The 52,983-nt window shown below is 72.9% G+C and carries 63 protein-coding genes and 2 pseudogenes (1 of these 65 only partly in view); 35 read left to right on the top strand and 30 right to left on the bottom strand.

What is annotated here, in order from left to right; genetic code table 11:
* The 3 genes from ACWDBE_RS26695 to ACWDBE_RS26685 all read left to right on the top strand — a co-directional run.
* On the top strand, positions 1–266 hold the 3' portion of the coding sequence (locus ACWDBE_RS26695; protein WP_449809314.1) for a SigB/SigF/SigG family RNA polymerase sigma factor. 637 nt of this gene lie to the left of the window's left edge; the window shows 266 of its 903 coding nt (coding positions 638–903); the start codon falls outside the window, past its left edge; it ends in the stop codon at positions 264–266.
* Between the two features lie 85 nt (positions 267–351).
* A complete protein-coding gene (locus ACWDBE_RS26690; protein WP_449809313.1) occupies positions 352–747 on the top strand; it encodes an STAS domain-containing protein in 396 nt (131 codons plus the stop codon).
* Positions 748–889: 142 nt separating this feature from the next.
* Positions 890–1,369: an ATP-binding protein gene (locus tag ACWDBE_RS26685; RefSeq protein ID WP_449790250.1), complete on the top strand. Its 480-nt coding sequence runs from the start codon at positions 890–892 to the stop codon at positions 1,367–1,369.
* A gap of 87 nt (positions 1,370–1,456) precedes the next feature.
* Here the strand turns inward: ACWDBE_RS26685 and ACWDBE_RS26680 are convergent, their stop codons facing one another.
* Positions 1,457–1,825: a PRC-barrel domain containing protein gene (locus ACWDBE_RS26680; RefSeq protein ID WP_449790251.1), complete on the bottom strand. Its 369-nt coding sequence runs from the start codon at positions 1,823–1,825 to the stop codon at positions 1,457–1,459.
* 208 nt (positions 1,826–2,033) lie between these two features.
* Between ACWDBE_RS26680 and ACWDBE_RS26675 the strand changes: the two genes are divergently transcribed.
* Positions 2,034–3,146, top strand: a complete 1,113-nt coding sequence (locus ACWDBE_RS26675; RefSeq protein ID WP_449790252.1) for a mechanosensitive ion channel family protein — start codon at positions 2,034–2,036, stop codon at positions 3,144–3,146.
* Between the two features lie 88 nt (positions 3,147–3,234).
* Here the strand turns inward: ACWDBE_RS26675 and ACWDBE_RS26670 are convergent, their stop codons facing one another.
* Entirely contained in the window at positions 3,235–4,284 is a 1,050-nt protein-coding gene (locus tag ACWDBE_RS26670; protein WP_449809312.1) for a YihY/virulence factor BrkB family protein, read from the bottom strand.
* A gap of 198 nt (positions 4,285–4,482) precedes the next feature.
* Positions 4,483–5,589 (bottom strand): carboxylate-amine ligase, encoded by a 1,107-nt coding sequence (locus ACWDBE_RS26665; RefSeq protein ID WP_449790254.1) that lies wholly within the window; start codon positions 5,587–5,589, stop codon positions 4,483–4,485.
* Between the two features lie 353 nt (positions 5,590–5,942).
* On the opposite strand from ACWDBE_RS26665, the gene ACWDBE_RS26660 reads away from it, so the two are divergent.
* Together ACWDBE_RS26660 and ACWDBE_RS26655 are read left to right on the top strand one after the other, a co-directional pair.
* On the top strand, positions 5,943–7,271 hold the full coding sequence (locus ACWDBE_RS26660; protein ID WP_449790255.1) for a M14 family zinc carboxypeptidase: 1,329 nt from the start codon (positions 5,943–5,945) through the stop codon (positions 7,269–7,271).
* A 78-nt stretch (positions 7,272–7,349) separates the two neighbouring features.
* On the top strand, positions 7,350–7,781 hold the full coding sequence (locus ACWDBE_RS26655) for an ASCH domain-containing protein (protein WP_449790256.1): 432 nt from the start codon (positions 7,350–7,352) through the stop codon (positions 7,779–7,781).
* Positions 7,782–7,984: 203 nt separating this feature from the next.
* On the opposite strand, the gene ACWDBE_RS26650 is transcribed toward ACWDBE_RS26655, so the two are convergent.
* The 5 genes from ACWDBE_RS26650 to ACWDBE_RS26630 form a co-directional block, all read right to left on the bottom strand.
* On the bottom strand, positions 7,985–8,818 hold the full coding sequence (locus tag ACWDBE_RS26650; protein ID WP_449809311.1) for an aldo/keto reductase: 834 nt from the start codon (positions 8,816–8,818) through the stop codon (positions 7,985–7,987).
* An 11-nt stretch (positions 8,819–8,829) separates the two neighbouring features.
* Positions 8,830–8,955 (bottom strand): hypothetical protein, encoded by a 126-nt coding sequence (locus tag ACWDBE_RS26645; RefSeq protein WP_449809310.1) that lies wholly within the window; start codon positions 8,953–8,955, stop codon positions 8,830–8,832.
* Complete coding sequence (locus ACWDBE_RS26640; RefSeq protein ID WP_449790259.1) at positions 8,952–9,377, bottom strand: GlcG/HbpS family heme-binding protein; 426 nt, start codon at positions 9,375–9,377, stop codon at positions 8,952–8,954. Before ACWDBE_RS26640 ends, ACWDBE_RS26645 begins: the two co-directional genes overlap by 4 nt.
* 47 nt (positions 9,378–9,424) lie before the next feature.
* Complete coding sequence (locus ACWDBE_RS26635; protein WP_449809309.1) at positions 9,425–10,627, bottom strand: MFS transporter; 1,203 nt, start codon at positions 10,625–10,627, stop codon at positions 9,425–9,427.
* Positions 10,628–10,850: 223 nt separating this feature from the next.
* Entirely contained in the window at positions 10,851–11,318 is a 468-nt protein-coding gene (locus ACWDBE_RS26630) for a MarR family winged helix-turn-helix transcriptional regulator (RefSeq protein WP_449790262.1), read from the bottom strand.
* Positions 11,319–11,682: 364 nt separating this feature from the next.
* Between ACWDBE_RS26630 and ACWDBE_RS26625 the strand changes: the two genes are divergently transcribed.
* From ACWDBE_RS26625 to ACWDBE_RS26615, 3 genes are all read left to right on the top strand, one after another.
* Positions 11,683–12,270 carry a lytic polysaccharide monooxygenase auxiliary activity family 9 protein gene (locus ACWDBE_RS26625; RefSeq protein WP_449809308.1) on the top strand — a complete coding sequence of 196 codons (588 nt, stop codon included), beginning with the start codon at positions 11,683–11,685 and terminating at the stop codon, positions 12,268–12,270.
* A 232-nt stretch (positions 12,271–12,502) separates the two neighbouring features.
* Positions 12,503–13,600 carry a baeRF3 domain-containing protein gene (locus ACWDBE_RS26620; protein WP_449790264.1) on the top strand — a complete coding sequence of 366 codons (1,098 nt, stop codon included), beginning with the start codon at positions 12,503–12,505 and terminating at the stop codon, positions 13,598–13,600.
* A gap of 332 nt (positions 13,601–13,932) precedes the next feature.
* Complete coding sequence (locus ACWDBE_RS26615; protein ID WP_392883381.1) at positions 13,933–14,103, top strand: hypothetical protein; 171 nt, start codon at positions 13,933–13,935, stop codon at positions 14,101–14,103.
* 79 nt (positions 14,104–14,182) lie between these two features.
* Here the strand turns inward: ACWDBE_RS26615 and ACWDBE_RS26610 are convergent, their stop codons facing one another.
* Positions 14,183–17,071, bottom strand: a complete 2,889-nt coding sequence (locus tag ACWDBE_RS26610) for an ATP-binding protein (RefSeq protein WP_449790265.1) — start codon at positions 17,069–17,071, stop codon at positions 14,183–14,185.
* A 208-nt stretch (positions 17,072–17,279) separates the two neighbouring features.
* Complete coding sequence (locus ACWDBE_RS26605) at positions 17,280–17,675, bottom strand: recombinase family protein (RefSeq protein WP_449790266.1); 396 nt, start codon at positions 17,673–17,675, stop codon at positions 17,280–17,282.
* 272 nt (positions 17,676–17,947) lie between these two features.
* Between ACWDBE_RS26605 and ACWDBE_RS26600 the strand changes: the two genes are divergently transcribed.
* The gene (locus ACWDBE_RS26600; RefSeq protein ID WP_449809307.1) at positions 17,948–18,172 is read left to right on the top strand and encodes a hypothetical protein; all 225 of its coding nucleotides are present in this window, start codon (positions 17,948–17,950) and stop codon (positions 18,170–18,172) included.
* 12 nt (positions 18,173–18,184) lie between these two features.
* Here the strand turns inward: ACWDBE_RS26600 and ACWDBE_RS26595 are convergent, their stop codons facing one another.
* Together ACWDBE_RS26595 and ACWDBE_RS26590 are read right to left on the bottom strand one after the other, a co-directional pair.
* Positions 18,185–18,778: an RICIN domain-containing protein gene (locus ACWDBE_RS26595; protein ID WP_449809306.1), complete on the bottom strand. Its 594-nt coding sequence runs from the start codon at positions 18,776–18,778 to the stop codon at positions 18,185–18,187.
* An 84-nt stretch (positions 18,779–18,862) separates the two neighbouring features.
* Positions 18,863–19,477 (bottom strand): ricin-type beta-trefoil lectin domain protein, encoded by a 615-nt coding sequence (locus tag ACWDBE_RS26590; RefSeq protein WP_449790268.1) that lies wholly within the window; start codon positions 19,475–19,477, stop codon positions 18,863–18,865.
* A 115-nt stretch (positions 19,478–19,592) separates the two neighbouring features.
* Between ACWDBE_RS26590 and ACWDBE_RS26585 the strand changes: the two genes are divergently transcribed.
* From ACWDBE_RS26585 to ACWDBE_RS26575, 3 genes are all read left to right on the top strand, one after another.
* A complete protein-coding gene (locus ACWDBE_RS26585) occupies positions 19,593–20,573 on the top strand; it encodes an ArsR/SmtB family transcription factor (protein ID WP_449790269.1) in 981 nt (326 codons plus the stop codon).
* A gap of 147 nt (positions 20,574–20,720) precedes the next feature.
* Positions 20,721–21,383, top strand: a complete 663-nt coding sequence (locus tag ACWDBE_RS26580) for a hypothetical protein (protein WP_449809305.1) — start codon at positions 20,721–20,723, stop codon at positions 21,381–21,383.
* Positions 21,380–21,733 carry a winged helix-turn-helix domain-containing protein gene (locus ACWDBE_RS26575; protein ID WP_449809304.1) on the top strand — a complete coding sequence of 118 codons (354 nt, stop codon included), beginning with the start codon at positions 21,380–21,382 and terminating at the stop codon, positions 21,731–21,733. The genes ACWDBE_RS26580 and ACWDBE_RS26575 overlap by 4 nt, the downstream gene beginning before the upstream one ends.
* 86 nt (positions 21,734–21,819) lie before the next feature.
* On the opposite strand, the gene ACWDBE_RS26570 is transcribed toward ACWDBE_RS26575, so the two are convergent.
* A complete protein-coding gene (locus ACWDBE_RS26570) occupies positions 21,820–22,329 on the bottom strand; it encodes a hypothetical protein (protein WP_449790272.1) in 510 nt (169 codons plus the stop codon).
* Positions 22,330–22,973: 644 nt separating this feature from the next.
* Between ACWDBE_RS26570 and ACWDBE_RS26565 the strand changes: the two genes are divergently transcribed.
* The 3 genes from ACWDBE_RS26565 to ACWDBE_RS26555 all read left to right on the top strand — a co-directional run bounded on the left by ACWDBE_RS26565 (position 22,974) and on the right by ACWDBE_RS26555 (position 25,244).
* Entirely contained in the window at positions 22,974–23,516 is a 543-nt protein-coding gene (locus ACWDBE_RS26565; protein ID WP_449790273.1) for an NUDIX hydrolase, read from the top strand.
* Positions 23,517–23,746: 230 nt separating this feature from the next.
* Positions 23,747–24,736, top strand: a complete 990-nt coding sequence (locus ACWDBE_RS26560) for a helix-turn-helix domain-containing protein (RefSeq protein ID WP_449809303.1) — start codon at positions 23,747–23,749, stop codon at positions 24,734–24,736.
* Positions 24,737–24,866: 130 nt separating this feature from the next.
* Positions 24,867–25,244, top strand: a complete 378-nt coding sequence (locus tag ACWDBE_RS26555) for an SH3 domain-containing protein (protein WP_402403992.1) — start codon at positions 24,867–24,869, stop codon at positions 25,242–25,244.
* A 390-nt stretch (positions 25,245–25,634) separates the two neighbouring features.
* Here ACWDBE_RS26555 and ACWDBE_RS26550 read toward each other — a convergent pair whose 3' ends face one another.
* Complete coding sequence (locus tag ACWDBE_RS26550; RefSeq protein ID WP_449790276.1) at positions 25,635–25,886, bottom strand: hypothetical protein; 252 nt, start codon at positions 25,884–25,886, stop codon at positions 25,635–25,637.
* Positions 25,887–26,049: 163 nt separating this feature from the next.
* Between ACWDBE_RS26550 and ACWDBE_RS26545 the strand changes: the two genes are divergently transcribed.
* The gene (locus tag ACWDBE_RS26545; RefSeq protein WP_449809302.1) at positions 26,050–26,592 is read left to right on the top strand and encodes an NUDIX hydrolase; all 543 of its coding nucleotides are present in this window, start codon (positions 26,050–26,052) and stop codon (positions 26,590–26,592) included.
* A gap of 296 nt (positions 26,593–26,888) precedes the next feature.
* On the opposite strand, the gene ACWDBE_RS26540 is transcribed toward ACWDBE_RS26545, so the two are convergent.
* From ACWDBE_RS26540 to tgmA (ACWDBE_RS26525), 4 genes are read right to left on the bottom strand one after another with little or no spacing between them, the layout of a single operon-like run.
* Positions 26,889–27,182 (bottom strand): DUF6087 family protein, encoded by a 294-nt coding sequence (locus tag ACWDBE_RS26540; RefSeq protein WP_449790278.1) that lies wholly within the window; start codon positions 27,180–27,182, stop codon positions 26,889–26,891.
* Positions 27,183–27,222: 40 nt separating this feature from the next.
* A complete protein-coding gene (gene tgmC / locus ACWDBE_RS26535; protein ID WP_449790279.1) occupies positions 27,223–28,368 on the bottom strand; it encodes an ATP-grasp peptide maturase system methyltransferase in 1,146 nt (381 codons plus the stop codon).
* Positions 28,365–29,339, bottom strand: a complete 975-nt coding sequence (gene tgmB, locus ACWDBE_RS26530) for an ATP-grasp ribosomal peptide maturase (protein ID WP_449790280.1) — start codon at positions 29,337–29,339, stop codon at positions 28,365–28,367. The genes tgmC (ACWDBE_RS26535) and tgmB overlap by 4 nt, the downstream gene beginning before the upstream one ends.
* The gene (gene tgmA, locus ACWDBE_RS26525) at positions 29,336–29,590 is read right to left on the bottom strand and encodes a putative ATP-grasp-modified RiPP (RefSeq protein WP_449790281.1); all 255 of its coding nucleotides are present in this window, start codon (positions 29,588–29,590) and stop codon (positions 29,336–29,338) included. The genes tgmB and tgmA (ACWDBE_RS26525) overlap by 4 nt, the downstream gene beginning before the upstream one ends.
* 234 nt (positions 29,591–29,824) lie before the next feature.
* Here tgmA (ACWDBE_RS26525) and ACWDBE_RS26520 point away from each other — a divergent pair, with 234 nt between their 5' ends.
* Both ACWDBE_RS26520 and ACWDBE_RS26515 read left to right on the top strand, forming a co-directional pair.
* Positions 29,825–30,934 (top strand): helix-turn-helix domain-containing protein, encoded by a 1,110-nt coding sequence (locus tag ACWDBE_RS26520; protein ID WP_449790282.1) that lies wholly within the window; start codon positions 29,825–29,827, stop codon positions 30,932–30,934.
* A 13-nt stretch (positions 30,935–30,947) separates the two neighbouring features.
* Positions 30,948–31,529, top strand: coding sequence for an HD domain-containing protein (locus ACWDBE_RS26515; protein ID WP_449790283.1), 582 nt, complete (start codon positions 30,948–30,950; stop codon positions 31,527–31,529).
* A gap of 135 nt (positions 31,530–31,664) precedes the next feature.
* On the opposite strand, the gene ACWDBE_RS26510 is transcribed toward ACWDBE_RS26515, so the two are convergent.
* Both ACWDBE_RS26510 and ACWDBE_RS26505 read right to left on the bottom strand, forming a co-directional pair.
* Positions 31,665–31,856, bottom strand: coding sequence for a DUF397 domain-containing protein (locus tag ACWDBE_RS26510; RefSeq protein WP_449790284.1), 192 nt, complete (start codon positions 31,854–31,856; stop codon positions 31,665–31,667).
* The gene (locus ACWDBE_RS26505) at positions 31,849–32,712 is read right to left on the bottom strand and encodes a helix-turn-helix domain-containing protein (protein ID WP_449790285.1); all 864 of its coding nucleotides are present in this window, start codon (positions 32,710–32,712) and stop codon (positions 31,849–31,851) included. Before ACWDBE_RS26505 ends, ACWDBE_RS26510 begins: the two co-directional genes overlap by 8 nt.
* A gap of 237 nt (positions 32,713–32,949) precedes the next feature.
* Here ACWDBE_RS26505 and ACWDBE_RS26500 point away from each other — a divergent pair, with 237 nt between their 5' ends.
* The 8 genes and pseudogenes from ACWDBE_RS26500 to tgmC (ACWDBE_RS26465) all read left to right on the top strand — a co-directional run bounded on the left by ACWDBE_RS26500 (position 32,950) and on the right by tgmC (ACWDBE_RS26465) (position 37,913).
* The gene (locus tag ACWDBE_RS26500) at positions 32,950–33,315 is read left to right on the top strand and encodes an ATP-binding protein (RefSeq protein WP_449790286.1); all 366 of its coding nucleotides are present in this window, start codon (positions 32,950–32,952) and stop codon (positions 33,313–33,315) included.
* Positions 33,315–33,575 carry an alpha-amylase family protein gene (locus ACWDBE_RS26495; protein ID WP_392925319.1) on the top strand — a complete coding sequence of 87 codons (261 nt, stop codon included), beginning with the start codon at positions 33,315–33,317 and terminating at the stop codon, positions 33,573–33,575. The genes ACWDBE_RS26500 and ACWDBE_RS26495 overlap by 1 nt, the downstream gene beginning before the upstream one ends.
* A 240-nt stretch (positions 33,576–33,815) precedes the next feature.
* Positions 33,816–34,084 (top strand): annotated as a pseudogene (locus ACWDBE_RS26490) (hypothetical protein).
* Positions 34,065–34,583: a DUF6879 family protein gene (locus ACWDBE_RS26485; RefSeq protein WP_449790287.1), complete on the top strand. Its 519-nt coding sequence runs from the start codon at positions 34,065–34,067 to the stop codon at positions 34,581–34,583. The pseudogene ACWDBE_RS26490 and the gene ACWDBE_RS26485 overlap by 20 nt, the downstream one beginning before the upstream one ends.
* 13 nt (positions 34,584–34,596) lie before the next feature.
* Positions 34,597–35,445, top strand: coding sequence for a helix-turn-helix domain-containing protein (locus ACWDBE_RS26480; RefSeq protein WP_449790288.1), 849 nt, complete (start codon positions 34,597–34,599; stop codon positions 35,443–35,445).
* Between the two features lie 173 nt (positions 35,446–35,618).
* Positions 35,619–35,879, top strand: a complete 261-nt coding sequence (gene tgmA, locus ACWDBE_RS26475; RefSeq protein WP_449790289.1) for a putative ATP-grasp-modified RiPP — start codon at positions 35,619–35,621, stop codon at positions 35,877–35,879.
* Positions 35,879–36,778 (top strand): ATP-grasp ribosomal peptide maturase, encoded by a 900-nt coding sequence (locus ACWDBE_RS26470; protein ID WP_449809301.1) that lies wholly within the window; start codon positions 35,879–35,881, stop codon positions 36,776–36,778. The genes tgmA (ACWDBE_RS26475) and ACWDBE_RS26470 overlap by 1 nt, the downstream gene beginning before the upstream one ends.
* On the top strand, positions 36,762–37,913 hold the full coding sequence (tgmC, locus tag ACWDBE_RS26465; RefSeq protein ID WP_449809300.1) for an ATP-grasp peptide maturase system methyltransferase: 1,152 nt from the start codon (positions 36,762–36,764) through the stop codon (positions 37,911–37,913). Before ACWDBE_RS26470 ends, tgmC (ACWDBE_RS26465) begins: the two co-directional genes overlap by 17 nt.
* A 151-nt stretch (positions 37,914–38,064) precedes the next feature.
* Here tgmC (ACWDBE_RS26465) and ACWDBE_RS26460 read toward each other — a convergent pair whose 3' ends face one another.
* Both ACWDBE_RS26460 and ACWDBE_RS26455 read right to left on the bottom strand, forming a co-directional pair.
* Positions 38,065–38,271: a hypothetical protein gene (locus ACWDBE_RS26460; protein WP_449790292.1), complete on the bottom strand. Its 207-nt coding sequence runs from the start codon at positions 38,269–38,271 to the stop codon at positions 38,065–38,067.
* An 89-nt stretch (positions 38,272–38,360) separates the two neighbouring features.
* Positions 38,361–39,320, bottom strand: coding sequence for an alpha/beta hydrolase (locus ACWDBE_RS26455; RefSeq protein WP_449809299.1), 960 nt, complete (start codon positions 39,318–39,320; stop codon positions 38,361–38,363).
* Positions 39,321–39,513: 193 nt separating this feature from the next.
* On the opposite strand from ACWDBE_RS26455, the gene ACWDBE_RS26450 reads away from it, so the two are divergent.
* Together ACWDBE_RS26450 and ACWDBE_RS26445 are read left to right on the top strand one after the other, a co-directional pair.
* Positions 39,514–40,395 (top strand): helix-turn-helix domain-containing protein, encoded by an 882-nt coding sequence (locus tag ACWDBE_RS26450; protein WP_449790294.1) that lies wholly within the window; start codon positions 39,514–39,516, stop codon positions 40,393–40,395.
* 110 nt (positions 40,396–40,505) lie between these two features.
* Positions 40,506–41,591, top strand: a complete 1,086-nt coding sequence (locus tag ACWDBE_RS26445; RefSeq protein ID WP_449809298.1) for a DUF4232 domain-containing protein — start codon at positions 40,506–40,508, stop codon at positions 41,589–41,591.
* A 64-nt stretch (positions 41,592–41,655) separates the two neighbouring features.
* Here the strand turns inward: ACWDBE_RS26445 and ACWDBE_RS26440 are convergent, their stop codons facing one another.
* Positions 41,656–41,973 (bottom strand): hypothetical protein, encoded by a 318-nt coding sequence (locus tag ACWDBE_RS26440; protein WP_449809297.1) that lies wholly within the window; start codon positions 41,971–41,973, stop codon positions 41,656–41,658.
* Positions 41,974–42,259: 286 nt separating this feature from the next.
* Positions 42,260–42,505, bottom strand: coding sequence for a hypothetical protein (locus ACWDBE_RS26435; protein ID WP_449809296.1), 246 nt, complete (start codon positions 42,503–42,505; stop codon positions 42,260–42,262).
* A gap of 361 nt (positions 42,506–42,866) precedes the next feature.
* Here ACWDBE_RS26435 and ACWDBE_RS26430 point away from each other — a divergent pair, with 361 nt between their 5' ends.
* Positions 42,867–43,217 carry a helix-turn-helix domain-containing protein gene (locus ACWDBE_RS26430; protein WP_449809351.1) on the top strand — a complete coding sequence of 117 codons (351 nt, stop codon included), beginning with the start codon at positions 42,867–42,869 and terminating at the stop codon, positions 43,215–43,217.
* 324 nt (positions 43,218–43,541) lie between these two features.
* Here the strand turns inward: ACWDBE_RS26430 and ACWDBE_RS26425 are convergent, their stop codons facing one another.
* From ACWDBE_RS26425 to ACWDBE_RS26405, 5 genes and pseudogenes are all read right to left on the bottom strand, one after another.
* Complete coding sequence (locus tag ACWDBE_RS26425) at positions 43,542–44,207, bottom strand: hypothetical protein (RefSeq protein ID WP_449809295.1); 666 nt, start codon at positions 44,205–44,207, stop codon at positions 43,542–43,544.
* Between the two features lie 329 nt (positions 44,208–44,536).
* Entirely contained in the window at positions 44,537–44,995 is a 459-nt protein-coding gene (locus ACWDBE_RS26420) for a MarR family winged helix-turn-helix transcriptional regulator (protein WP_449790297.1), read from the bottom strand.
* Positions 44,988–45,743 (bottom strand): alpha/beta fold hydrolase, encoded by a 756-nt coding sequence (locus ACWDBE_RS26415; RefSeq protein ID WP_449809294.1) that lies wholly within the window; start codon positions 45,741–45,743, stop codon positions 44,988–44,990. The genes ACWDBE_RS26420 and ACWDBE_RS26415 overlap by 8 nt, the downstream gene beginning before the upstream one ends.
* A 164-nt stretch (positions 45,744–45,907) precedes the next feature.
* The gene (locus ACWDBE_RS26410; RefSeq protein ID WP_449809293.1) at positions 45,908–46,927 is read right to left on the bottom strand and encodes an AraC-like ligand-binding domain-containing protein; all 1,020 of its coding nucleotides are present in this window, start codon (positions 46,925–46,927) and stop codon (positions 45,908–45,910) included.
* Positions 46,928–47,128: 201 nt separating this feature from the next.
* Positions 47,129–47,470 (bottom strand): annotated as a pseudogene (locus tag ACWDBE_RS26405) (GntR family transcriptional regulator); the annotation flags it as partial.
* A gap of 196 nt (positions 47,471–47,666) precedes the next feature.
* Between ACWDBE_RS26405 and ACWDBE_RS26400 the strand changes: the two are divergent.
* Positions 47,667–48,677, top strand: coding sequence for an aldo/keto reductase (locus tag ACWDBE_RS26400; protein WP_449809292.1), 1,011 nt, complete (start codon positions 47,667–47,669; stop codon positions 48,675–48,677).
* Positions 48,678–48,727: 50 nt separating this feature from the next.
* The gene (locus ACWDBE_RS26395; protein ID WP_449790302.1) at positions 48,728–49,147 is read left to right on the top strand and encodes an SRPBCC family protein; all 420 of its coding nucleotides are present in this window, start codon (positions 48,728–48,730) and stop codon (positions 49,145–49,147) included.
* 79 nt (positions 49,148–49,226) lie between these two features.
* Here ACWDBE_RS26395 and ACWDBE_RS26390 read toward each other — a convergent pair whose 3' ends face one another.
* Positions 49,227–49,670, bottom strand: a complete 444-nt coding sequence (locus ACWDBE_RS26390; RefSeq protein WP_449809291.1) for an SRPBCC family protein — start codon at positions 49,668–49,670, stop codon at positions 49,227–49,229.
* A 340-nt stretch (positions 49,671–50,010) separates the two neighbouring features.
* On the opposite strand from ACWDBE_RS26390, the gene ACWDBE_RS26385 reads away from it, so the two are divergent.
* The 3 genes from ACWDBE_RS26385 to ACWDBE_RS26375 all read left to right on the top strand — a co-directional run bounded on the left by ACWDBE_RS26385 (position 50,011) and on the right by ACWDBE_RS26375 (position 52,749).
* Complete coding sequence (locus ACWDBE_RS26385; protein WP_402403917.1) at positions 50,011–50,184, top strand: hypothetical protein; 174 nt, start codon at positions 50,011–50,013, stop codon at positions 50,182–50,184.
* Positions 50,185–50,304: 120 nt separating this feature from the next.
* Complete coding sequence (locus tag ACWDBE_RS26380; RefSeq protein WP_449809290.1) at positions 50,305–51,792, top strand: phenylacetate--CoA ligase family protein; 1,488 nt, start codon at positions 50,305–50,307, stop codon at positions 51,790–51,792.
* Positions 51,793–52,749, top strand: a complete 957-nt coding sequence (locus tag ACWDBE_RS26375) for a hypothetical protein (RefSeq protein WP_449809289.1) — start codon at positions 51,793–51,795, stop codon at positions 52,747–52,749. It begins immediately after the preceding gene.
* Positions 52,750–52,983 lie beyond the last annotated feature (234 nt).

The following is a 52,983-nucleotide window of genomic DNA, read 5'->3' as shown; positions in this document are numbered from 1 at the left end:
GCGCCGAGGACGACGACCGCCCCGGCAGCCTGGGCGAGCGCATCGGCGAGGAGGACCCGGACCTCTCCCGGGTCGAGGACCTCGTCGCGCTCAAGCCACTGGTCGGCGCCCTGTCCGAACGCGAGCGGCTGATCCTGTCGATGCGCTTCTGCGAGGACCTGACGCAGTCGCAGATCGGCGCCCGCCTCGGGCTGTCCCAGATGCACGTCTCCCGCCTCCTCGCCCGCACCCTGCGGCGCCTGCGCGAAGGGCTGGAGGAGGACTGAGCCATCGCACCGGGGCCGCCCCCCCGCTTGGCCGCGGGAGGCCGCCTACGTAAGGTCGGAGGGCACGGACATGGAGGGGACGACGATGACGCCATCCGACGACGAACGGCGGGACCTCGCGCCGGCGGCCTCCCCGCACCGTGCGGAACTGGCGGTACGCACCCGCCCCGCGGCCTTCGGCGCGGTGGTCTGCGCCCTGGCCGGCGACCTCGACATCGAGACGCTCGCCCCCGCCGCCGACACCCTCACCGCCCTGGTCGCGCAGCGGCCCGGCGCCGTGGTGATCGACCTCGCCGAGGTCGGCTTCTGCGACTCCTCCGGCCTCAACCTCCTGCTCAAGACCCGCCTCGCGGCGGCGGAGGAGGGCGTGGACCTGCACCTGGCCGCGGTGCCGCCCACCGTCATGCGGGTCCTCGAACTGACCGGCACCCGCGCGGTGTTCTCCATCCACGCATCCGCCGAGGAGGCCCTGGCGGCCTGAACCGGTCCACGCTCCGCAGGAGACGGCACCCCGGCACGCCGCACCGCGGGGGCCGCGCACCCGGTGCCGGCGCAGGCATAATCCCGAAAGCGCCGGGAAACCGACCATGCGAACCGCCGTCGATCCGAAAGGGCGCCCTCACATGACGATGAGCCGGGGAACCCTGGACGGCGACGCGCCCCGGTCCCGCCCGGCGCTGCCGCCCGGCGGCCAGCGCAGGCGGCTGCCCCTGGCCGGGCTCCCCAAGCCCGTCGCCCGGGCCCGCGCCTTCACCGCCGAGGCCGTCGGCGACTGGTACGCCCCCGCCGGCGCGCCCGGCACCCACGACGGCGTCGGCGCGGACGTCGTGCTGCTGGTCGCCGAGCTGGTGGCCAACGCCATGCTGCACGGCGGCGGCCCGCTGGAGCTGGTCCTGGACGCCACCGGGCAGCGCCTGCGGGTGGAGGTCAGCGACCGCAGCCCTGCCCTGCCCGTGCTGCGCCTGCCGCACGAGCCGGCCCTGCCCGGCGGCCACGGCCTGTTCATCGTGGAGCGCACCGCCGACCGCTGGGGCGCCGAGCCGCACGGCCAAGGCAAGGCGATCTGGGCCGAGTTCGACGCCCACCGGCTGGCCCGCGGCTGAACCGCGGCCGGCCCGCGCCCTCACGCCGCCCCCTCACGCCGGCCTGCCGCCGCCCCGGACGGGACGGCGGCAGGCCGGCGCGGACGCTCAGAGAATGCGGCCGCTGTAGTACGGGCCGTAGTACAGCGCGTACCGGTCCCGGAACCCGGGCTCCGCCTCCGGCACGTCGGCGCCGAGACCGGGGCCGTCCTTGATCTCCTGCTTGGTCCGGTCCACGTACACCTTCCGCTCCGCGAGCTCGATGCGGGTGACGGTGACGGCCGGCAGCAGCACCCGCTTCCCGAAGATCCAGGGGCCGGTGTCGACGACCAGGTACTGCGCCCCCACCTCCTCGGACAGCTTGTCCACCCTGCCGATGGGACCGTCCTGCGCCTCCACGTGGAACCCGACCAGGTCGGTCCCGGCGCTGTGGCCGCAGGCGTCCCGGAACTCCCAGACGCCGTCGTCGCCGCTCATACGCTTCTCCCTTCCGTGGTACGGGCCGGCGAGGTGCCCGGCCCGGCGCGGACGCGCGCTGACCGGCTGCCCCGGACCGCCGCATCCATGCCGCCCCGCCGGCCACCGGGCAGGAATGGCCTCGCCCCGCCGGGAAAAGCGAGCACTCGACCGGCGGCGCCCGCACCCGGCGCCACCGGCAGCACCCGGGAGAAGGGAAGAACGGCAGATGTGGTGGAGCCTGCTGCGCCTGGTGCTCGCGAGCGCCACGGCGGTGCTCTTCGCGTACGGCCTGGACCGGACCGCCCAGCTCGCGGTCCGGTACCTGGCCGTCCGCTCGGGCACCGCCGGCATACCCCTGCTGGTACGCCGCTGCCGGCTCCCGCTGCTGGCGCTGACAGCCGGCCTGCTCCTGCTCGGCTCGCTGCCCTGGATAGCCGCGCCGCCGGACACCCGCGAGGGGCTGCGCCACCTGATGGTGATCCTCGCCATCGCCGCCGGAGGCTGGCTGTGCGCCCGGGTGGTGGCGCTGGTCGTGGACAGCACCCTGCGCCTCGCCGTGCACCGCCGCGACCCGGTCTGGGCCGGGCGCGCCCGCACCCAGGCCGACCTGCTCGGCCGGATCGGCCAGGCGATCGTCGCCGTGGTGACGCTGGGCGCGGTCCTGATGACCTTCCCGGCCGTGCGCGGCATCGGCACCAGCCTGCTCGCCTCCGCCGGGCTGGTCGGCGTGGTGGCGGGCGTCGCGGCCCAGAGCACCCTGGCCAACGTCTTCGCCGGCGTCCAGATGGCCTTCGGCGACCTCGCCCGGATCGGGGACGTGGTCGTGGTGGGCGGCGAGTGGGGCACGGTGGAGGAGATCACCCTGACCGCCGTGGTGATCGCCACCTGGGACCAGCGGCGCCTGGTGATGCCCATGTCGTACTTCGTCGGCCGCCCGTTCGAGAACTGGTCCCGCCGCTCCAGCCGGATCACCGGCACCGCGCTGCTCCACCTCGACCACCACGCCCCGGTCGCGCTGCTGCGCAAGGAGTTCGACTCCTTCCTGGCCGGGAACGAGCTGTGGGACGGTGAGGGCAGCGCCCTCCAGGTGGTCGACACCACCCCCACCACCATGGTGGTCCGGGTGCTGGCCACGGCGGCGGACGGCGCCGACGCGTTCGAGCTCCGCTGCCAGCTGCGCGAGCACCTCATCGGCTACCTGCGCGACCACCATCCGTACGCCCTGCCCCGGCTGCCCGTGGCCCCGGCCCCCGGGTCCCGCCCGGACTCCGGGGCCGTCGCCGACGTGCCGCCGTCCGCGCCGGAACCGCCCGGCCGGCCCGGTCCGCCCGGCGCCTGACCAGGGCCGTCCCGGTTCCCCCGCCGGCCGCTCCGCCGGCCCTCGACCACGCGGACACCACCGGTCGGCGCGCAGCGGCGCAGGCGGATCAGGACGAACCGGAGCGAACGCCGTCGTCGGGGCCGTCGTCCGCGCCACCCCCGGCGACCCCCTCGCCGTCCCGGTCGGCGTCCTGCGGCCCCGGCCCGTGGTGGAAGGAGACGTCGACCCGCTGCTCGGGCCGGCGCTCCTCCTGCCGGGCGACCGAGGACAGCACCGCCACGTCGGCCTCCGTCAGCGGCGGCTGCAGCAGGCTGCGCGGCCACAGCCGCCGCACCAGCACCACGTTGGTCTCGGCCGCGTACACCGTGACCTGCGCGGCCAGGTAGAGCCAGAACAGCAGCCCGATCACCGTCGCGAAGAACCCGTAGACCTGGCCCGCGTGCCGCAGCTCGTGGGCGACCAGCAGCGAGCCGGTCGCCTGCAGGACGGTGAACAGCGGCCCGGCGAGCGCGCAGCCCGGCCACAGCGACCGCAGCGGCACCTCGCGCGGAGTGAGCACCCGGAAGCAGGCCAGGCACAGCGCGGCGTTCACCAGCGCCGAGACGACCAGCCCCCCGACCCGGGCGGCCGACCCGGCCAGCGTGCCGCCGACCAGCGAGGCCGTGGCGGTGCCCAGCACCAGCCCGCTGCCCAGGACCGCGAACAGCAGCAGGCTGCGCGCCAGCCGCGGCCAGTAACCGGGCCGCTTCACCCCCGGCACGTTCCACACCTCGGCCATGGCGTGCTGCAGCACCTGCGCGATGCCCAGCGCGCCGTACAGCAGCCCGAGCACGCCGATCAGCACCGCCAGGACGCTGCCCTGCAGCGAGTGGACGTTCTGGCGCAGCTGGTCGCCGATGATCGGGAAGTCGGCGAGCGCCGAGTCCAGCACGGCGCGCTGCGCCCCGGGGTGGCCGTGCAGGACGAAGCCGAGGACGGTGCTGAGCAGGAGCAGCAGCGGGATCAGGGCGACGAAGCCGTAGTAGGTGATCAGGGCGGACAGCAGCCCGCCCCGGTCGTCGCCGTACTTGCGCACGACGCCGATCACCAGGCCGGGGGCCCGGTGGCGCTGCTGGAAGCGGTCCACGGCCCGCAGGCCCCGCTCGATGGGATTCACGCCGCGCGTCTGCCCCGGGGCTCGCGGCGCGACACCAGGTGGATCGGGCCGGTCCGCCGCGGGCACCAGCGAGGCGAGTGAGCAGGCCCCGACGAGCGCACCGGGGACGGCGGCGGGGACGGAAGCGGCGACGGGGACGGCGACGGCTGACCCCTGACGCGTCCGGGCAGCCGGACGCGTCAGGGGCCGGGCGCCCGGTTACGGCGTGCGCGTGACGGTGGAACCCATCAGGTGCTCGGTCAGGCCCGGCCGGCCGTGCTCGCGGAACCAGCGGCGCTGGCGTTGCGCGCCGCTGCCCCGGCGATCGAAGCCCCACCACAGCCCGGCCACCCGCCCGGCGTCGCCGGCCGCCTCCAGGCCGGGCGCGGCGTGGGCGCGCAGCTCCTCGACCACGGCCTCGGCCGGGCGGGCGACACCGTCGACGGGAGAGACCAGCCGGCCGTGGGTACCGGTGCGGGCGGCGTGCCAGGTGGCGGCGCGCAGCAGCTCCTCGGGGACGTCCGGGCGCGGATGCCCGGACCGCTCCTCCAGGACGGCGGTGGCGACCAGGCCCCGGGCGAGGCCGGCGAACAGCTCGGCGTCGGCGACCGTCAGCTGGACGTCCATGGCCCGCACCTCCACCGTCGGATAGCGCCCGGACAGCCGGGCGTGCCAGTACAGCTGCCCCTCGTCGGCGATGACCTCGGCGGTGCGCAGCGCCGCCACCCGCCGCCGGTAGTCGGCACCGTCGCGGAAGGCGGGTGGCGGGCCGCTGACGGCCCACTGGTCGAAGTGGACCGTGCGCCAGCTGGCGAACCGGGTGTCGCGACCCCGCCAGTAGGGCGAGTTGGCGCTCAGCGCTATCAGCACGGGCAGCCAGGGCCGCAGCCGTACCAGGGCGCCCAGGCGCTCCTCCTCGTCGGGCACGCCGACGTGGACGTGCATGCCGTTCAGCATCAGGTCGTCGACCAGCACGGGCGCCTGGCGCCGGGCCCGTCGGTAACGCGCGTCGTCGGTGACCGGCACCGCCGAGCCGGGCGGCCCGAACGGGGCGGAGCCCACCGGGACGACCCGGCAGCCGTGCTGGGCCGCGGCCGCGTTCAGCGCGGCCCGTACCCGCGCGAGGTGGCGGCCCACCTCGGCGAGGTCCTCGCAGACCGGGGTCGCGCTCTCCACCTGGACCTGGAGCAGCTCGTGCTGCGCCTCCGCCGGGCGCAGCGCGGGCGCCAGCGAGGCGGTGCTCAGGACCTCGGCGGCGCGGGGGAGCGGTGCGCCGTCGCGCGGGTCGACCAGGAGGTACTCTTCCTCGACTCCGAGTGTCAGCATGCCGGTTCGGCTACCCCGCAGCGCCGTTCGCACGCGGGCGGCGGGCGGTGTGACCGCGCTGTTCGCCAGGGGTGCCCGCCGGCGCGGTGCGGGGGCCCGCCGGGGCGGGCCCCACCCGCAGGGCCGTCCTCGTCGATGCGTCGACATCTTGATCGACTGGCGTCAAGCTGTCTGTACAGCTCGGAGTCGCTGGCCGGTCATCGACCCGCCATCGGACACCACGGCCGCGTCCACCCCGGTCTCGTACACACAACGGGTCCCGGGCCCGTCCGAGCCTCCGCGCCCGGGCGGGCCCGGCCCCCTCCCGCAGCAGGTACAACTACTGCCACGACCACCAGGGGAGGACACCGAAGATGACCGACACGACGACACCCGCCGACCGGGCCGCCCGCCTCCACGACCACTACCCCAGCCTCGACGAACTCACCGCCACCGCCCACCGGTTGGCCGCCCAGTGGCCCGACCTGTGCCGGGTGCGCACCGTCGGCACCTCCCGCGCCGGACGCCCCCTCACCCTGCTCACCGTCGGCCGCGACGCCCCCCACAACCTCCTCGTCGTCGCCGGCGCCCACGCCGACGAGTTCGCCTCCCGCGCCGCCGTCACCGACCTCGCCCACCACGCCCTGACCACCCGACGCCCCGACCTCGCCTGGCACTTCCTGCTCTGCCTCGACCCCGACGGCGCCCACCTCGCCGACGGCAGCCGCACCGCCCGCACCCTGCCCGCCTACTTCGCCCACTACTACCGCCCCGCCGCCGAGGACCAGCCCGAATGGGCCCCCGCCATCGGCGCCGACCTCCCCGAGAGCCGCGCCCTCCTCGACCTCATCGACGAACTGCGCCCCACCCTCCAGTTCTCCCTCCACAGCACCGACGTCGGCGGCACCTTCCTCCAGGCCACCATCGACCCCGCCCCCCTGGCCCGCCCCTTCGCCCGCTCCGCCGCCACCCACGGCATCCCCGTCGAGACCGGCAACTTCGACACCTTCCACCTGCACGAATCAGGCCCCGGCGTCTACCTGATGACCCCCCACCACATCGACCACCAGGAGACCGCCACCGGCATGCTCACCCCCCACCAGGACACCGGCGGCGGCCAGGCCGGCACCTGGTTCGCCCCCCAGCGCCACGGCGGCCAGACCGTCCTCGTCGAAGTCCCCGCCTTCACCAGCGCCCACCTCGGCGACACCCGCCCCGCCGACGCCGTCCGCCGGCACCTGCGCACCCACGCCGACCGCCTGCGCCACCGCGGCACGCTCCTCACCGCACTGCTCGACGCCGCCACGCCCCACCTGCGCCACCCCGACACCCCGCTGCTGCGCGCCGCCCGCACGCCGCTCACCGCCCTGCACCAACTCGCCGACCAATGGGACCCCGACGCCCACGGGCACGACCTCCCGCACACCCCGCTCACCCGCGCCCGCCTCGCCGGCATCGATCTGTGGGCCCACCGCATCCCCGTGCGCGCCGCCGCCCTGCTGCGCCGCGCCGTCCGTCCGGCCGGCGCCGCCGCCGCCCGCGAGGCCGCCCGCCTCGACCACCTCCTGCGGGACTGGTGCGCCCAGTACCAGCAGCGCTTCCAGCCCGTCTGGCTGCCCGTCGCCCGCCAGGCCGCCCACCAGGCCGACACCGTCCGCGCCGCCGTCGCCCTGCGCCACCCGGAGTACCAGGGCGTGTGGTGAAAGTGCTTGATGTGGGTGCCGGGAGTGAGCGGAGCGGTGGCCCTTGATCAACGCGACCGGGCTTCGTACCCTCGCTCGATGGGACATGACGACCTTCCGACCCTTGAACTCGCCTTCCCCGGTCCGGAACGTGACCGTGGTGTGGCGGCAATCCTGAGCGGCCAGAAGACCGCGCTCACGGGGCTCCTGGAGATCTACGAGCACGCCGGAGAGGCAGTACCGACGACCGGTCAGCGATTCTCGGTGCTTGATTCCGAAGGTCGTCCGGCCGTCACGATCGAGCTCGCCGACGTGCGCGTCGTTCCCATGAAGGAGATCGACGACGACTTCGCGCGAGCCGAGGGGCGCGGCTACTCCAACGTGGCCGAGTGGAGGGCAGCCCACGAGGAGTTCTTCCGGAGCGATGGCGTGAGCGAGTTCCTGGGCCGCACCCCGGTCATTGATGACGACACTCTTGTCGTTGCGGAACGCTTCCGAGTGGTCGAGCCCGACGCCTCGGGTGGTCCGTGACTCGGGTCCGACTCGATGAGAATCCGGGGGGATCAACCGGAGGCCCTGTGGGTGTCGGGACAGCTGCTGGTCATAGCCGCTCGTCCCTGCGGAACAAGTCATAGACGCGGTCCCACGGGCCACCTGGGCCACCGCGCCGCATCCTTGCAAAAACCCGCCCCGGGCGGCGGTGCGACCGCCCGGGACGGGAGTGGTGGGGCGGGTCAGCTCGCGTTGAACTGGTCCGGGTGCGGGCCGGTGCGCAGGCCGCGGTCGGTGGCGGCGATCGCCGTCATGTCCTGCTCGGTCAGCTCGAAGCCGAAGACGTCGAGGTTCTGCCGGATGCGGGCCGGGGTGACCGACTTGGGGATGACGATGTTGCCGAGCTGCAGGTGCCAGCGCAGGACGACCTGGGCGGCGGACCTGCCGGTGCGCTCGGCGATGGCGGTGATCGCCGGGTCGTCCAGGACGGCGCCCTGGGCGAGCGGGCTCCAGGCCTCGGTGGCGATGCCGTGCCGGGCGTGGAAGGCGCGCAGCTCGGCCTGCTGGAGGCCGGGGTGCAGCTCGACCTGGTTGACGGCGGGCACCAGCGAGCTGTTGTCCAGCAGGCGCTGGAGGTGGGCGGGCTGGAAGTTGGACACGCCGGCGGCGCGGATGCGGCCCTCCTCGGCGAGGCGCTCGATGGCGCGCCAGGAGTCGAGGTAGAGGTCGCGGGCCGGGGTGGGCCAGTGGATCAGGTAGAGGTCGACGTGGTCCAGGCCGAGCTTGTCGAGGCTGGCGTCGAAGGCGCGCAGGGTGGCGTCGTAGCCCTGGTCGGCGTTCCACAGCTTGGTGGTGACGAACAGGTCATCGCGGGCCACGCCGGAGGCGGCCAGGGCGCGGCCGACACCGGTCTCGTTGCCGTAGACGGCGGCGGTGTCGATGCTGCGGTAGCCGGCCTCCAGGGCGGAGGCGACGGCGGCGGTGGTCTGCTCGTCGGGGACCTGGAAGACGCCGAAGCCGAGCTGGGGGATCTCGACGCCGTTGTTCAGCTTCACGGCGGGGACGTTGGGGGTCATGCTCGTCTCCTTCAGACGGTGCGGTCGGTGAGGGTGTGGGGGACGGTCCGGGCGCTGATCAGGTCGAGGCCGCCGGTGCCCGGGCGTTCGCCGTGGTCGGCGAAGACCTCCCGGGGGGTGCGGGGGGCGGTGCTCACCGGGCGAGCCGGTCGAGGGCGGCGGTGGCGAAGGAGTGGTCCTGCTCCGGGGCGCCGCCGCCGACGCCGATGGCGCCGATCAGCCGGCCGTCGCGGTGGACCGGGATGCCGCCGGCGATGAACAGCAGCGGGCGGTCCAGGGCGGTGGGCAGGGAGTGGAACGGCCCGTCGGGCTTGACCAGGTCGACCAGGTCGGCGGTCGGGGCGTTCAGCTGCAGGGCGGTGTAGGCCTTGCGGGTGCTGGTCTCGCCGGAGATCAGCACGGCGCGATCGTCGCGGCGGAAGGCGAGCAGGTGGCCGCCCGCGTCCAGGACGGTGACGCTGACCGGCACGCCCGCGGCCTCGGCGGCGCTGCGGGCGGTCTCGACGAGGAGCTCGGCGTCGGCGGTGGTCAGCGGGGCGACGGCGGTGGTGGTGCTCATGGTGGTGCTTCTCCCGGTGGTGGGGTGGGTTCCGGTCGGATCGATGGTCAGTGGCGCAGGGCGGCGTGGCGGGGAGCCGCGCTCGTGGTGACGGCCTCACGGGTGCGGTCGCGGCGCTCCAGGGCGGCGGACCAGAAGGCCAGCAGCAGGGCCGTGGCGGCGAGGACGGCGCCGACCCAGTTCGGGGCGGTGTAGCCGAGGCCGGCGGCGATCACCATGCCGCCGAGCCAGGCGGCCAGCGCGTTGCCGAGGTTGAAGGCGCCGATGTTGACGGCGGAGGCCAGGGTGGGGGCGCCGTGGGCCTGGTCCAGGACCCGCTTCTGGAGCGGGGGGACGGTGGCGAAGCCGAGGGCTCCGACGAGCAGGACGGTGACGGCGGCGAGGACCTTGTTGTGGGCGGTGAGGGTGAACAGCGCCAGCACCACGGCGAGGCCGCCGAGGGTGGTGTAGAGCATGGGCATCAGCTTGCGGTCGGCGTAGCGCCCGCCCAGCAGGTTGCCGAGGAACATGCCGACGCCGAACAGCACCAGCAGCCAGGTGACGGAGCCGTCGGCGTAGCCGGCGACGTTGGTCATCATCGGGGCGATGTAGGTGATCGCGGCGAAGACCCCGCCGAAGCCGAGCACGGTCATCGCCATGGCGAGCAGCACCTGGGGGTTGCGGAACGCGGTGAGCTCCCGGCGCAGGTGGGCGCCCTCGGGGCGGGGCATGGCGGGTACGAGCTTGGCGATGCCGAGCAGGCCGATCACGCCGAGCGCGGCGACGCCGGCGAAGGTGGTGCGCCAGCCGACCGCCTGGCCGATGAAGGTGCCCAGCGGCACACCGACGATGTTGGCGACGGTCAGCCCGGTGAACATGGTGGCGATGGCGCCGGCCTTCTTCTGCGGGGCGACCAGGTCGGCGGCGACGACGGAGCCGATGCCGAAGAAGGCGCCGTGGGCCAGCGAGGTCACGATGCGACCGGCCAGCATCACGGGGAAGGACGGGGCGGATGCCGAGAGCAGGTTCCCGGCGACGAACAGGCCCATCAGCAGCATGAGCATGGTCTTGCGGCTGATCCGGGTGCCGAGGGCGGTCATCAGCGGGGCGCCGATGACCACGCCGAGGGCGTAGCCGGTGACCAGCAGGCCCGCGTCGGGGATGGAGACGCCGTAGTCGCCGGCGATCCGGGGCAGGAGACCCATGATCACGAACTCGGTGGTCCCGATCCCGAATGCGCCGATGGCCAGGGCGATGAGAGCGAGAGGCATGGGCCCGAACCCTTCTGTGATTGCTTGAGCTAGCGCCTTGCGTGCTTAAACAATAGTTGCAGACGCGCGATAAGTGCAAACGCTGACAGTGGGCATGCGCCATGAGGTCGAAGGGGGTGGAGGGGCCGAAGGGGGTGGAAACGCGGCCGGGCCCGGCCCGTCCGAACCGTGGGTGCGGTTCGGACGGGCCGGGCCCGGGGGAGCGGCGCTGTCGGCGGAGGCCCTAGCGGGCCGGCGAGGCGGCGTCCACGGCCTCGACCGCCCTGACCAGCGAGGTCAGCTCGGGGTTGCGGGCGGCCTCGTCGAGCGCCTCGCGCAGGGCGGCGTCGTTGGTCGGCCGGGCCCGCTCCAGGAGCTTCAGGCCGTCCTCGCTCACGTTGGTGTAGATGCCTCGGCGGTCGGTCGGGCACAGGTAGCGCGACAGCAGGCCGCGGTCCTCCAGTCGGGTGACCAGGCGGGTGGTGGCGCTCTGGCTGAGGACGACCGCGTCGGCGACCTGCTTCATCTGCAGGTGCCCGCCCACGCCGTCGTGCTGGCGGCTGAGGACGTCGAGCAGCGAGTACTCCCGCACGCTCAGGTCGTGCTCGGCCTGCAGGGCGCGTTCGATGTGCGACTCGATCCTGCCGTGCAGGAGGGACAGGGCGCCCCAGCCGTTGGCGAGGGCGGTGAGCGCGGGGTCCGTGGCGGTCATGGGGCCCGGCCTCCTTCCAGATGTGGCTGGGTACAGGATAAGCCATGATTTGAAATATCGGCTAGAGCCTGTATAGCGCTTGTGCAAGCAATCTTCCCCGCGCCGGACCCGTGTCGGACCTGCCGGAGGCGTACCGGTCCGGGTCGGGTGCCGAGTGCGGGATGCCGGTCCGCGCCCGGTATCCACGGGGCTTTGGCGCAAATGGTTCAGACCATTGACGCGCGGGGAAGGCAGCTCCTACGGTGTCGGGCAACCGGTCTGGCGCGGGCATGCCATATCTCGGCAGGCCGCCGTGCGCACCCCCACGCGCACGCGCACGCCCCGCGCCGGGCGCACACTCCATCCACCCCCACGGAGGAGCACCATGCGCAAGCGCCACCTGATCGCCGCCGCCGCCGCGATCACCCTGCCGATCGCGGCGGCCCTGCCGGCCCAGTCGCACGGCTTCATCAACCTGCCGCCGAGCCGTTCCGCGCTCTGCGGCGCCAACGCCGTCCCGTGGGACTGCGGCGACATCCAGTGGGAGCCGCAGAGCGTCGAGGGCCCCAAGGGCTTCCCGAGCCGCGGCCCGGCGGACGGCACCATCTGCGCCGGCGGCGACGCCCGCTGGGCCCCGCTGGACAACCCCCGGGGCGGCGCCTGGCCGACCACCAGGGTGACGGCGGGCCAGCAGCTCACCTTCACCTGGGAGATCGAGGCCCGGCACTCCACCACGAACTTCAAGTACTACCTGACCAAGCCGGGCTATGACGCGAGCCAGCCGATCACCCGCTCCGCCCTGGACCTGACCCCGTTCCTGACCGTCCCCTACAACGGCCGCCAGCCCGCCGCCACCACCACCCACACCGCGACCCTGCCCACCGGCCGCACCGGCCACCAGGTGATCGTCGCCGTCTGGGAGATCGCCGACACCGCCAACGCCTTCTACTCCTGCACCGACGTCCAGTTCTGACGGTCCCGACCGTCCCGACCGTCGCGTCCCGCCGACGCCGCCGCCCGACCCCGGACGGCGCCGGCGGGCCGCCGCCCGCAGCCGCAGGTCCCGGGGTGCCCGGCCCAGGTCGTGCGCGCCGCAGAAGCCGTGAATGGGTACATTGACGACATTTGGCAGCAGTGCCCAGCGCCCAGTGCCCAGGCTTCGCGCGTCCACGAAAGAAGGCCGACCGCCTTCGGAAAGGGTCTCCATGCGCCCCGACCTCAGCCCCGCCGTCCTCGCCGAGCTGCGCCGGCCGCGGCCCTATCCGGCGGTGTCGATCCTGATGCCCACCCACCGCCGGGAGCCGGACAACGCCCAGGACCCGGTCCGGCTGCGCAACCTGCTGGCCGAGGCGAAGGAGCGCGTCCAGGCCGACCCGAAGGTCTCCCGCGCCGAGCGGATCGACGTGCTGGAGCAGCTCGACCGGGCTCTCGCGGAGGTCGACCTGGTGCACGCCGAGGACGGCCTGGCCATCTTCGCCGCGCCCGGCGAGCACCAGGTCTGGTCACTCGGTCGCACCGCCCCCGCCCGGGTGGTCCTGTCCGACACCTACCTCACCCGCAACCTGGTCGCCGCGCACGCCGCCGAGCGCCCGTTCTGGGTGCTCGCGGTCGCCGCCGACAAGGTGGTGCTGTGGGGCGGCACCGAGGAGCGGGTCGCCGAGCACAAGGGCAACGGCTTCCCCCTGGTGCGCGTCTTCGACAACCCCGACCCCGAACGGCAGGAGCAGATCGGCGACACCCCCAGCACCTTCCGCGACGAGGCGACCAAGACCTTCCTGCGCCAGGCCGACACCGAGGTCGGCAAGCTGCTGGCCGCCGCCCCCCGCCCGCTGTACGTGGTCGGCGAGGCCGCCGCGCTCGCCCTGCTGGACGCCGTCGGCCCGATCGCCAAGGAGTCCACCGCGCAGCTCCCGCACGGCGGCCTGGCCCAGGCCGACGCCGAGACCGTCCGCAAGGTCGTCGAGCCCGCCGTGCGCGCCCAGGCCGAGCGCGAGGTCGCCGAACACCTCGCCCAGCTCGACAAGGCCCGCGGCGCCCAGCAGTTCGCGGCCGGCCTGGACGAGGTCTGGCAGACCGTCGGCGAGGGCCGGATCGCCCGCCTGGTGGTCGAGGAGAACTACCGCGCCACCGTGCGCGACGACGGCGAGCACCTGGTGCCCGCCGAGGCCGACCAGGAAGGCGCCCGCGAGGACATCGTCGACGAGGTGGTCGAGCGCACCCTGGACACCGGCGGCGAGATCGGCTTCGTCCCCGACGGCACCCTCGCCGACTCCGGCCGGATCGCCGCCGTCCTGCGCTACTGACCCCGCTGACCAGCCCTCAACCCGCCCGCGCCGCCCCCTCCCCGGTGGGCGGCCGCACCGTCCCCGCCGACCGGGCCGCCCTGATCGCCACCGAGGCCCGCGCCCCGGACGCCTGACCCACCCCCGGCGGACACCCCGCGGCCCCGTACCGTCCCCGGGCGGTACGGGGCCGCGGCGCGCCGCGGGGGAGCGGAAACGGCGGGTACCCAGGACGGCGGGTACCCAGCGTTCGGTACGGGATTGGGTAGCGGTACGCATTGATCCCACCCCGGCCCGGCCGGTTTCCTGGAACCCGCCCCAGCCGACGACCCTCACCCCCCAGGAGGTCGCCCATGACCCGCCGCGAGCGCCTTCGCCTCTACGCCGACGAGCACTTCACCGCCCCCGACCCCGGGCTGGTCCTGCCTGCCCGCCGCAGCAGCGGCCTGCGCCGCCCGGGCCTGGCCCGACTGGCCCGGCTCTCCCGGCTGGTCGAACGCTCCGGGCACCACCAGCACGGCTGACCCGGACCGGGTCCCGCCCCCTTGAGGGAGCGGGGCGGGACCCATTTTCCCAGGTGGCGTCAGGTGGTGTCGGATGGCGTCAGGTGGCGTCGTCCTCGGCCGCCAGCGCCTCACCCAGCCCCGCCCGCCCCACCCCGAGCTTGCGCAGCGCACCGGCCACATGGTGCTCGACCGTACGGGTCGACAGGAACAGCGCCCGCGCGATGTCCTGGTTCGCCGCCCCCTGCGCGGCCAGCGCCGCCACCTGCCGCTCACGCGGCGACAGCCGCTCGCCGTAGCCGCGCCGCCCCGGCGAGGCCGCCCGGCCCAGGCCCAACTCCCGCCGCAGCCGCTGGCAGCGGGCCGCGTCCGAGGCCGCCCCCAGCGCCAGGTACGCCCGCTCCGCGGCGGCGATCCGCTCCCCGGCCGCCGCCCGGTCCACCCCCGCCACCACGGTCGCCGCCCGCTCCCCGGCCCGCGCCGCCTCGTACGGGCGCCCGATCTCCTGCCAGAGCCCGCCCGAGCGGACGAACTGCGCGCCCGCGCCCGCCGGATCCCCGTCCGCCAGCAGCAGACCACGGGCGAAGGCCAGCGCCGCCAGCGCGGCCGGCGCGTCCCGCCCCTCCAGGTGCGCCCCCGCCTGCCCGGCCAACTCCCCGGCCCCCGCCCGGTCGCCGTCCGCCAGCAGCACCTCCACCGCCACCGGCAGCAACTCCGCCGCCCGCGGCCACGCCCCGGCCAGCCGCAGCGCCGCCAGCGCCGGCTCCAGCGTGGCCGCCGCCCGCGCCACGTCACCCTCCGCCAACTGCAGCGCCGCCAGCCCCGCCGCCGCCCGCAGCGCCCCGGTCACCTGGGACTCCCGCTCTCCGTACGGGCCCGCCTCCGCGAAGTGGGCGTGCGCCACCGCGAGCCGGCCGCGCGCCGCCGCCAGCCGGCCCAGCAGCAGCGCCTGCTCGACCCCGGCCATCGCGAGGTCGGGGAACTCCGCGCCCAGCGCGGCCAGCCGCTCCTCCAGCCCCTCCCACTGCCCGGCCAGGCCGTCCAACCGCACCAGCGCGATCCGGCTGTAGCACTCCAGATACGGGATCGCCGCCTGCCGGGCCAGCCGCCGGCTCTCCTCCAACAGCCGCGCCGCCCGCCGGTCGTGGCCCAGCTCGACGGCGATCTCACCCGCGTTGTACAGCGCGCGGGTGGTCTGCCGGACGATCTCCGGCCGCCGCGAACTGCGCGGCAGCTCCTCCAGCAGCTCCCACACCGACGGGTCGCCCTCGCGCGCCAGGAACGTCAGCCGGGTCGCCCGCACGGCCGCCGCGACCTCCTCGTCCGGGTGCGCGGCCAGCGTCCGCTCGGCCCGCTCCAGCCACTGCCAGGCGCGCTCCCCGGCGCCGTCGCGCTCGTTCATGGCCAGCGCCACCATCGCCCTGGCCGCCCGGCCCGGACGCTCCTCCAACTCCTCCAGGGACTCCTCCATCCGGTCGAAACCGGCCCGGTCCCCGCCGTGCACGGCCATCAGGAAGCCCAGCGAGAGCCGGATCTCGCCGCGGTCCGGCACCGGCAGCCGCGGGTCGGCGATGATCGCCGTCAGCACCGCCGCACTGGCCACCGAGTCCACGCCGTCCGCGGCGATCCGCGCCAGCGCCAGCGCCGCCCGCCCCCGCCGGTGCGGATCGAGGTCGGGCTCGTCCAACAGCCGCCGCAGCAGCGCCCCCGCGCTGCCGCTGTCCCCGAGCGCGACCGCCTGGTCCGCGGCCGCCTCGGCCACCTCCTGCCACGCCGCCCGGTCGCCCAGCGCCAGGGTGTGGTGGGCGATCTGCACCAGCGGCCTCGGCTCGCGCGCGCCCAGCGCCGCCACCGCCCGCCGGTGCAGCGCGGTGCGCCGCGGCCCGGGCAGCCGACGGTACGCCACCTGCTGCGCCAGCACGTGCCGGAAGCCGTAGTGGGCCAGCGGCCGCTCGTGGAGCACCGCCGCCCGCAGTGCCTCGGTCAGGCCGTCCGCCGCGGCCTGCGCCTCCAGGCCGGCCACCGCGGCCAGCAGGTCCTCCCCGGCCGGCACGCCGAGCACCGCGGCCGCGGAGGCGATCGCGGCGGCGTCCGGGGACAGCGCCGCCAGCCGCTCGGTGACGGCGTCGTGCAGGCCGCGCGGCACCTCGGACTGCTCCAGATCGGCGGCCAGGTCCGCGGCGTTGGTCAGCGCCCCGGCGCCGCGCCGCTCGCACAGCGTGATCAGGTCCTCCTCGGCGACCAGCGGCAGGCCCTCGCTGCGGTCGAACAGCACCCGGGCGAGCGCCGGCGTCGCGCGCGGGCCGAGCGCCGCCCGCGCCAGCTCGTCGACCTCGGCCTCGGCGAGCGGGGCCAGGCGCACCAGCGCGCCGCCCACCCCGGCCGGACGCCGGTAGGCGGCGCCGAGCACCGGGGTGTCCGGCGGCAGGTCCTCGGCCCGGTAGGTGAGCACCAGGGCCAGCCCCGCCGGCACGTCCCGCGCCAGCAGCAGGAGCAGCTCCCGGGTGGCGTCGTCCACCCAGTGCAGGTCCTCGACGACCAGCACCGTCTCGCCGAGCGCGCCCAGCAGCGCCCGTACGGCCTGCACGAGCAGCCGCAGCCCCGGCGTCCCGTCACCGGCGGCTGCGGGCAGCGGCGGCAGCCGGTCGGCGAGGTCGGGCAGCAGCGGACGCAGCGCCCCGGCACTGGCCGGGATGCGGTCGGCGGGCGGCAGGAACGGGCCGACGCCGCGCAGCGCGTCCACCACCGGGCCGAAGGCCAGCGGCTCGCGCAGCGGGTGGCAGAAGCCGGTCAGCACCCGGCGGCCCGCCGCGGCGGCGTCGGCGGCGGCCTCGGCCACCAGCCGGGACTTGCCGAGACCGGCCTCGCCCTCGACCAGGACGACGGCGGGCGGGTGGAGCATCGCCCGGGTGAGGCGCTCCAGTTCGGGGCGGCGCCCGACGAACGCGAATCCGGCACCGGGCGATCCCGGCTCGACGGGCCGGCTCACGGCCGTCCGGTCGGTCCGGGTGCGCGGCGCTCGCCGAGGAGGGTTGCGAAGGCCATGGGGCCCATCATGCCGTGACGGCTCCCGGTCGTGGCCGCCGGGGCGCCGTCGCGGTACGGGCGGTGCGGGGGTGTGCGGATGGTGTGTCCGGACGGTGTGCGCGGGTGGCGTGTTCAGGCGGTTTCGTTCGGGTGATCTTGTTCGGGCGGTTTCATGCGGGTGCTCTCGTTCGGGCGGTGCAGGCGGGGGCCGGCCGCCGGTGCGGCCGGGCGGCGCGGTCGGGCAGTTCGAGCACCGTGCAGCCCAGCGCCTCCAGCCGGCGCACGGTCGCCCGGGCACTGCGGTCGTCCAGGGAGAAGACGAACGGGCCGGGCACCAGCACCACGTTCACCCAGCCCTGCCCGGCCCGCTCCAGCAGCCGCTCCAGGGCGGGGCACCGGTCGCCGGAGCGCACCCCGTCGTCCAGGAACGCGGCGGGCACCGGCAGGCCGCGCTGGCGGGCCAGGCGCTCCAACGCGGCGCGCTGGTACTCCAGACCCGCCGCGTCGGCGGGGTAGCAGCGCAGGTACAGCGCGGGACGGGACGGGCGGACGGAGTGGTCGAGCATGTCGTTCACCTGACCTGTTCGGTGAGGAGTGCGACGGGCCTGGGGGAGCCCGTCCACTCCAGCAGGCCTCGGTGAACGGTGCGGAATCAATGGCGGTCGCCACCCAATCGTGCGAGCGCCGGGCAGGCTGCGGCGCGCCCCACCGGCCCCGGGCGCCCCGGTGTTCCCGGGCGCCCCGGGCGCCCACTGCGGCACGTGTCGGCGGCGCGGGACGTTGACGTGGTGTCAACCCACCGGTCCGAACGGCACATTCGCACGACGGAGGAAACGGCGTGATCGACAGGCGCACCTTCGCCAGGGCCGTCGGACTCGGCGCGGGCACCACCGCGCTGTCCCTGGCCGCCCTGCCCCAGACCGCCGGGCCGGCACCGGCCGGTACCCCCGCGCCGGCCGGTGCCTCCTCCGGTGCCCCCGTCCCCGCGGCCCGGACGGGTTTCGCCCGCCTGGCCCAGGTCCGCGCCGGCCTCCTCGACGCGCCGCCGGCCGGCCGGCGGTGACGCGTCCGGCGGTCACCCGGAGGCCGTCCACCGCTGCTCGGAACCGCCCGTGCAGGGCCACTGGATGACCGGGGCGCCCGGCGTCGTGTTCGAACCGCCGACCGCGGCGCACAGGTTGCTCGCCCGGTTCCTGATCTGCGCGAAGCCCGTGTCCGGGTTCGAGCCGAAGTACCAGGTCTGCTCCGGCCCCTTGTCGCAGCCGTACTGGATCAGCTGGACGCCCGCGTTCGGCGAACTCGCCGGATCGGCCAGGCACTTGCCGCTGTTCTTGTTCACGATCTCGTAGCCGCCGCCGGAGTTCGGCATCGGGTAGAGGCCCCAGTACTGCTCGGCGCCGCCGTAGCAGGACCACTGGATGATCCCCGCCCCGCCCGCCGTGCTCCCGGCCCCGACCGACAGGCAGTGCTGGCTGTTGAGGTTCCAGAGCTCCACGATCTCCCCGTCCCTGACCGAGGGGGAGGAGGTTCCGCTGCCCTGCTGCGCCGTGCTCGACGCCGAGGCCGGCGTCATTCCTGCGGCGAACGCGAGCGCGGCGGCGAGCCCGACGGCCGCCGTGCCGAGCCCCGTCCGGGTGCGTGCCGCCGTTCCGTGGTGGGCGATTCCCATGGGGTATTCCCTCCGTGTCGAGACGTCATGGCCACCGGGTGCCGGCGCGGACGGCGTGGTCACCGGCCGTCCGCGCCGGAGGCGTCACGCGGTGCGGATGTCCCACCACTGCTGGGACTGGAAGTTCTTGCCCCACAGCTGGGTGCGGGCGCCGTCGCCGGCCACGTTGATGTCGCGGTCCAGCACGGTGTTGTTGCCGTTGTTGTAGCGGTAGTTGTAGATGGCCAGGTCCCCGGAGGGGTGGTACCACTTCTGCTGGGTGGTGCCGTTGCACTGCCACAGCTGCACCCGGGTGCCGTTGGCGCCGCCGCCGTTGGTGTCGGCGTCCAGGCACATGCCCGGGAACCGCACGTTCTGCAGGCTGCCGTCGGTGGACAGGAACCACTCCTGCTGGGTGGTGCCGTTGCACCCCCACACCTGGACCCGGGTGCCGTTGCCGCCGGCGGTGGCGTCGGCGTCCAGGCACTGGCCCGGGGTCCCCTGGTACAGGCTGTAGATCCGGACGTAGAGGCCCGCGGTGAGGGCGCCCGCCCGGGTGCCGGGCGCCTGTCCCTGGCTCCAGGCCACGTGACCGGCCTGGCCGGCGGCCTCGGCGGTCCGGGCGGACTGCGCGGCCTGGGCGGACGCCGCGCCGGTGGCGCCGACGACGAGGGCTGCCGCGGCGGCCACGACGGCGGCCGGCTTCTTGTGAGCGATCACGGGTCCCAAATTCCTCTCAGGGCTGGGCGGTTCGGTGAATCCAGCAAACGCCACGCCGATCGGCCGGTCGAATGATTCGATGGTTTTCGAAGAGGCTGGCGAAGGGGGAGCGTCTGTGATCCGGATCCGCCTGGGGGCCCGGGGGCTGGGAGGCGTCAGGTTCGCGGTCTCACCGGTGGGCGCGGCCAAGGACCTGCTCCGCCTCGTCGGCTTCAGCCCCGCCACCCTGACCCCGCAGTGGCGGACCAGGGCCACGGACGCGCTGTCCCGCCACCGGCTCGGGCTGCTCGCCGTCGTCGGCGCAGGCGGCCCCCTCGGGTACGCCCCGGACTTCATCCGGCCGGAGCCCCCGGCCTTCCTGACCGACATCGACACGGCGCTGCACCAGATCGCGACGACCCCGCAGGAACGGATCCGCTACGAGCTGGCCGGGGCCGTCAACGGCCACGCCTGGGATCCCGGTTCCGGCCACCCGCCGCCCCGGCAGCTCCTGCGGGCCCTCGACCGCGGGGAGGACCACTTCGCGCACCGCCTCGCCGACGAGATGGCGCGGTTCTGGCACGCGGCGCTGGCGCTCTCGTGGCCGGCGATCCGGGCCCGCCTGGAGGCCGACGTCACCGCCCGGGCCTCCGAGATCGCCCGGTCCGGGCTCGCCGAGGCCCTCAACCGGCTGGCCCCGAACCTGGAGTGGCGCGACGGCGAACTGCTCGTGCACATGCGTACGGACAGCATCCACCAGCTGGCGCTGGACGCGGACGCGGTGATCCTGACGCCGAGCGTCTTCGTCGACTGGGCCCTGTTCTGCGCCGGGGAGCCACCCGGCGCGCCGGCCCCGCGCACCCCGCTGATCGTCTACCCCGCCGCGCAGGCGGACTGCCTGCCGCCCGCGCAGGACCACCCGCTGATCGGCGCGATGCGGCGCAAACTCCTGGCCGAGCTGAGCCAACCGCGCTCCACGACGGAACTCGCCCAACGGCTCTACCTGAGCCCGGCCACCGCCTCGTACCACCTGCAGATCCTCCACCGCGCCGGCCTCGTCACCCGCACCCGACGCTCCCGGCACGTGCTCTACCAGCGGCTCGGCGGAGCGACGTAGCAGACGTCCCATCCTGGACGGCCACGGCCGATCTCCTTGACGAAGCGTCATGACACCGATGTGGAGGGCTTCTTCGGCGCGCCCACTTTCGCCGGATCGACAACAGGTCTCTGGACGCAATCGGTTTGTCATGCAAACCTTGTGGGCGTGACGACTCACTCCGCCCCCTCCTCGAACAACCCCCGCGACCTCCTGACGATGAAGCAGGCCCTGACCCGGCACATCCACCGTGAGCAGCGCGGCGCCTGGTTCGCCCTCCTCGTCTTCGCCGCGGTGCGCCTCGGCGCCGCCCCGGTGGTCCGCTACGGCCAAGGCGAGCACAACGGCGGCCTGCCGCCGGCCATGTGGTACTGGCCGGTGGCGTTACTGCTCGCCTACGCCGCGATCAGCTGGTTCTACGTGCGGCGCTCGGCCAGGCTCGGCCTGGGCACCCGGGTCGGACCGTACCTGGCGCTGGGCATCACCCTGGTCGTGCTCATCACCGGCTACGTGGCGTGGACGGCACTGGACCCGGGGTTCCTCGCCGACCTCCGCGGGCCGTCGCCCTTCGCCCCGATCCTCGACAACTCGGTGGTGAGCCCGGCCGGCACGATCGGCCTGGCGCTGCTGCTGCTCGCCCGGATCGAGCGCAGCTGGCTGCTCCTCGCCATCGCCTGCGGGTACCTTGGCTCCATGATCAGCACCGGCGACCTTCCCGACCCCTCGCCGTGGGGCGGCCTCCCGCACATCCTGCTGGAGGGGGGAGTGCTGCTGCTCGGCGGCGTCGGCCTCGCCCTGCTGCAGGCGGGCAGGGGGCGGTCGGCCGCATGAACGAACACCCCACCAACGGCCTCGACGACGTCGTGCACCAGCGCGTCCGCCTGGGCATCCTCGCGGTGACCAAAGAGGCCCGGCAGGTGGAGTTCACGTTCCTCCGCGGGACGCTCGGGCTCACCGCCGGGAACCTCTCCCAGCACCTCGGAGTCCTGGAGAAGGCGGGCCTGGTCACGATCGACAAGGGCTACGAAGGCAAGCGGGCCCGCACCTGGATCCAGCTCACCAAGGCGGGCAAGAAGGCCCTCAGCGAGGAGATCGCGGCGCTCAAGGCCCTGATCCAGCAGCTCGAAGGCACGGGCGGCGGCGTCGACCCCGGCCCCGCGGCCGCCCCCGCCCCGGGCTGAGCCTCCCGACCGTACGATCCACCGCACGCGACTGCGCCCGGCCTTGCCGCAGACGCGTCGCGGCCGGTGTCGGCGCGGTCGTGCTGTCAGGAGGGGATACGGGCCAGGAGTTCGTGGGCGGCCCGGGTCAGGTGTGCGGGGATGTCGTCCGGGTATGTCGGCTCGCCGTAGTTCTGGAGCGCCTTCACCGCGTCGACCATGGGTGCCAACTCCGCGGACTCGCCGTAGGCCTCGGCAACGTTCTCGATGATGAGTTCGGCGCCCTCGACGGGGTCGAGCCATCCGCCGACGATCTCGGCGGCGTACCAGCGGGCGAGCGCCAGTCGGCCTTCCCAGTAGTCCTCGGGCGGGTGGAAGCCACAACCGAGCTCGTCCATCACCTGGCCGAAAAGTTCCGGGGCTTGGTCCTTCTCGCTGCGCAGGAGCCCGGCGAGGATCGGCAGTGACGGTGTGTCGACGCCGACGACCAGGGCGCGGAGAGCGGCCTGGACCAGACGATCCGGGTCGGCGTACCGGCCGTCGACCCACCAGTGGGCGAGCCCCCGCAACTCCTGCACCGCCTCGCCCGCCGTTCGGGGGGCTCCGTTCGTCGTCATGGCGGCATACTGCCGCGCGTCGCCGACTGCAGGCCAGCGGATATCACGCGGTGGGGCCGGGCGCCGCCGGGCGGCGAAAGTCGTGCACGCGGGTGGGGCGAGTGCCCCGATGGGGGGCGTGTTCGCTGACCAGATGCATGCCACGGCCGCCCTCGGCGGAGCTGGGCAGCCATACGGGGGCGTCGGCGTGGGTCCCTCGCCCGGCAGGCCCTTGCGGAGCGCAAGGGCCCGCCGGGCGACGAAGAGTGGAGCCTCGCGCCGGGGCCGGCGCGAGGGGCAACGGTGTCGGTGCGGTGCGGTGAGGTGGTTGCGCAGGAAGTCGGGCAGGCCGACTTCCTGCGCAAAGGGGGCCGGGAGGTTTCAGGCGTGGTGGTCGAGCTCACCGGCCGTCAGTGGCCCGTCTGTCAGCGAGGGCCGAGGTCGGGCGCGCGGAGCCGATGGAGGCGGCGAGTGCCGAGGCCTGAGCAGCGTGGTGATCGGCTCCGGAGCGGTCCCCCCGCCGGTGGAGCACGGTGGCGAGGCGGGTGCCGGCCATGGCTGTGCCCTGCCACGTCACCCGATCCGGTGGTCTTCCGGGGTTGCCGCACCCGTCATCCGCGCGGACGTGGCTCGCTCGCGACGGGGCGAGTCGTACAGTCCTGGCCATGACCGACACCACCGCCGCGTCGTGGCGCGAGCTCGAACGCACCACCGTGTTCAGCAAGTTCGGCCGGGCCGTGGACCGCGTCGACTACGAGATGCCCGACGGCAGGAAGGAGGAGTTCTACCTCAAGCGCGAGCGCCCGGCCGGCGCCGTGCTCGCCCTCACCTCCGACCAGCGCGTCATCCTCGCCCGCCAGTACCGCCCGGGCCCCGGCCGCGTGCTGCACGAACTCCCCGGCGGCTACGTCGAACCGGGGGAGTGCGCGGCGGATGCCATCGCGCGCGAGCTGCTGGAGGAGACCGGCTACCAGGGCGACGTGCGCGAGGTCGGGTCGTACTGGCTCGACGCGTACGCCGACACCCGCCGCCACGCCTTCGTCGCCACCGACTGCGTCAAGATCCGCGAACCGCGGCCGGAGCGCACCGAGTTCATCGACGTGGTCACCCTCGACCTGGCGGAGTTCCGCACCCGCGTGCTCCGCGCGGGGGAGATGACCGACACCGCCGCGGCCTACCTCGCCCTCGATCAGCTCCGGCTCCTGTAGCCGGGGGCGGTCCTTACTCGGTACACCGCGGTCCGGCCAGTGTGAAGAAGGCCATCGCCAGGCTCGTTGCTGACGGCCGCCTTGTGGTCGACGGGCTTGGTGACGGCGCCCTCGATGCCGCCGCCGAGCGCGCCCCACGTCCGTGCCCTGACGGCTCCTCGTCTCGCGCCCCTTCGCCCACGGACGTATAGTGGGCATACGTGGCGCGGCCATGTCAGGTTGGGGGTTGGGTGGAAACGCTCTACGACAGTGACCGGGTGCCGGAGACCGACTGGATCGGAGCGTGGCGGGAGGTTGCCGTCCGGGGGACGGTCACCGTGCAGATGAGATCGCTCGACCCGGACCGCTTCGCGGCCAAACTGAGCGCCGTGCAACTGGGGGACTGCCGGCTGGCCGCCATGAACTACTCGCCCCTGGCGTTGCGGCGCACACCGCGGCTGGTCCGGCAGTTCGACCCCGAGCACTACCAGGTTCTGTTCATCCGCCGCGGCCATCCAGGCATCGAACTGGCCGACCGGAGCGCTCTCCTCGGCCCAGGCGACCTCGTCGTCCACGACAGCGCGTGCCCGTTCGAGTCCTTCGTCGGACCCGGGCAGAGCCGCGCCCAGTGCCTGATGATCCAGATCCCCAAACGCCTCCTGCACCTGCCGCACCGGGAGATCACCTCCCTGCTCGCAACGCCGCTAGACGGTACCCGGGGCACAGGCCTGCTGCTGTCCGGCTTCATGACCGCGCTGACCGGCGACTGCCCGGAGAACGCCGGCCAGGCGGCCCGGCTGGGCAGGGTGCTCACCGACCTGACCGAGACCTTCCTGGCCCACCACCTCGACCGGCTCGCCGCCGTGCCCGGCGACTCCCGGGAACGCGTCCTCTACCTGCAGATCCTCTCCTTCATCGACGACCACCTCCCCGCCGAGTGGCTCGACCCCCAGGCCGTCGCCGACGCCCACCGGATCTCGCTGCGCACCCTTTACCGGATCTTCCAGAAGCAGGACACGACGCCAGCCGCGCATATCCGCCACCGCCGGCTCGAACGCTGTCGCCTCGACCTGGCCGACCCGCGCCTGTGGCAGCTCACCATCCACGCTGTCGCCGCGCGCTGGGGCTTTCTGCGGCCCGCCGAGTTCACCCGCGCCTTCCGCACCGCCTACGGTCTGACACCCAGCGAGTGGCGCGAGCGCGAGGGGAACCTGGAACGGCACGCATTGCCAACCGGCTGACACGCCTCGCCATCGAACCGCACCGACGGTGGTGGAACGGTCGTATCGGAGCGCACGTCGGCCGTCGATCCGGAGTGCGCCTCCCGGTCGCGGGACTGAAGCGGTCCCGCCACACTCACGGAGGATCTGGATGCACCGTTCCGCCAAGCGCACCGCCACGGCTTTCCTGCTGGCCGCCGGCACCCTGATCGTGCCGCTGGCTGCCGCCGTCCCCGCCGGTGCCGCGCCCACGGACACACCCGCACTTGCCGCCTGCGGCGTGTCCTACAGCGACAAGGACAGCAGCACCTGGCACAAGAGCTCCGGGAACGGCGTCAACATGCGCAGCGGCCCGAGCACCGGCTGTGCGGTGCTGGGGATGTCCTACTCGACCCAGCTGATCGACTACCACTGCTACGTCTCGGCCAGTGACGGGACGTGGACCTACGCCCGCAACGACGCCACCGGGGTCAAGGGCTGGATCCGCGACGACCTCCTCACCGACAACGGCAGCAAGGTCCCCTGCTGACCGACCGCCCTCACCCGGCGTCGGACCGGTGGCGCGGCCACACCCGCGCCGCCGGTCCGGCGTCCATGACGCCGCCCGGGAGCTACACGCCGGCCCGGTCGGACGGGGGCCCCGCCGTCCGGACGGCCGACGTGGCGCGCAGGATGGACTCGACGCTGTGCCTGAGCACGGCCCGGCCCGGCCCAGGTTTCGCGGGTGCCAGTATCCCGCCAGCCACCGCACGTTGGCCGCCAGCACCGGATCCGGCGGCCCGAGCCGCCGGTACAACCCAGCCCACCTGCCCGCAGACCTCGGTCAGCGCCTGCGCGGCCCGCCGCGCCGCGTCCCCGGCCGCCCTGCTGCGTCCTGCCCCCGCGGCTTGCTGTCCGACGGCTTCGAGGATGGCCCCGGTCAGGTGTCGTTTGCGGGTCGGACCGGTGTGTTGAGGAGGAAGAGCCGGCCTGTTGGGGCGGCGGGTCGGAAGTCGAAGGCGTTGGTGAACGGGCCGGTGATCAGTAGCAGGGTGCCGTGGTCGTGGACGCGATGGCGCCACTCGCGGGTGGCGGCGATCTCGCTGTCGAACCAGGTCAGGTCGCCGGGACGTCGGATGGTCAGCCGGGAGCCGGTCAGGATGGTGGACCAGGCGCGTTGAGGGCCTTCCAACTTCCCCTCCAGGCGGGCGGATCAGCGTACCGGGGTGGCCGTGGACTGCCCACCGATGTGCCCTGCCACATCACCCGATCCGGTGGTCTCCCGGACGTGCCGCGCCCGCCATCCCAGTGGAAGCGGCTCCCTCCTCGACGAGGCGAGTCGCACAGTCCTGGCCATGACCGACACCACCGCCGCGTCGTGGCGCGAGCTCGAACGCACCACCGTGTTCAGCAAGTTCGGCCGGGCCGTGGACCGCGTCGACTACGAGATGCCCGACGGCAGGAAGGAGGAGTTCTACCTCAAGCGCGAGCGCCCGGCCGGCGCCGTGCTCGCCCTCACCTCCGGCCGGCAGGTCATTCTCGTCCGCCAGTACCGTCCGGGCCCCGGCCGCGTGCTGCACGAACTCCCGGGCGGCTACGTCGAACCCGGGGAGTCCGCGGCGGGCGCCATCGTCCGCGAGCTGCTGGAGGAGACCGGCTACCAGGGCGACGTGCGCGAGGTCGGGTCGTACTGGCTCGACGCGTACGCTGACACCCGCCGCCACGCCTTCGTCGCCACCGACTGCGTCAAGATCTGCGAACCGCGGCCGGAGCGCACCGAGTTCATCGACGTGGTCACCCTCGACCTGGCGGAGTTCCGCACCCGGGTGCTCCGCGCGGGGGAGATGACCGACACCGCCGCGGCCTACCTCGCCCTCGATCACCTGCGGCTCCTGTAACAGGGGAGCAGCGGGCGAGCCAGCCAAAGCAGTAAGGCGCTTGGTGCGGAGTGGGAAGTCGGCCCGGCCGACTTCCCACTCCGATCAGTGCGGCGCCGGTACGGGGTCGTCCGGGCTGTCCAGCCACACGGTCTGCCCGTCGGGCGTGACGGTGAGCCCGAACCGGTCGAAGCCGGGCACGATCCACCGCACACGACTCCGCCCCGCCGAGCAACAACTCGGCGGGGCGGAGTGGTCAGGCCCCGCATGACGCGAAGGCGCCTGGCCCCTGCCAGGGCCAGGCGCTGGGTCAACGGTCAGGGCTTACGGTGCTTGCCCGCCGGCTTCTTCGCCGGGCGGGCCGACACCATCGGGATCACGCCGTCGCCCTCGATGCCGTGGACGAGTCGTTGTGCGGCGGCGTAGTCCGGCGCGATGGTCTCGGGCACCCATTGGTAGCCGTCCCAGCGGGAGATCAGTCGCGGTTCGCCCTGGTGCAGGTGGGACGGAGCGTCCTCGAAGCCGAGGATAACGGCCTTGAGCGTGCCGACCGAACGGCGCTGTGCGTCCCGGCGGGCCGCCCACCGCTCCAGCGGCTCGTCCTCGTCCACCTGGTCCTCCTTCGAGACGGGGCACCCAGCCTATCGGCGCTCAGGAGGGCAGGAGCCAACTCGGGCCGCTCGGACCGCCGATCCACACCCGCTGGTCCTCGCCGGCTACCGTCAGACCGAACTGCTCCTGCTCCGGGGCACCGGCCTCCTCCCACCGTTCGAAGGTGCGTTCCACCGCATCCCACAGCAGCAGCGGCCCGCGCTGATGAACCGTCCAGCCGGCCCCGTCCACCTCCGTCCATGCCTGGGAGCCGGTCGCGGTGTCCAGCAGAATCACCTGGGCACCGGCGCCCAGCAGTTCGGCCGAGGGCGCGGCGAGCTGGGCGAGGAATCTGCCGGTCCACGACCACAGGCGGGACGGGTCGAGGCCGGTCGAGCGGGCGACACCCGAGTGCATGGTGAACGTGGGACGAGGCGGCGGCTGGTGCGGCCGGGCGAGCATGAACGCTGTCTCCTCGCCGGTGAACCGGCCCGTTGCGCTGCCGTCCTCCTGCACGGTGATGTGCACCAGCCCGGAGGCCTGCATCCACCCGCCGAGGCACGTCGTGATCGTGCCGCCGGGCCTCAGCTGCCAGAGCCACGGGTACGGGATGCTGCGCACCGAGCAGGTCGCCACGATCCTGTCGAACTCGACACCGGCCTGCCGTTCGTCCAGGCCGTCGCCGACGACCAGGGTCGGGGCGTAGCCGAGGCGATGCAGCGCCTCGCGTGCGCGGGCACCGGCCGCCGGGTCGACCTCGACCGAGGTGATCAGGTCGTCGCCGAGCCGGTGACACAGGACCGCGGTGGAGTACCCGGTTCCGGTGCCGATCTCCCGCACCCGGTCGCCGGCCCCGATACCGGCAGCCTCCAGCATCCGGACGACGAGCGAGGGCAGCGTCGACGACGAGGTCGGTAGTCCGTGCACCGGGCCGGTCGCGTCGCCGGCGTCGATGCCATCGACCTGGGTCACCCAGGTCTCGTTGCTGTATGCCATAGCCAGCCATTCGGCCTCGGGGACCTCGTGGCGGCTCAACGGCCGATAGACCGTCACGCCCCGCGCGTCCTGACCCTGGCGGAAGACGGCGTCGGAGAGGAACACCTCGCGCGGGACCTCCTCGATCGCCTTGCGCCAGGCCGGTTCGGTGAGATCGCGCCCGGTGATGCTGTCGGCAAGCTGTCGCCGAAGCCGTGCGGTGTCGGTCATGCTGCTCCTCGTTGGAGAAGATCTGCCAGAGCGGCGGTCATCGGCAGCCCGGTCGGAGGCTCCATCCAAGCCCACTGCCCGGAGGGGTTGCACTCGATCCACATCCAGCTGTCATCGGCGTGCTCCGGCCCGGTGAGGGCGAAGTCGAATGCGCCGAAGACCAGCCCGAAGTGCGCGAGGTAGGCGAACACGGCGCGCTCGACCCGCTCCGGGACCGGGATCGCCGTGTAGGTGTGAGCGGAGTAGTCGACGCGCCAGTCCAGGAGGTCACAGTCGATCCGGACGGCGAACACCCGCTCACCGATGACCGTGACCCGCACGTCGGCGACCTTGTTGACGCGCTGTTGGAAGAGGTGCATCGTTCCGGCCACCGAGTCGCCGATCTCCACGGTGGTGACCTCGGTGACGGGGACGGTCTGGGCCACGCCGTCGATCAGGTACGTCGGCATGCTGATCGGCTTGTGGATCACCTGCCCGTGGGTCCTGATGAACTGGCGTGCCGCGTCAGGCTCGTTGGTGAGCAGGGTTGGTGGGACCTGGAAGCCGCAGGCCGCAGCGGCGGCCAGGCCGGCGGGTTTGTACTCGGCGTCGCCGATCCGGTTCGGGTGGTTGACGTACAGGCACCCGGGGAGGGAGACGAGGACGCCGCCGAGGCCGTAGCGGGCCTGCGCGGCGGCGACCCGGGCGTCCTGCGGGTTGAGGTGGGGGAACGCGAACGCGGACGGCCGCCGGTAGTACAAGGACCGGACCGAGCCCAGACCGGCGAGCCGCGTGGGAGTGCGCACGCTCCCCTCCCACTTCTGCGCGCTGCCGCCGATCCGAGCGGAGCACGACAGGGTGGCGGGGAAGTCACCGGCGTCGAACCGCACGACCGGGACACCCCGGTCGTGCAGCTCGGCGATCACCAGGTCAGCGGTCGGGTCTTGCAGGTTGGTGACGACCGCGACCGGTCCCGTGTCAGTCGACGTCACTGGTCGGTGTCGTTCCCTGTGTCGCTGTCCGCGGCGTCCCCGCCCTGAGTGTCGCCCTGCCCGGTGGTGCCGGTCGGCGGGTTCGTACCGGACGACGTGCCGTGGCCAGGCATCATCATCGGGAATCCGTCCGGGTCGAAGTACTTCGCGGTCTGGCTCGCCGGGTCCAGCTCGATCCGGCGAGCGGTGGTGCCGGCATCGAACGGCGGGTACGGGGCGATCTTCCCGACGACGAACGGGGTCGGGGTCACGTGCCCCTGCGGAAGCGGGCTCCCGGTCGGGATCCGATCCGTGTAAGCGAACATCGGTAACCTCCATGGTTTCGATGGTTCCTGTCACCGGTTCGGGGGAGGGGGAGGCTTGCCAGGAGGGCTTCCGGTTAGCCTCGACCGGGGACGGCAACCACAGTAGGAGTCTCCGATCGGACCATGCAGTGACCACCAGTACGGGTAAATCGGAGCGGACTCCCGAAAACGGGGACTTCATTGCGATCAAGCTCACGCCAAACCCCGACCGCCAGTCAGGGCCGGGCCGCTCGCCCTCGCTCGGGCATCATCTCCGGGTACGTCCTGCGGGTGATCCGAGAGCAACAGGACCACACCCAGGAGGAGTTCGCCGAACGTCTCGCGGTCTCGGCGGACACGATCGCGGGGTGGGAGAGCGGCCGACGCTCACTCACCGCGGTGCCCGTCGGACAGGTACTCGCGTACCGACACCGGCTGATGCGGATGGGTTCCCCGCCCACCCTCCTCCAAGCCCTTGAGCATGCCCTTGAGGCCGATGTGCTCCTCGCCGGCGTCCTCGGAGAGAGCGCACTGTCCGGCGTCGGCCCTCTCGGGTCGATGGTGATACAGCGCGACCTCATCGAGATCCTGGCATGGCCGCTCGGCGGCGGGACGCCCCGGCGTTTCCGTGAGCTGCCGACACCAGCCCGCTCCCGGCGGGGGCCTGTACCGACCGGCCCGGAGCTCACCACGGGCGACCGCGACCGGTTCTTCGCCAACATGCGGCGCACAGCGGAGGAGGCCCGGGGGAGCGACCAGTTCCTCCTCCGGCGCCAGGCGCTCTACCTCGCCGGACTTGACGACCAGGACGACACGCGGGCGTGGCTCGCCCACCAACAGCGAACCGCGCGGCCGAGCGACTGGCTGAGCGATTGGCTCAACCTCCGCTCCGTCGCGATGGTCTCGGCTCGGCACGGCGACCCGGACCGCATGTCCCACTTCATCGAAACCGCCCTTGCCGACGACGTCGGCGCAGCCGCGAACCTCAACTACTGGGCGTACTGGATCGGCGAGATCCCACTCGAACTCTCCGACGACTTCATCGCATCCCGGGCATCGGGCTCCTGGCCCGGACACAAGCTGTTCGCTCACCTCGCCGATGGCATCGACCCCCGTCATGGCTACCTCGACCTGAACATCCACAGCGTGTGGTCGCTGCTCCAGATCCGGCCGAACCTGCTGCGCTCCGGAACGGCGGCAAGCGCTCTACGAGAACGGCTTCCCATGATGTTGGATAGCGCTGAGCTCTCGTCGCGCGGGCGGCGCGAACTTGAGAACATCCGTTACGCAATCCGCCTCGCTGAGGCGTGAGGGGAGTCCGACGGTGCCCGACGACCTGTCCTCGGTGGCGCGCTTCCTGTTCGAAGCCGGGACGCTCAAGCAGACCAAGCGCACGGGCTGGTGGATGGCCGGCGTCCGCGACCCCGAGTCGGTGGCCGAACACTCCTGGCGGACCTCGCTCCTCGCCTCGCTCATCGCCAAGCTCGAAGGCGCCGACCCCGCGCAGGCGGCGTTCCTCGCCACCTGGCACGACATCGCGGAGACGCGTACGGGAGACGTCAACTACCTGGGAAAGAAGTACGCGAGCAGCGCCGACCCAGAGGCGGTGACGGCCGACCAGGTCGCCGGCATGCCCGAGGTTCTGGCGTCGGCCGTACAGGAGCTCATCGCCGAGTACGAGGCGAAGGAGTCGCCGGAAGCGATCTGCGCGCGGGACGCCGACAAGCTGGAGTGCCTGATCCAGGGCCTCGAGTACCGGGCTCAGGGCTACGCGAACGCCCAGCGGTGGATCGACAACAGCCGTGGGCGGCTGACCACGAAGACCGCCAACGCGCTCGCGGACACCATTCTGGCGACCGACTCGCTTGACTGGCTCCGCACTGCCCTCGGCGAGCAGCCGAGCTGAGCTGCCGGACGCCGGTCGAGCGCCTTGGGGGAGCTGTCGGCCCCTCACGCAAGCATGCGCGAGGGGCGGTGGAGACGAGGCGGTTGCGCAGGAAGTCGGGCAGGCCGACTTCCTGCGCAAGGGGGCTGCAAGGGTTCAGGCGTGGTGGTCGAACTCGCCGGCCTTGATGCCGTGGAGGAGGGCGGCGAGGGTGGTGGGGGTGGTGCGGAGGATGGTGTGGCCTTCGTCGGACTCGCGGAGTTCGACCACGCCGCTGACCGTGCGGACCTCCACGCACTCGCTCGAAGCCCCGCTGTAACTGGACTTCTGCCACTTGGAGTCACGCATACTTGCCTCGCATTTCATCCCCGATGGATCGAATGAACTCGCGCGATTCGGCCTCGGAGAGGGCAACGGAGTTCAGATGCTCGAAGACGCTCCGGTGGCGACCCAGGCCTGCCTGGGCGTCGAAGAACATGCATCCGGCCACAGTATCCATCTGGAGTGTGGCGAGCTCGGGTACCGGTCCTTCGATGAACATGATGTTCTCGCCGCAGCCCGGGAACGTGTCGAGGTCAAACGGTACTACGCGTACTGAGACTCGCCTGGTCAGCGAGTCATCGATGAGGTGGTCGAGCTGATCGGCGAGGACCCGAGGGCCGCCGAACTGCATTCGCAGCGCCGCTTCATGGATGAATGAGAAGTAGGGAACCCCGTTCTGGCGGACAGTGTCCTTTCGCTGCATGCGGAAGGCGGTCCTGGCGTCGAGGTCGTGGCTGGGAATGAAGGGAGCGAAGCGGGAGAACACCGCTGCCGCATAGGCCTCGGTCTGTTGTAGTCCGGGGAGGTATGTCGTGGCCCAGGTCGAGATGCTCTGCGCGTTCGCCTCAAGCTCGGCAATCTCAAGAAAGTCAGTGGACAGGATCCCTCGATACTCCTCCCACCAGCCTTTCACCCGCTCCGAGGTCATGGCAGCCAACGCGTCGACCAAGGGTTGGTTGTCACACATGCAGACGGACGCGATGGTCCGCAGCCGCTCCGCGCTGATCCCGCCCTTCCCGCTCTCCATTTGTGTGATCTGTGCGGGTTGGATGCCGAGTTCGCGTGCCAGCTGACTGCCGCCGAGGCCGGCCTGCTCCCGCATCCTCCGCAGTTCGGTCCCGATCCGCCGCTGGCGAAGGGTTGGGTTCGGTCGTAGCGCCATGATGACCAGTCTGCCGCAGGTCGAGGCGGTGGAGGTGCCACGTTCGGGGGAACCTCCCCATCATCGGCTCAAAATTGAGCCCGACTGCGCTATGGTCGATCTCACATTGATCCGACGGATCGTCAGTAACGCCTGCTAGCAAGCACCGCAGAGCAGCCGCGCCCATCTCCGCTGGCCTGGCTCACGGCGACACCTGTTCCGCCGGTTCCCCCTCACTCACGCCTCGGGAGAACTCCCATGCGTCACATCAACACGCCCACCATCGCCATCGCCCGCCACACCCTCCACAACACCATGACCCGCGTCGGCTGGTCCCCCTCCCTCATCTCCGACGCGCAGCTCGCCCTCTGCGAGCTCCTCGTCAACGCCTGGCGCCACACCGACACCCCCGCGCCGCTGGTCGAGATCATCTCCGTCGGCGACTCCCTCCGCGTCTCCGTCACGGACGAGAGCCCGGTCCTGCCCTCGGCCCCGCCGCTGTCCCTGCTCGCCGAGTCCGGCCGGGGCCTCCAGCTCGTCGAGGCCCTCACCCACCGCTGGGGCGTCGACCCCCACGAGCGTGCCAAGTCCGTCTGGTTCGAGCTGCTGAAGGACGCCGCCTGATGGTCTACCGCCCCGGCCGTCACCCGATGCTGCCGACCGACCCCCGGATCCGGTACTACACCGAGGACCACATCCGCGCCCTGCTGGACGAAGTCCGGGAGCGGGGGCGTGAGTTCGGCCTCATCTTCCCCTCGATCGACACCGACAGGACCATGGACGGCCGCGTCCTCGTCCGCTTCAACACCGCGCCGGCCTCGACGCTGTTGAACCTCCTCACCCTGCTCCTCGACGCCGAACGCAGGACCTCGTGCGATACCTGATCGGGACGGCCTTCGCCGTCCTCCTCGCCCTGGCCTTCGCGACCGTCGCCCTGGGCGTCGTCACCGCCCTCCGCGCGGCCCCGACGCCCGACGAGGACGCCTGACTCCCCGCCGCCGCCCGCCGCCCCCGCCCGCGCGTCGGGGGCTGCGGCACTGCTCCACTCGCGCCCTTGACGGCCTTTCGCCGGTGGGGCCAAGGTCGTGGAACTGTATGGAATCCACTCGGTACGGGAGGTAGTCATGACGCTAAAGTTTCTGGGGATCTACCCGAACACCCCGATGACGGCTCGCCGACCATCTGGCTGGACGAGGCGACCGGTGACCTGGTGATCCAGTCCTGGAAGGCCGACGAGGCCACCATCAGGGAAGCCCAGGAGGTCGGTTCCATCCCGGGCCACTCCACGGACATCCCGGATCACGAGGGCGTGTTCCGGCTGCCCGCCAACATGATCCAGTTCATCCCCCGGCCGGACAGTGAGGTCAACGACGGTGGCAACAGCGGTTCGTGAGCAGCTGGCCAAGGCGCAGCGCTCGGCGGTGCATTTGGAGATGCGGGACAGCTACATGCTGGACGACCCCGAGTTCATCGCCTGGCAGCAGGGCAAGCGGCTTGATCCGATGGACCGCGAGTCGTGGTGGCGGTCGTGGCTGGACGCGGTGGCCGAGGCGACCGGCCGTGGAGTCGCCATGCGCCGTCTACGGGTTGTCTCCGAGCCGGTGACCGACTACATCCGGTACGAGTACGACGTGACGTTTCCGAACATTGCGGCGGGAGAGGACGTGCGGTGGTTGCCGCGCTCCCGCGCCGGTGATCTGTTCCTGCCCGGCCTGGACGGCTGGGTGATGGACGACGAGGTGGTGATCCTGCACCACTTCACCGGGGACGGGCAGTGGGCCGAGGCCGGCATGGAGGTCCGGAACGATCCGGAGTTCGCCAAGCGGTACCTGGCGGCCTACGAGGTCGCATGGAAGCGGGCGACACCGCACGCGGAGTACCGTCTCGCCTGATCGATAACCGTCCATGGCTGTCCCGGCATCTTCAAGTGTCCAGCGCGCCCGCCAGAATCTCGCCGACCGGCTCGGCGAGATCCAGCGGGATGCCGGGCTGTCAGGACGTGACCTGGCCGCGGCATGCGGCTGGTACCCCTCCAAGGTCTCGCGTCTGCTGAACGCCCACACACCGCCGTCCGAGGACGACATCCGGAAGTGGTGTCGGGCCTGCGGGGCCGAGGACCGCGCGCCGGACATGATCGCCTCTCTGCGAGCCGTCGAAGGCATGTTCATCGAGTGGCGACGCATGGAGCGCGCCGGCCTCAAGGCGGCTCAGGAAGCCCGACTTCCACTGTACGAGCGGACACATCGATTCCGTTCCTATTCATCATGGTTGGTGCCCGGCCTGATTCAGACGCCTGGGTACACGACTGCCGCTCTCCAGGCCATCCAGCAGCGCCGAGGGCTCGTTGACGACGTTCCGGCTGCGGTAGCCGCCCGTATGCAGCGCCAACGGGTGCTGTATGCGGGCGACCGGCGGTTCGCCTTCCTGATTGAGGAGTCCGTGCTGCGCTGCGGGATCGGTGGCGTCGGCGTCATGCGCGACCAGCTGCGCCACCTGACGACAGTCGGATCGCTTCCCAACGTGAGCTTGGGAGTTGTTCCGATGCGGCCTGATCGGACGCGCTGGCCGGTTGAAGGCTTCTGGATCTTCGACAGCGCGCAGGTGAACGTGGAACTGATCTCTGGATATCTGACCATCACCCAACCGAGCGAGATCACGATGTACGCCGAAACGTTCGGTGAGCTGGCCCAGTTGGCCGTCTACGGGTCGGCCGCTCGTGAACTGATCACGTCTGCCGCTGCGCTGCTCGGGTGATCCCAGCAGTCGGTGTGGAATCGTGTAGAACTTCATGGCGGCGTTCGCCGCCCACTTCGTACCTTCCTGCCAAGAGTATCGACGCCGGAGCGCGGAACGGGATCGCACAACCCGGCCATCCAGCCGAGCTGTTGATCCCACCAGCACCGCCACGAAATGGAGGCGCAGGACAGATGACAACCGCACCCTGGGGTACCAGCCGCATGCAGCCGTTCACGGCTACCGTCCCGGTCCCGCAGTACACGCCCGTCATCGACCCGGAGACGCAGGTCGCGGTGTTCGTGGACGAGCACGGCCGAACGGTCGAGATGGGCGGTCACGGCACCAGCACCAGTGGCTTGACGCCCACGCAGACCACGCCCGCCGGGAACCCGGGCAGCCCGACCGACGCCGACACCACCGAGTCCTACGACCAGGACCAGAGCAACGGCTGATGGACGGCCGAAGCGGGTCGGTGCTGGTACTGACCAATCCCCTTGACGTGACCGCGGATGCGGTACTGCGGGTGCTCGCCGAGCGCCGGGTACCGGTGGTCCGTCTCGACCCCGGCACCGACCTGCACACGGGTGCCTCCCTGACCGCCACGTACCGCACGGGCGATCAGCGGGGCACCCTGCGCACGGCCGGCCGGAACGTCGAGCTCTCCGCGTCGCAAGCCCTGTGGGGTGCGGGAGGCATCCTCGCGTCGCTTCCCGCCGCGCACTACGTGAACCACCCCTGGGCCAACCGCGCCGCCGAGCACAAGCCGGCACAGCTGGCGGCAGCGCAGCGCTTCGGTTTCATGGTTCCCGACACGGTGATCACGAACAGCGCAGAGCAGGCCCGGTCGTTCGTGGCGGCCCAAGCCGACGGCGCGGTGTACAAGCCGCTGTGGAACACCCCCTACGCGGTCGACGGGCAGCCTCACGCCGTGTGGGTGCGCGAAGTCGATCCAGCCGACATCACCGACGCCGTGTCCGCCTGCCCGCACCTCTTCCAGGCGAAGGTGCCGAAGGTGTTCGACGTACGGGTGACGGCCGTCGGTGACCGCCTGTTCGGCGTCCGGATCGACAGCCCCGACCTCGACTGGCGCCGCCGCCAGGACCGGATGGCGTGCACGCCGATCGACGTACCCGAGCCGGTCGCTCGTGCGGTCGCCGCCTACCTCGGACAGCTTCGTCTGGTCTACGGCGCCTTCGACTTCGCGGTGACCGCCTCGGGCGCCTGGTACTTCCTTGAATGCAACCCGAACGGCCAGTGGGCATGGCAGCCGTCCGAGACCACCGACGCCATTGCCCGCGCCCTCGCCGACCAGCTTCAGAAAGGTTCCATCGCACATGAGCACACCGGCTGAACTCCGCACCGCTCTGGCCGACAGGCTCACCGACAACGGCGTGCTGACCGAACCCGGGTGGGGGAACGCCGTGAGGGCCGTTCCGCGGGAGCTCTTCGTCGGAAGCTACTTCGCCCCGGTCCCCGGCAGCGTTCCGACCGGCTACCGGACAGTCCGCGAGGGCGAGCCCGGATGGCTGGAGGGGATCTACGACGACCGGACGCTGGTCACCCAACTCGACGGCCGCACCGGCCACGTCGGGCCCGAGGACACGGCCGGGGAAACCGTGACGGGCATCCCGTCCTCGTCCTCCACCCTCCCGTCCGTGGTGCTGCGCATGTGGCAGCAGCTCGACACCAGGGCCGGACACCGCGTGCTGGAGATCGGCACCGGGACCGGGTACTCGACCGCCCTCGGCGCCCACCGCCTCGGGGACGCCGACCTCACCAGCGTCGAGTACGACCCCGCCGTCGGCGCGGCGGCCGCTGCGGCGCTCAAGGCGGCCGGGTTCGCCCCCAGGCTGATCGTCGGTGACGGGCTGCGCGGCGATCCGGACGGCGGCCGGTACGACCGGCTCATCGCCACCTGCTCGGTCCGGTACGTCCCGCTCCCGTGGCTTCACCAGGTCAAGCCCGGCGGCCGGATCCTGGTCACCCTCTCCGGGTGGGGCTACGCGAACGCCCTCGCCCTGCTCGACGTGACCGGCCCCGGCGAGGCCACCGGACGGTTCCTGGCCGACCAGACCAGCTTCATGATCGCCCGCCCGCACGACCGGCCGCCCCGCCCGACGCTGGACCTGCTGCCCGGCGACGAGTCACCGACCCGCATCGACCCGGCCACACTCGATGACTGGACGGGCAGCTGGGTGGCCCAACTCGCCGCGCCCGCAGCCATCCGCACGGGATTCGGGGCCCAGCAGATCCTCTGGGACCTGTCCACCGGATCGCAGGCCCGGACGGCACCCGGCCCCGGCGGCGGATGGACCGTGACGCAGCGCGGGCCCGTCCGCCTGTGGGACCGGGTCGAGCACGCGGTGCGGAGCTGGCGGGCGGCCGGTGCGCCGCACCAGGACGCCTTCGGGATCACCGTGTCGGCGGCCGGACAGCGCGTCTGGCTCGGCACCGAGGACGGACCGGGCTGGAACCTGCCCATCTGATGAGCCGGGCCGCCCCTGCCGCCCCGGCAACGACTCGCACTGACCGGTTGATCGCGGTGGTCCCGGCCCGCTCGGCCGACATGCTGCTTCTCCGGGCCACCGGCGGCCATGAGGCGCGCCTTCACGGCACCGGCCGCGTCCTACGCGGGGGTTACGCGCCGCCACCCCTGCGGCGCAGGAGCTCCGCGATGCGCGCGTCGACCTGCTCGCGGTCGTAGCCCCGCCACATGATCCGGAACGCCGGCACGGGCGGCGGCGCACCGGCTCCGGACAGGGCCCTGAGGTAGTCGTCGACTTCGGGGCGATCGTAGCCGCGCCGCACCAGGTCGAAGCCGCGGAACTCCGGTGATGTCGACATGTCTTGGGTCCTCCGGCTATTCGCGTGGACGGCGTCAGGCCTCTCGATCCTGTCATACGGATCTCGGTAGGAGCGTCCGACTCCGGCCGTCAGCGGGCGGCGAGGTGGGCGGTGTAGAACTCGGTGAGCTTGTCGACGGCCCGGGCGACGTACTCCTCCCTGTCGTACAGGTCGACGTGGCCGGCGCCCTCGATCCAGTGGATCTCCTTGGGGCCCGTGGCGCGCTGGTGGGCCTCGACGGCCATCCAGGCGGTGACGGCGTGTTCGCCGATGATCTGGAGGACGGGGCGGGGGCCGATCAGCGGGACCGCCAGGAAGGCGTCGTGAAGCGCCATCCGGTCGACGCTCTCCCAGGCGAGGGTCTTCGCGGAGCGCTCGTGCCCGCCGCGCGCGGTGCAGTAGTACGCGAAGCCCTCGGCGCCGTGCCGGCCGCCCAGCGCGTGGGCCTGCTCGGCGGTCTCCGGGAACACGGGCAGCGCCCCCGGGTCCTCGCCGCGCGCGGCGGCGCCGCGGGCCGCCGCGGCCGCGTGCAGCAGGGCCTCGAAGACGGCCGGGTCCTGGGTGCCGTCGGCGCCGAGGCGGAACTGGCGGGCGGGTTCGGCGGTGGACACGGCGGCCACCGCCCTGACCCGGCGGTCCGTGCCGGTCGCGGCCAGCGCGTAGCTGCCCGAGGCGCAGATGCCCAGCAGGCCGATCCGCCCGGCGTCGACCTCGTCGAGGGCCGAGAGGTAGGACACCGCGGCCTTGAAGTCCTCCACCCGCTGGGCGGGGTCCTCCAGGCCCCGCGGCAGACCGCCCGACTCGCCCTGGTGGGCGGCGTCGAAGGCGAGCGTGACGAAGCCGCGTTCGGCCATCAGCCGCGCGTAGGTGCCGGAGGCCTGCTCCTTCACGCCGGTGCCCGGGTGGCCGACCACGAGGGCCGGCCGCGGACCGGGCGCCGGCGCCTGCGGGGTGTGGAGGTGGCCGACGAGCGTGATGCCGGCGCTGTCGAAACGCACGGTACGGACGTCATGGGCGGTACGGGCGGCGGTGCGGGCCATGGGGGCCATGAGGCGATCTCCACTGGGACGGTGACGGGACGTGACGCGCCGACACCGGGACGCGGGGCCCCGCCCTGCCGGGCACGCCTCCACGTTCCGTCACCCGCCGCCCGCGCGGGAGAGTCAGGCCTGTGCCCGGGAAAGAACCTGCCCCCCCCCGGAACACGTGCCCCACCCGCCCCGGCACACCGACACTGGAGGCATGACCGCAGACTCCGACTCCCGGGCGCTGGGCGCCTTCCTCAAGGCCCGCCGGGCCCAGCTGTCCCCGCAGGAGTGCGGCCTCCCCGAGACGGACACCGCCCGCAGGGTCGCCGGGCTGCGCCGCGAGGAGGTCGCCCGGCTCGCCGCCATCAGCGTGGACTACTACACCCGGCTGGAACAGGGCCGGGTCCGGGCGTCCGAACCCGTGCTCACCACCTTGGCCCGCGCCCTGCGCCTCGACGACGACCAGCAGACGTACCTCTACGGACTCGCCGGCCGGACCGACGCCCGCCCCCGCCCCCGCCGCCCCGACCGACGCCTGCGCCCCGCCATGGGGCGGCTGCTCGACCAGCTCACCGACACCCCCGCGCTCGTCCTCGGCAAACGCCTGGACGTTCTGGCCTGGAACCCCGCCGCCACCGCCCTCTACACCGACTTCGCGACCGTCGCGCCCCACCACCGCAACTACCTGCGGCTGCTGTTCACCGACCCGGTCGTCCGGCACCTGCACCGGAACTGGTCCCACGACGCCCGGGAAGCCGTCGCCGCGCTGCGCATGGAAGCCGCGGCCGACTCCGACGACCCCGACCTCGCCCGACTCGTCGGCGAACTGTCCCTCCAGGACGCCGACTTCCGCACCTGGTGGGCCGAACACCGCGTCAACAGCGCCGGTTACGGCACCAAGCACTACCGCCACCACCTGGTGGGGGACCTCACCCTCGACTGCGACACCTGGACCAGCCCCGACGGCTCCGGACAGCGCCTCATGGTCCTGACCGCCGAACCGGGCAGCCCCTCCCACGACGCCCTGCGCATCCTCGCCTCGTGGACCACCGGCCGGCAGCCGGACGCCGACCGGGCACAGGACCCCACGCGATGAGAACCGCGCCACCGCGCCACTGCGCCGACGGCGCTGATCGTGGCAGGGCTGTTGCACACCGAGTGGTGCAGCTCACAGCCGTCCGGCGCGCGGCGTGATCGACTCGCTCGATGCACCAGTCCTCCATGCCCCGCCGCCAGCTGACGATTCGTCAACTCAGTTCGGTCGCAGCCGCGCTGCTGCTCGCCGGCTGCGGCACCGCGACGACCGCCGGCTCCGGCGGCGGCCCGGAGGCCTCCGGCAGCTCCGCGCCGTGCGGCACCCCGCCGCCGAGCGCGCCCGGCGTGCCGCAGCCCACCAAGGTCGCCCAGGGCGGGGCGCGGATCACCGCCGCCGGGCCCACCTGCTTCGAGTACGAGGTGACCAACCCGAACAGCGAACCGTACGACTTCACCGTGGTGTTCAACGGCCCCGACCCGGGCCAGGGGGCGGCGGTGTTCGGCGGCCCCGGGGGAAGGGTGGGGAACCTGACCCGGACCGTCGCCGGGCTCGCCCCGGGCGCCACCGAGAAGGGGCGGATCGACCTGACCACGCCCGGCCGGGCACCACGGACAGGCCCGCCGCCCACCCTGACACCGCCCGAGGCCCGTGCGCCGAAGCCCGAACTCCTCAAGGTCCGCAGCGTGCCCACCGCCGAGGCGCCCAACGCCGGCGGTCCCTGCCCACCCTCCGGCCTGCGGCTGTACGCCGACGAGGGCGACGCCGCGATGGGCCTGCGCGTGGTCGGCCTGCACCTGCGCAACTGCGGCACCGCCACCGTCACCCTCGACGGCTACCCGCAGGTGCAGCCGCTCGACCTCGACCACAGGGCCCTCGACGGGGTGCGCGTCCTGCGCGGCGGCGCCGAGATCGCCACCGGCACCGGCGCCGACGACCCGCCCCGGCGGATCGACCTGCGCCCGGGGGAGGGCGCCCGCACCACCCTGGTGTGGCGCAACACCACCGAGGCCGGCGCCGGCGAACCGCTCAACGCCCCCTACGTCCGGGTGCGCGCCACCCCCGACGCGGCCCCCGTCATGGTCACCCCGGAACTCGACCTCGGCACCACCGGACGCCTCGGCGCCGGCGCCTGGGCGAGGGAGGACGCCAACGACAAGCCCGTATTCGGCAGGTCGAACGAGAGCCACCGCAGCAGTGGAAACGGGAGCCACATCACGCCGAGAGCCGTCTGCTCAGGCTCGACGTCAGCTCTCTGATCCGGTAGGCCAGTGGTCCTGTACTGCTGGCTTCCGAAAACCGGCGCTAGGGCTGCGGCAGGGGTTACTTCCGCCGGACGCAGGTCACCTTCAGGGAAGTCACGGCCATAGGGTCATCAGGAGCAAACCCGTCGTCGTAGGCGGGAAATTCTAGAGTCAGCTCGCCGTTCTTGAAATGGACTGTGGTCGCGCCGCCGAGATCGTTTGCCCATCCGCCGATCAGCTTGTAGTCGCTGGAGAAGGCTTCGGCCAGGCTGGTCGGGACCTCTGGCACTTTGAAGGGAGCCTTAGCGTCGCCGGGGTAGGGCCTGTCCAGAGTCAGTACGAGGCCGCTGCCGTCGTGTTGCCACTGCCCCGACAACGGCCCCTTCTTGCCCGCCACCTGGCCGGACCACCGCCCCTCGGGTGCGATGCTGATGATACCCTGACGGCCGGTATTCGTGGTGAAGTCCCAGTCGCCTTTGGCGAAGGCCTTGAGTGCCTGTGCTCGTGGACCTCCTCCACTGCCTGCCCCGGAGCACGCGGATATCACGCTAGCCAACGTGCCGGCCGCTAGATATCTCAATGCCGCCCGGCGGCCCACAAGTCGAACAATTCCCGGTCCAGCCACAAGGCTCCCCCTCCTACGAGCTCCTGCTTGAGCCTAAGGGCTGTCCCGCAATGACCGGTCACAGCTCCGAAAACGGCTGGATGTGGTCCATCACCTGGAGCAACCTCCTTGCAGCTGCGGCCTCTTCTGGCCGTATCGAGGACGCCACGCCTTCGATGACTGGCCGGCCCGCGTGGACGGCTGTCCTCGCGGCGGCCTCCCAGCTGGGTTGGTGCCGGTAGCTCGCGTCGTGCTTGCCGCCCCTGGCCGCCGCGGCGGAGGAGTGCCACTGGTCGGTCTGGCAGATGCTTCGCAGCAGGTCCAACAAGGAACGGGACCGCGGGGGCTGTCGCCTCGCTGACAACGAACCCGAGTGCACAGATGGCATCGCCGAGTTCTTCGATCGCGGTGCGGGCCGTGTCCTCATCCCCGTAGGCGCTCCGGGAGAGCAGAGGGGGAATGCCCTCAGCCGGCGCCCCCGTTGCATCGCGAAGGTCTGCCCAGCGGACCCCTGAGACGCTCCTCAACAGACTTCCCATGCCCTGCTCCTCATCAGACCCTCGCGGCTACTGGTACCCCGGCCGGGCGGCACTCCCACATGTGGGGACCCGGCTTGGTGTCATGATCTTGCCGTGGCTGGAGTGATCACGGCGTCGGAATCGTCCTAGGTAGCCCCGTTCACCGGACTGGGCCCGCGCGAGTTCAAGAAGCTGATCGCGATGCTCCGCCGCGAGGGTGCCGGCATGGCCCGCCCTGGCCGAGCGTGGAGCCTCCCGCTGGAGAACCGGGTTCTGCTGGTCGCCGCCTACCGGCGCACGAACCTCACTCTGCGGCAGCTCGCGCCGCTGTTCGGGGTGTCCAAGTCCGCGGCCGGCCGAATCATCGACCACATCGGGCCCCTGCTCGCGCTCAATCCCCGGCGCCGGGCCAGGATGAAGACCTGGAAGATCCTTCGCGACTGCCGCCTCAAGGACGACGGTGTCCACCACGCCATGCTCGGAGTTGCCCGCCTGCACAACCTCCTCCAGGCTGCATGAGCTCGGGCACGGTCGGTCCACCGACCGTGCCTCGAACCACTCAAAGATCAATTGCGGGACGGCCCTTAGCCGTGATCGAGCCTCTTATCATGGCCTTCACCAAGGCGGCCATCCGGCATCCTGTCCATTAAGAGACTCATGCGGCTTCTGCGCCGGACTACTCGATCAGGTGACGGGTCGTTGGCGCGAGCGAGCAACCCAACCCCGCGCTCACAAGCACAAATGCCTCTCGTCTTCGTTGCCCGAGTGGTTCTGAATCACCCCGTCGAAAACAACAAGCCCGCCCCGCCCCCGTGAGGACCGCGCGACGGCCCGCCGCGCGGCTCAGACGAGCCAGCCCGGACGCGAGTCGAGGACCTCAGCGACCAGCGGGTGCCGGACCGCGTCGAGCGACGCGGTGGCGAGCACCGCCGCGACCAGCTCCGCCGACCCGAAGACCTCGGTGGCGGACAGGTCGTTGTCCGAGTACACGAACCACGACCGGTCGACCGGCCACCAGTTGACCGGGAACGCGTTCGGGAAGCCGGGGGAGCCGAGCCCGTCCCACAGCGCGAGCGCCTCGCGGAGCCGGCCGCGCCGCAGCTTCACCGGTTCGCCGATGTTCTCCAGCGGGGGCTGCGCCCAGTAGCACTCGGTGTCCGGCCCGTCGGGGCTGAACCGGGCGAGCACCTCCACCAGGGCGCGCAGACTGCCGCGGTCCGGCGCTCCCGAGTCGGGCGGGGTGAGCCCCTGCAGCGGGATGCCGTCGAAGACCCGGGTGGAGGGGGTGAAGCCCCAGCTCCCCAGGTGCCGCCCCGCGCCCGCCAGCGGTTGCGCCCAGCGCGTGCGGCGGATCTCGCGGCCTGCGTCGTCGAGCTCCCGGAGTGCGTGGAGGACCCAGCAGTGGTCGGCGAATCCGACGGGTTCGTACCCGGTGACGGATTCGGTCACCAGGTCCCGGATGTGCGCCGTCTCCGGGTCGGTCTCCGGGTCGGCTTCGGTCGGTTCCACGAGGGCTCCAGACTCCGTTGCTGCGGGCCGCTGTCCACGCGCCTGTGGTAGGCGCGTACGTGTCCGCCCCATGACAGGCCGCGCCGGAATCCGGCGGCCCGGCACGCTCCCCCGTGGCGTGCCGGGCCGCCGGCATGGAAACGGAACTTGAGATTCCGCTGCGCGGTGTTCCTGGATGAGCATGCCAGGCAGGTACCTCCGCCGTGTTGGCACCGAGTGGACTGTTCTTGGCATTGCGTGCACTGATCCGCGATTCCCGTCCGCTCGTGCGCATCGGGTGCTCATGGTGCGGGGTTTTCGCGTTCGCGGTCGTGGTGCCGGCCGTGGCGTCAGTCGAGGGAGAGGCGCTTGTTGAGGGCCTCGCCCGAGGGGAGGGGGTCGATGAACCGGTGCAGGAACGCGAGCATCGCGTCGGTGTCCAGGCCCTCGCAGGCGGCGTCCATCGCGCCGTAGAGGAACTCCTCGATCCCGGCGACCTCGGTGGCCAGGCGCTCGCCCTCGGGGGTGAGGCTGAGCTGGAGGTAGCGGCGGTCCGCGTCGTCGGTGCGGCGCTCGACCAACCCGGCCGCGACGACGCGTTCGACCAGCCGGCTGGGGTTGGTGCCGCTCTCGCACACCAGGAGCTGTCCGAGCCCGCTCAGGCTCAGGGTGCCGTGCTGCTGGAGCAGGCGCAGCACCTCGGCCTGGGACGGGGTGATGCCGTGGGGCTTGAGGGCCTGGATCAGCAGCCGGTTGCCCTCGCGCTGGGCTGCCAGGATCGCGAACCGCAGGTGCTCGGCCTTACGCATCGATGTCCTTCCGGGGGGTCGGCTGGGAGGCGAGGAAGTCCTCGACCGCGGCGGCGTAGGTTACCGGGTGGGAGAAGCGGAACATGTGGCCGGTGCGCGGCAGCACGACCTCCCGGGCGTCGGGGATGCCCGCGAGCATGATCTTGGAGGCGTCCTCGCCGATCAGCACGTCGTGCGAGGGGGTCAGGAGCAGGGTCGGGACCTCGACCCGGCCCAACACGTCGACGTAGTCGGCGGTGAGACCGGCCCGCACGCGCGCGCCGAAGGACGCGGCCGGGGTGTTGGCGAGGAACAGCTCCCGGCTGCGCGCCTCGCTCCAGGGCACCTGTCCCTCGCCGTCGAACGGGGAGGCGAGGCGGTGGGCGTGGGCCCGCAGTGTCAGCTGGGTGTAGAGCGGGCCGCGGGCCCTGCCGATCACCCGCATCAGGGCCTTCCACGGCTTGGAGTCGACCGGGTTGGCCGCGAATCCGCCGGACAGGACTAGGGCGCGCAGGCCCTCGGGGCGGCGGGTGGCGAGCGCCAGCGCGATGTTCGCGCCGAACGAGTCGCCGACCAGCACGTAGTCGTCCAGGTCCGCGACCGCCTCCTCGACGTGGTCGGCGTAGCGCTCGATGTCGTCGACGCCCTCGGGCAGGCGCAGCGTCCGCTTGGGCGCGTCGCCGTAGGGGGCGAGCTGCTCGGTGCTCCACGGGGCGCCGGAGAAGCAGGGGACGAAGACGAGGGTCGGAATCTTCTTTGTAGTACTCATATCGGACAGGTTACACGACATATGTGTCGTGACATATGTTGGCCCGGGATCGGGTTCGGGGTCGGGTTCGGGGTCCGGGTCGGGGGCTGGGAAACCGGGGGCGGGGCTGGCCCGGGCCCGGGGCCGGGGGCTGGGCGCGGGGCTGCCCCGCGCCGCCCGTGCGGCTACCTGCCGGCGGTCCCGGTCAGGGCGTGGAGGCGGTGATCGCGGGGGGAGAGGCCGTACGCGGCCTTGAAGGCGCGGCTGAACTCGGCGGCGCGGGGCAGGCCGCAGCGGGCGGCGACGGCGTGGACGGGCAGGTCGCGCAGCGCGGGGTCGGCCAGGTCGCGGCGGGCCCGCTCCAGCCGGCGGCGGCGGATGAAGGCGGCGACGGTCTCGCCGCCGGAGTGCCGGGTGAACAGGCGGTGCAGGTAGCTGACGGAGATGTGGTGGGCGGCCGCGATCGCGGTGGGCGTCAGCCCGGGGTCGTGCAGGTTGCGTCCGACGAAGGCCCGGACGCTCTCGACCAGGGCCCGCTGCCGGGTGTCGTCCGGTACGGCGGCCTCGGCGTCCAGCTCCCGGGCGAGCCAGGCGGTCACCAGGTCGACCACGATGCCGCCCAGGCGGGGGCTCTCGGCCGGGCCCAGGGCGGCGGCCTGCCGGTCGAGGCTCAGGAGGAAGTCCGAGACCAGCGCGCCGGATCCCTCCCGGGAGGAGAGGCCGCGGCCCAGCAGGTCCTCCAGCCGGTGCGGCGCCAGTGGCAGCAGGGCGAGGGGGAAGTCGACGCCGACGGCCTCGATGCGCGGGGCCCCGGGGGCCTTGGCGGCGCGGGCGCCGAAGGACCGCAGGTCGAAGGGGTGGGAGCTGTCGAGCATGTGCAGGTTGCCCGGCCCGAAGGTCTCGGTGCGCCCGGTGTCGCGGGTCAGGGCGAAGCCGCCGTCGAGCAGCAGGGTGATGTGGAAGGCCCCCGGGTCCGAGTGCCGCACCCGGCGCGCGGTGCGGTGGAAGCGGGTCGGCGGGAAGGAAGTGCGCAGCAGGGTCACCGGGCCCAGCTCCAGGCGCCGCATCTCCGCCCGGAAGTCGTCGCAGTGGTCGCTGGTCACCTCGCTGTCCCGGGTGCGGCTGACCAGCTCCCGCCAGCAGTCGAACCGGTCCTTCACGGGTACGCCCTCGCTGCGGAACACGCTCTCCGTGTTCGTGGCCACCGTCCGCCCTTCCCTTCCGGGGGCCCGTCCCCCTGCCCGGCCGGGGCCCTCCCTCCCCACCCGGTGTCACCGGCACATCGCAGCAGGTGACACCGAAACCTACAAGGTCGGGCCGGAGGAGGTCAGTCCGGGTCCGGGTACGGCCGCGCCCCCCGGGTCCCGCCGCGCTCCGGTCGGTCCGGGTCTGTCCACGCCTGGTCGGTCCGGGCACGGCCGCGCCCCGGTCAGTCGGCCTCCGGCGCGCCGAGGGCGAGGGTGAAGCCGAACCGGTCGCCGCGGTAGCTCGATCTTCGGCCCGGCCACCACCGTGCCCCGGCCCTGCCGGCGCAGCCGCCCCTCCAGCAGCAGCTCGCGCAGCGCCTGGCGCACGGTGGCCCGGGCGACGCCGTGACGCTGCGCCAGATCGGCCTCGGTGGGCAGCCGCCCGCCCGGGCCCAGCTCGGCGATCAGCTCCTCCAGGCGGGCCTTGACCAGGTAGTTCTTGGGCACCCGGCCGCGCGGGCGGGGGAGGGGCGGCCGGGCCCCTTCCCCGCCCGCTGCCATCCCGCCGCCCGCTGCCGTCCCGCCGCCCGTGCGCCTTCCCTGCCCCCGTCCGGGCATCCCATCCCTTGCATTGGCCCGCGTATGCAATTATTGTTTCTGCATGTAAGGCGCGTCTGCACTGATTGCTCGGTACGGGCGCGACACCTGGCGGGCACCCCCTCCCCGCGGGCGCCCGCCCGCTCCACGAGGAAATGGCATGTCCCTGAAGAAGATCCTTCCCGGCAAGCTCGGCTTCGGCACCGCTCCGCTCGGCAACATGTTCCGCGCGATCCCCGACGTCGAGGCCCTGGCCACCGTCGAGGCGGCCTGGGAGCAGGGCGTCCGCTACTACGACACCGCCCCGTTCTACGGCGCCGGCCTGTCCGAGCAGCGCCTGGGCGAGGTGCTCTCCACCAAGCCGCGCGACGAGTACGTGCTGTCGACCAAGGTCGGCCGCGTCATCCTCGACGAGCTGGAGGAGGGCGACCGCGACCTCGGCGAGAAGGGCGGCCTGTTCGAACACGGCAACCCGAACAAGATGCTCCACGTGTGGACCGCCGAGGCCACCGAGCGCTCCATCGAGGACAGCCTCAAGCGCCTGGGCACCGACCGCCTGGACATCGTCTGGGTCCACGACATCGCCCAGGACTTCCACGGCGACCAGTGGCTGGCCAAGTTCGAGGAGGCCCGCACCGGCGCCTTCCGCGTCCTGTCCCGCCTGCGCGCCGAGGGCGTCATCAAGGCCTGGGGCCTGGGCGTCAACAAGACCGAGCCCATCGAGCTCACCCTCGCCCTCGACGAGCCGCGCCCCGACGGCTTCCTCCTCGCCGGCCGCTACACCCTCCTCGACCACGACCACGCCCTCCAGCGCCTGCTGCCCATGGCCCAGGAGCAGGGCGTCGACATGGTCGTCGGCGGCCCCTACAGCTCCGGCATCCTCGCCGGCGGCACCCACTTCGAGTACCAGGCCGCCCCGCCGGCGATCATCGAGAAGGTCGCCCGCCTCAAGAACCTCACCGCGAAGCACGGCGTGTCCATCAAGGCCGCCGCCCTCCAGTTCTCCCTCGCCCACCCCGTCACCGCGGCCGTCATCCCCGGCGCCACCAAGCCCAGCCGCATCGCCGAGGACCTCGCCGCCCTCAACGAGACCGTCCCCACCGCGTTCTGGACCGACCTGCGCGCCGCCGGCCTCGTCAGCCCCGCCGCCCCGCTGCCCAACAACGCCTGAGCACCCCCACACCCCCACGCTCCCCTCGTCGCAGCACAGGAGAAACGACCATGGCCTCCACCTCCGTCAGCCGCATCGTCCCCGCCACCCCCGAGAAGGTCTGGGCCCTCATCGGCGGCTTCGACGCCCTGCCCGACTGGCTGCCCTACATCCCCGAGAGCGTCGCCTCCGAGGGCGGCCGCGTCCGCAGCCTGAAGAACCCCGAGGGCGAGGTCATCGTCGAGCGCCTCGTCGACTTCAACGAGACCGAGCGGCACTACAGCTACGCCATCCTCCAGGCCCCCTTCCCGGTCGACGGGTACGTCTCCACCCTCCGCGTCCACGCCGTCCCCGGCCGCGACGACGTCGCCGAGGTCCAGTGGTCCGGACGCTTCAACCCCAAGGGCGCCACTGAGCAGGAGGTCGTCGACCTCTTCCACGGCATCTACGCCGACGGCCTCGACGCCCTGAACAAGACCCTCGCCGGCTGAACCCCGCAGGGCCCCCACCCCGCCGGCGCCGCGCCGGTCCGGACGCCCGGGGGATCGGCTGTCCGGACCGCCGCGTCCGCTACGCACCCGCGGTGCGGGCGGCCGTCCCGCCGTCCCGCTCGACGTGCTGCCTGAAGTCCTCCAGGTCGTCGATCACCCGGCGGTCGACGAAGCCCAGCGCCTCGGCGAGGTGCTCCCAGAGCCCGTGCGGCTCGATCTCCAGCTGGAGCATCACCCGGGTGGTCCGCTCGTCCACGGGGTGGAAGGTGACCACGCCCCGGTGCCGAACCGGCCCGGGGCCGCTGGTCCACGCCACCCGCTCCCGCTCCACCAGCTCGGTGGTCACGGCCTCGAACTCCCTCAGCCCGGCGGCGGTCCGCACCACCCAGCTGGATCCGCCGTCCGACCGGTCGACGCTGACCACCCCCCGCATGAACCGCGGGAACTCCTCGCACCTCACCCAGCTGCCGTAGACCGTGCCGAGCGGCGCCGCAACCTCGACGGACTCCTCGATCCGATGCATCGCTCCTCCTGACTTCTCGTCACCAGCCGTCCCGGCGGGCGGCGGTGGCCCACGGAACGTCCTCCGGGGCGCGGCTTCCCCCTGCGCGGACCGGTATGCACCGAACGGCCGAACACGCCGCCCGCGCACGACGGGAACCCGCCGCTTCCGCCCCGCGGCGAGGGCGCCGGTGTCGGTGCTGGTCAGGGCTTTCGCGGCGCTGTATGGCCTGACGGGGCGCCGGGCCGGATCGGGGGAGCAGCGGACGGCCGACGACGCCCCCCGGGCGGCAGGCGGCCTTCATGAACTGACGTGAACAATCAGAAGGTTGGCCTTGCACACAGGCTGTTGCGGGCGGCCGGTGCGTCCCTATACTGCCGTTGCCCGACGACCGGAACCGGCCACGGGCATCCGCTGCCGCGCCCGGCCGGGCCGCCCGGCCGGCCCGTACGAGGGAGAACCGATCATGGTCAAGCACTACCTCAAGTACGCCTTCAGCACCCTCACCGCCGCGATGTTCCTCCACATGGTCTGACCCGACCGAGGATCCGACCGACGACCCGACCGATGGCCTGATCCGATCGCGGGTCCGGCCCGGTCGACCCCGGCCGGGGCCGGGTGGCCACACCGTCCGACCCTGGCCCGGGGAGCCCGCATGTTCGCGACCGCGCTGAGCCAACTGCGCTACGGCGCAGCCATCCTGACGAACCGCCGGATACGGCCGAAGGACCTGGAACGCCTCGCCCGCGACCTCGTCGCCACCATCGCCGAGTTCGGCGAACCCGGCGAGGACTCCGCCCTGCTGCCCGGCCGGACCGGACCCGTCGACCCGAAGGTGCGGCACGAGGTGGCCCGGCGCAGCCTGCGCGCCACCGCCCGCACCGCCGCCCGCCACACCGCCCACTACCGCCGACTGTTCGCCGAACTCGACCTCGACCCGGCCACGTTGGAGCCCGAGGACTGGTCACGCGTCCCCGTCACCCCCAAGCAGGCGCTACGCGCCCTGCCCGCCGCCTTCGTCTCCGACGCCGCCACCCCCGTCCTGATGGCACTCACCACCGGCACCAGCGGCACCCCCACCGCCGTCTGGTTCTCCCGCGCCGAACTCGAGTGCGCCGTCGCCTTCAGCACCATCTCCGCCGTCCTCGGCCTCGGCCTGCGTCCCCGCCACACCGTCGCCTACGCCGGCTGCTCCCGCGCCACCATGCCACTGGTCAACGCCGAGGAGTCGGCCACCCGCGCCGGCGCCGGCTTCGTCCAGTTCGGCACCGTCAGCCCTGCCGTCGCCCTCGACCGCCTCGCCGCCCCGCTCGGCCTGCCCGGCAAGGACCCCCGGATCACCCACCTGACCACCTCCGCCTCCTACCTGGCAGCCCTGGTCCAGGAAGCCGAACACCACAAGTGGCGGAGCAGCGACTTCGGCCTGCGGTCGATCAGCGTCGGCGGCGAGGTGCTCTCCACACCACTGCGCCGCCGCGCCGAGGCGGCCTTCGGCGCCACCCTCACCTCCGCCTACCTGATGACCGAGATCCTCCCCTCCGGTGCCACCCCCTGCACCCAGGGCCACCTCCACCACACCACCGAGTTCGGGCACCTCGAAGTCCTCGACCCGCTCACCTGGCAACCCACCGCCCCCGGCGCCACCGGCACCGTCGTCCACACCCCCTACGTGCCCTACCGCGACTGCACCCTCCTGCTGCGCTACGCCACCGGCGACCTCGTGCGCCTGCCTGCCGAGCCGCCCACCTGCGAACTCGCCCACCTGCCCGCCACCTCCGAGATCCTCGGCCGCTGGAACGGCCCGCTCAGCCGCACCGTCACCACCCGCGACGTCCTCGACCTCGTCGAGGCCGAACCCGAGGTCCCGCTGCCCGCCCGCCACGCCCTCACCGAAGGCCCCGACGGACCCGACGGACCCGCCCGCCTGCACCTGCTCGTCGACCGCCTGCCCGCCACCGCCCTGCACGGCCGCCTGGAAGACCGCGCCCGCGCCGCCGGACTGCGCCTGTGCGACATCGTGCTCCACGACGACCGCACCGCCATGCCGCCCACCGCACCCGTCCGCGCCGACCTGCGCGAGCACACCTTCGACACCCCCGACAGCCACCACACCCTCGACGACCCCAGCCGGGGGAGGCACTGAATGAACGTCAGCCCCACCGCCCTGGCCGCCCTCAGCGCCGCCGTCGCCGCCGAGATCACCCTGGCCGCCCGCTACCTCGCCCGCATCCGGATGCCCCGCCCCCCGGTCGGCGTCTTCACCGGCGCCGACGTCGCCGTCCTGTGCGCCGGCGTCGTCCTCGCCCCACTGCTCTACACCGCCCTGCCCGGCACCGCCGTCTCCGCCCTCTTCGGCCTCGTCGGCTGCCTCGCCGTCCAGTTCACCCTCGCCCCGCTGCTCGCCACCACCCGGCTGCGCGCCACCCCCTGGTCCTGGGCCGCCGCCCTGGCCGCCACCGCCGCCACCGCGCTCGCCGCCCTCACCGGCCACCCCGGCGCCGCCCGGGCCGGCAGCGACCTGATCATCGCCACCGCCGTCATCGGCGTCGCCAACCTCTGGACCCAGAGCGGCATGCGCTCCACCCACACCGCCGCCCTCGCCGCCGTCCTCACCGGCTACGACCTGGTCGCCACCACCCTCACCGACACCACCACCCGCTTCTTCGCACAGGTCCAGGACCGCCCCTTCGCCCCGATGCTCGCCCTCACCGGCGGCCCGGCCCCCGTCGCCGTCGGCCTCGGCGACCTCCTGCTGCTCGTCCTGTACCCGCTGGTCGCCGCCAAGGCCCACGGCCGCACCGCCGCCCTGGCCGCCGCCCTCGCCGGCCTGCTCACCACCAGCGCCGTCAGCGCCTGCTTCGCCGCCGGCTGGCTCACCACCGGCTTCCCGCTGCTCACTGCGCTGGGCCCGCTGATCGTCGCCCAGCACCTGTACTGGCGGCGCCGCTTCGGCGGCGAGCGCACCACCGCCCAGTGGCGCGAGGGCCACCCGCTCCCGCTCCCGGCCGCCACCCACGCCGAACCCGCTGCGGCCCCGCCCCAAAGACCAACTGAGATCGAGGCAGCAGGCTTTGCGAATATGAGGAATCACCAGAAGTGAAATCTTCCAGGGCGTGCCCGCGTGCGAGCACGCGGGCACGCCCCAAACACCGAGTGCCCTCCCACCCACCCCTCCGGCAAAGACAACAAGGTGCGGGCGGCCCGGCAGTTCGCCCCCGAAGAGAGGCGAGTCGGAATGGCGGCAACTGCTCCGGAGGCCGGTCCACAGAGCGGGCGGGTCCCCGAGCCGCCACCAACCGGCACGCGTCCGCCAGCGACAGCACCCCGGCCACAT

This window comes from Kitasatospora sp. NPDC001132 (genome assembly GCF_053598415.1).
This window is presented reverse-complemented; position numbering and strand designations above follow the sequence as displayed.

Bases quoted from the DNA above. Each gene is read 5' to 3' on its own strand.
- ACWDBE_RS26685 (WP_449790250.1), top strand. From the start codon at position 890: ATGACGATGAGCCGGGGAACCCTGGACGGCGACGCGCCCCGGTCCCGC.
- ACWDBE_RS26675 (WP_449790252.1), top strand. From the start codon at position 2,034: ATGTGGTGGAGCCTGCTGCGCCTGGTGCTCGCGAGCGCCACGGCGGTG.
- ACWDBE_RS26680 (WP_449790251.1), bottom strand. From the start codon at position 1,825: ATGAGCGGCGACGACGGCGTCTGGGAGTTCCGGGACGCCTGCGGCCAC.
- ACWDBE_RS26640 (WP_449790259.1), bottom strand. From the start codon at position 9,377: ATGAGCACCACCACCGCCGTCGCCCCGCTGACCACCGCCGACGCCGAG.
- tgmC (WP_449809300.1), top strand. From the start codon at position 36,762: ATGAGCACACCGGCTGAACTCCGCACCGCTCTGGCCGACAGGCTCACC.
- ACWDBE_RS26400 (WP_449809292.1), top strand. From the start codon at position 47,667: ATGTCCCTGAAGAAGATCCTTCCCGGCAAGCTCGGCTTCGGCACCGCT.
- ACWDBE_RS26690 (WP_449809313.1), top strand. From the start codon at position 352: ATGACGCCATCCGACGACGAACGGCGGGACCTCGCGCCGGCGGCCTCC.
- ACWDBE_RS26395 (WP_449790302.1), top strand. From the start codon at position 48,728: ATGGCCTCCACCTCCGTCAGCCGCATCGTCCCCGCCACCCCCGAGAAG.
- ACWDBE_RS26555 (WP_402403992.1), top strand. From the start codon at position 24,867: ATGCACCGTTCCGCCAAGCGCACCGCCACGGCTTTCCTGCTGGCCGCC.
- tgmC (WP_449790279.1), bottom strand. From the start codon at position 28,368: ATGACCGACACCGCACGGCTTCGGCGACAGCTTGCCGACAGCATCACC.
- ACWDBE_RS26445 (WP_449809298.1), top strand. From the start codon at position 40,506: ATGCACCAGTCCTCCATGCCCCGCCGCCAGCTGACGATTCGTCAACTC.
- ACWDBE_RS26460 (WP_449790292.1), bottom strand. From the start codon at position 38,271: ATGTCGACATCACCGGAGTTCCGCGGCTTCGACCTGGTGCGGCGCGGC.
- ACWDBE_RS26655 (WP_449790256.1), top strand. From the start codon at position 7,350: ATGGGACATGACGACCTTCCGACCCTTGAACTCGCCTTCCCCGGTCCG.
- ACWDBE_RS26650 (WP_449809311.1), bottom strand. From the start codon at position 8,818: ATGACCCCCAACGTCCCCGCCGTGAAGCTGAACAACGGCGTCGAGATC.
- tgmA (WP_449790289.1), top strand. From the start codon at position 35,619: ATGACAACCGCACCCTGGGGTACCAGCCGCATGCAGCCGTTCACGGCT.
- ACWDBE_RS26415 (WP_449809294.1), bottom strand. From the start codon at position 45,743: ATGAGTACTACAAAGAAGATTCCGACCCTCGTCTTCGTCCCCTGCTTC.
- ACWDBE_RS26500 (WP_449790286.1), top strand. From the start codon at position 32,950: ATGCGTCACATCAACACGCCCACCATCGCCATCGCCCGCCACACCCTC.
- ACWDBE_RS26495 (WP_392925319.1), top strand. From the start codon at position 33,315: ATGGTCTACCGCCCCGGCCGTCACCCGATGCTGCCGACCGACCCCCGG.
- ACWDBE_RS26545 (WP_449809302.1), top strand. From the start codon at position 26,050: ATGACCGACACCACCGCCGCGTCGTGGCGCGAGCTCGAACGCACCACC.
- ACWDBE_RS26605 (WP_449790266.1), bottom strand. From the start codon at position 17,675: ATGCTCGACCACTCCGTCCGCCCGTCCCGTCCCGCGCTGTACCTGCGC.
- ACWDBE_RS26575 (WP_449809304.1), top strand. From the start codon at position 21,380: ATGAACGAACACCCCACCAACGGCCTCGACGACGTCGTGCACCAGCGC.
- ACWDBE_RS26660 (WP_449790255.1), top strand. From the start codon at position 5,943: ATGACCGACACGACGACACCCGCCGACCGGGCCGCCCGCCTCCACGAC.
- ACWDBE_RS26380 (WP_449809290.1), top strand. From the start codon at position 50,305: ATGTTCGCGACCGCGCTGAGCCAACTGCGCTACGGCGCAGCCATCCTG.
- ACWDBE_RS26595 (WP_449809306.1), bottom strand. From the start codon at position 18,778: ATGGGAATCGCCCACCACGGAACGGCGGCACGCACCCGGACGGGGCTC.
- ACWDBE_RS26420 (WP_449790297.1), bottom strand. From the start codon at position 44,995: ATGCGTAAGGCCGAGCACCTGCGGTTCGCGATCCTGGCAGCCCAGCGC.
- ACWDBE_RS26470 (WP_449809301.1), top strand. From the start codon at position 35,879: ATGGACGGCCGAAGCGGGTCGGTGCTGGTACTGACCAATCCCCTTGAC.
- ACWDBE_RS26455 (WP_449809299.1), bottom strand. From the start codon at position 39,320: ATGGCCCCCATGGCCCGCACCGCCGCCCGTACCGCCCATGACGTCCGT.
- ACWDBE_RS26505 (WP_449790285.1), bottom strand. From the start codon at position 32,712: ATGGCGCTACGACCGAACCCAACCCTTCGCCAGCGGCGGATCGGGACC.
- ACWDBE_RS26625 (WP_449809308.1), top strand. From the start codon at position 11,683: ATGCGCAAGCGCCACCTGATCGCCGCCGCCGCCGCGATCACCCTGCCG.
- ACWDBE_RS26620 (WP_449790264.1), top strand. From the start codon at position 12,503: ATGCGCCCCGACCTCAGCCCCGCCGTCCTCGCCGAGCTGCGCCGGCCG.
- ACWDBE_RS26615 (WP_392883381.1), top strand. From the start codon at position 13,933: ATGACCCGCCGCGAGCGCCTTCGCCTCTACGCCGACGAGCACTTCACC.
- ACWDBE_RS26565 (WP_449790273.1), top strand. From the start codon at position 22,974: ATGACCGACACCACCGCCGCGTCGTGGCGCGAGCTCGAACGCACCACC.
- ACWDBE_RS26570 (WP_449790272.1), bottom strand. From the start codon at position 22,329: ATGACGACGAACGGAGCCCCCCGAACGGCGGGCGAGGCGGTGCAGGAG.
- ACWDBE_RS26510 (WP_449790284.1), bottom strand. From the start codon at position 31,856: ATGCGTGACTCCAAGTGGCAGAAGTCCAGTTACAGCGGGGCTTCGAGC.
- ACWDBE_RS26480 (WP_449790288.1), top strand. From the start codon at position 34,597: ATGGCTGTCCCGGCATCTTCAAGTGTCCAGCGCGCCCGCCAGAATCTC.
- ACWDBE_RS26630 (WP_449790262.1), bottom strand. From the start codon at position 11,318: ATGACCGCCACGGACCCCGCGCTCACCGCCCTCGCCAACGGCTGGGGC.
- ACWDBE_RS26635 (WP_449809309.1), bottom strand. From the start codon at position 10,627: ATGCCTCTCGCTCTCATCGCCCTGGCCATCGGCGCATTCGGGATCGGG.
- ACWDBE_RS26375 (WP_449809289.1), top strand. From the start codon at position 51,793: ATGAACGTCAGCCCCACCGCCCTGGCCGCCCTCAGCGCCGCCGTCGCC.
- ACWDBE_RS26450 (WP_449790294.1), top strand. From the start codon at position 39,514: ATGACCGCAGACTCCGACTCCCGGGCGCTGGGCGCCTTCCTCAAGGCC.
- ACWDBE_RS26665 (WP_449790254.1), bottom strand. From the start codon at position 5,589: ATGCTGACACTCGGAGTCGAGGAAGAGTACCTCCTGGTCGACCCGCGC.
- ACWDBE_RS26390 (WP_449809291.1), bottom strand. From the start codon at position 49,670: ATGCATCGGATCGAGGAGTCCGTCGAGGTTGCGGCGCCGCTCGGCACG.